This is a genomic window from Nostoc sp. (assembly GCF_036916985.1).
Taxonomy (GTDB): Bacteria; Cyanobacteriota; Cyanobacteriia; order Cyanobacteriales; family Nostocaceae; genus Nostoc.
The window spans coordinates 170,983-228,653 of sequence record NZ_JBALFD010000062.1; the positions used below are offsets into that span (position 1 = coordinate 170,983).

52 protein-coding genes, 1 tRNA gene and 2 pseudogenes (1 of these 55 running past the window's edge) are annotated in these 57,671 nt (G+C 42.2%); 14 read left to right on the forward strand and 41 right to left on the reverse strand.

The window, feature by feature from the left end; all coding sequences use genetic code 11:
* From V7L07_RS33530 to V7L07_RS20900, 6 genes are all read right to left on the reverse strand, one after another.
* Positions 1 to 272 carry the 5' portion of a GNAT family N-acetyltransferase gene (locus V7L07_RS33530; protein ID WP_442936073.1) on the reverse strand. The gene continues 73 nt to the left of window position 1, outside the view, so only the first 272 of its 345 coding nucleotides appear in the window; it begins with the start codon at positions 270 to 272; its stop codon lies beyond the left edge, outside the window.
* Between the two features lie 456 nt (positions 273 to 728).
* Entirely contained in the window at positions 729 to 3,743 is a 3,015-nt protein-coding gene (locus V7L07_RS20880; RefSeq protein WP_335060817.1) for a hybrid sensor histidine kinase/response regulator, read from the reverse strand.
* A gap of 163 nt (positions 3,744 to 3,906) precedes the next feature.
* Positions 3,907 to 6,711 (reverse strand): methyl-accepting chemotaxis protein, encoded by a 2,805-nt coding sequence (locus V7L07_RS20885; protein WP_335060818.1) that lies wholly within the window; start codon positions 6,709 to 6,711, stop codon positions 3,907 to 3,909.
* A 59-nt stretch (positions 6,712 to 6,770) separates the two neighbouring features.
* On the reverse strand, positions 6,771 to 7,268 hold the full coding sequence (locus V7L07_RS20890; protein WP_335060819.1) for a chemotaxis protein CheW: 498 nt from the start codon (positions 7,266 to 7,268) through the stop codon (positions 6,771 to 6,773).
* Positions 7,269 to 7,272: 4 nt separating this feature from the next.
* A complete protein-coding gene (locus V7L07_RS20895; RefSeq protein WP_190890190.1) occupies positions 7,273 to 7,650 on the reverse strand; it encodes a response regulator transcription factor in 378 nt (125 codons plus the stop codon).
* A 79-nt stretch (positions 7,651 to 7,729) separates the two neighbouring features.
* A complete protein-coding gene (locus V7L07_RS20900) occupies positions 7,730 to 8,797 on the reverse strand; it encodes a response regulator (RefSeq protein WP_335060820.1) in 1,068 nt (355 codons plus the stop codon).
* Between the two features lie 958 nt (positions 8,798 to 9,755).
* On the opposite strand from V7L07_RS20900, the gene V7L07_RS20905 reads away from it, so the two are divergent.
* Positions 9,756 to 10,439, forward strand: a complete 684-nt coding sequence (locus V7L07_RS20905) for an HAD family hydrolase (RefSeq protein WP_335060821.1) — start codon at positions 9,756 to 9,758, stop codon at positions 10,437 to 10,439.
* 80 nt (positions 10,440 to 10,519) lie between these two features.
* Here V7L07_RS20905 and V7L07_RS20910 read toward each other — a convergent pair whose 3' ends face one another.
* The 4 genes from V7L07_RS20910 to alr all read right to left on the reverse strand — a co-directional run bounded on the left by V7L07_RS20910 (position 10,520) and on the right by alr (position 12,935).
* Positions 10,520 to 10,792 (reverse strand): hypothetical protein, encoded by a 273-nt coding sequence (locus V7L07_RS20910; protein ID WP_335060822.1) that lies wholly within the window; start codon positions 10,790 to 10,792, stop codon positions 10,520 to 10,522.
* Between the two features lie 120 nt (positions 10,793 to 10,912).
* Entirely contained in the window at positions 10,913 to 11,227 is a 315-nt protein-coding gene (locus tag V7L07_RS20915) for a hypothetical protein (protein WP_335060823.1), read from the reverse strand.
* A gap of 332 nt (positions 11,228 to 11,559) precedes the next feature.
* Positions 11,560 to 11,641, reverse strand: a tRNA-Leu gene (locus tag V7L07_RS20920).
* A 106-nt stretch (positions 11,642 to 11,747) separates the two neighbouring features.
* Positions 11,748 to 12,935, reverse strand: a complete 1,188-nt coding sequence (alr, locus tag V7L07_RS20925; RefSeq protein ID WP_335060824.1) for an alanine racemase — start codon at positions 12,933 to 12,935, stop codon at positions 11,748 to 11,750.
* Positions 12,936 to 13,361: 426 nt separating this feature from the next.
* On the opposite strand from alr, the gene V7L07_RS20930 reads away from it, so the two are divergent.
* On the forward strand, positions 13,362 to 13,859 hold the full coding sequence (locus V7L07_RS20930; RefSeq protein ID WP_069070622.1) for an HNH endonuclease: 498 nt from the start codon (positions 13,362 to 13,364) through the stop codon (positions 13,857 to 13,859).
* 119 nt (positions 13,860 to 13,978) lie between these two features.
* Here the strand turns inward: V7L07_RS20930 and V7L07_RS20935 are convergent, their stop codons facing one another.
* Complete coding sequence (locus tag V7L07_RS20935; RefSeq protein ID WP_335060825.1) at positions 13,979 to 14,119, reverse strand: hypothetical protein; 141 nt, start codon at positions 14,117 to 14,119, stop codon at positions 13,979 to 13,981.
* Positions 14,120 to 14,575: 456 nt separating this feature from the next.
* Here V7L07_RS20935 and V7L07_RS20940 point away from each other — a divergent pair, with 456 nt between their 5' ends.
* A complete protein-coding gene (locus tag V7L07_RS20940; RefSeq protein WP_335060826.1) occupies positions 14,576 to 15,859 on the forward strand; it encodes a DHH family phosphoesterase in 1,284 nt (427 codons plus the stop codon).
* Between the two features lie 176 nt (positions 15,860 to 16,035).
* Here the strand turns inward: V7L07_RS20940 and V7L07_RS20945 are convergent.
* Positions 16,036 to 16,449: pseudogene (locus V7L07_RS20945) on the reverse strand (class I SAM-dependent methyltransferase); the annotation flags it as partial.
* A gap of 99 nt (positions 16,450 to 16,548) precedes the next feature.
* Between V7L07_RS20945 and V7L07_RS20950 the strand changes: the two are divergent.
* On the forward strand, positions 16,549 to 17,406 hold the full coding sequence (locus V7L07_RS20950; protein WP_335060827.1) for a ParA family protein: 858 nt from the start codon (positions 16,549 to 16,551) through the stop codon (positions 17,404 to 17,406).
* Complete coding sequence (locus tag V7L07_RS20955) at positions 17,406 to 17,825, forward strand: hypothetical protein (RefSeq protein WP_335060828.1); 420 nt, start codon at positions 17,406 to 17,408, stop codon at positions 17,823 to 17,825. The genes V7L07_RS20950 and V7L07_RS20955 overlap by 1 nt, the downstream gene beginning before the upstream one ends.
* Positions 17,826 to 17,861: 36 nt before the next feature.
* On the opposite strand, the gene V7L07_RS20960 is transcribed toward V7L07_RS20955, so the two are convergent.
* The 3 genes from V7L07_RS20960 to groES all read right to left on the reverse strand — a co-directional run bounded on the left by V7L07_RS20960 (position 17,862) and on the right by groES (position 20,852).
* A complete protein-coding gene (locus tag V7L07_RS20960) occupies positions 17,862 to 18,611 on the reverse strand; it encodes a DUF4351 domain-containing protein (protein ID WP_335060866.1) in 750 nt (249 codons plus the stop codon).
* A gap of 126 nt (positions 18,612 to 18,737) precedes the next feature.
* Entirely contained in the window at positions 18,738 to 20,375 is a 1,638-nt protein-coding gene (groL, locus tag V7L07_RS20965; RefSeq protein ID WP_335060829.1) for a chaperonin GroEL, read from the reverse strand.
* Positions 20,376 to 20,540: 165 nt separating this feature from the next.
* On the reverse strand, positions 20,541 to 20,852 hold the full coding sequence (gene groES, locus V7L07_RS20970; protein WP_069071443.1) for a co-chaperone GroES: 312 nt from the start codon (positions 20,850 to 20,852) through the stop codon (positions 20,541 to 20,543).
* 1,095 nt (positions 20,853 to 21,947) lie between these two features.
* Here groES and V7L07_RS20975 point away from each other — a divergent pair.
* Complete coding sequence (locus tag V7L07_RS20975) at positions 21,948 to 22,625, forward strand: response regulator transcription factor (protein ID WP_012407592.1); 678 nt, start codon at positions 21,948 to 21,950, stop codon at positions 22,623 to 22,625.
* Positions 22,626 to 22,702: 77 nt separating this feature from the next.
* Here the strand turns inward: V7L07_RS20975 and V7L07_RS20980 are convergent, their stop codons facing one another.
* The 3 genes from V7L07_RS20980 to V7L07_RS20990 form a co-directional block, all read right to left on the reverse strand.
* A complete protein-coding gene (locus V7L07_RS20980; RefSeq protein WP_335060830.1) occupies positions 22,703 to 23,011 on the reverse strand; it encodes an NIL domain-containing protein in 309 nt (102 codons plus the stop codon).
* A 413-nt stretch (positions 23,012 to 23,424) separates the two neighbouring features.
* Positions 23,425 to 24,819, reverse strand: coding sequence for a hybrid sensor histidine kinase/response regulator (locus tag V7L07_RS20985; RefSeq protein WP_335060831.1), 1,395 nt, complete (start codon positions 24,817 to 24,819; stop codon positions 23,425 to 23,427).
* A 172-nt stretch (positions 24,820 to 24,991) separates the two neighbouring features.
* Entirely contained in the window at positions 24,992 to 25,954 is a 963-nt protein-coding gene (locus V7L07_RS20990) for a chemotaxis response regulator protein-glutamate methylesterase (protein ID WP_335060832.1), read from the reverse strand.
* Between V7L07_RS20990 and V7L07_RS20995 the strand changes: the two genes are divergently transcribed.
* Positions 25,953 to 26,081: a hypothetical protein gene (locus tag V7L07_RS20995; RefSeq protein WP_335060833.1), complete on the forward strand. Its 129-nt coding sequence runs from the start codon at positions 25,953 to 25,955 to the stop codon at positions 26,079 to 26,081. The two genes, V7L07_RS20990 and V7L07_RS20995, sit on opposite strands and share 2 nt — an antisense overlap.
* Before the next feature lie 77 nt (positions 26,082 to 26,158).
* On the opposite strand, the gene V7L07_RS21000 is transcribed toward V7L07_RS20995, so the two are convergent.
* The 5 genes from V7L07_RS21000 to V7L07_RS21020 all read right to left on the reverse strand — a co-directional run bounded on the left by V7L07_RS21000 (position 26,159) and on the right by V7L07_RS21020 (position 33,047).
* The gene (locus V7L07_RS21000; RefSeq protein ID WP_335060834.1) at positions 26,159 to 28,417 is read right to left on the reverse strand and encodes a hybrid sensor histidine kinase/response regulator; all 2,259 of its coding nucleotides are present in this window, start codon (positions 28,415 to 28,417) and stop codon (positions 26,159 to 26,161) included.
* Complete coding sequence (locus tag V7L07_RS21005; protein WP_335060835.1) at positions 28,417 to 29,172, reverse strand: chemotaxis protein CheW; 756 nt, start codon at positions 29,170 to 29,172, stop codon at positions 28,417 to 28,419. Before V7L07_RS21005 ends, V7L07_RS21000 begins: the two co-directional genes overlap by 1 nt.
* Before the next feature lie 9 nt (positions 29,173 to 29,181).
* Complete coding sequence (locus V7L07_RS21010; protein WP_335060836.1) at positions 29,182 to 30,954, reverse strand: HAMP domain-containing methyl-accepting chemotaxis protein; 1,773 nt, start codon at positions 30,952 to 30,954, stop codon at positions 29,182 to 29,184.
* 314 nt (positions 30,955 to 31,268) lie between these two features.
* Entirely contained in the window at positions 31,269 to 32,549 is a 1,281-nt protein-coding gene (locus V7L07_RS21015; RefSeq protein WP_335060837.1) for a CheR family methyltransferase, read from the reverse strand.
* Between the two features lie 21 nt (positions 32,550 to 32,570).
* Positions 32,571 to 33,047, reverse strand: a complete 477-nt coding sequence (locus tag V7L07_RS21020) for a chemotaxis protein CheW (protein WP_335060838.1) — start codon at positions 33,045 to 33,047, stop codon at positions 32,571 to 32,573.
* 121 nt (positions 33,048 to 33,168) lie between these two features.
* On the opposite strand from V7L07_RS21020, the gene V7L07_RS21025 reads away from it, so the two are divergent.
* Complete coding sequence (locus V7L07_RS21025) at positions 33,169 to 33,975, forward strand: Rpn family recombination-promoting nuclease/putative transposase (protein WP_335060839.1); 807 nt, start codon at positions 33,169 to 33,171, stop codon at positions 33,973 to 33,975.
* A 101-nt stretch (positions 33,976 to 34,076) separates the two neighbouring features.
* Here V7L07_RS21025 and V7L07_RS33535 read toward each other — a convergent pair.
* The 5 genes and pseudogenes from V7L07_RS33535 to V7L07_RS21045 all read right to left on the reverse strand — a co-directional run.
* Positions 34,077 to 34,196, reverse strand: a pseudogene (locus V7L07_RS33535) (amino acid--tRNA ligase-related protein); the annotation flags it as partial.
* Between the two features lie 37 nt (positions 34,197 to 34,233).
* Positions 34,234 to 34,602 carry a type II toxin-antitoxin system PemK/MazF family toxin gene (locus V7L07_RS21030; RefSeq protein ID WP_335060840.1) on the reverse strand — a complete coding sequence of 123 codons (369 nt, stop codon included), beginning with the start codon at positions 34,600 to 34,602 and terminating at the stop codon, positions 34,234 to 34,236.
* The gene (locus V7L07_RS21035; RefSeq protein ID WP_335060841.1) at positions 34,596 to 34,826 is read right to left on the reverse strand and encodes a DUF2281 domain-containing protein; all 231 of its coding nucleotides are present in this window, start codon (positions 34,824 to 34,826) and stop codon (positions 34,596 to 34,598) included. The genes V7L07_RS21030 and V7L07_RS21035 overlap by 7 nt, the downstream gene beginning before the upstream one ends.
* Before the next feature lie 83 nt (positions 34,827 to 34,909).
* Positions 34,910 to 36,301: an asparagine--tRNA ligase gene (gene asnS / locus V7L07_RS21040; RefSeq protein WP_335060842.1), complete on the reverse strand. Its 1,392-nt coding sequence runs from the start codon at positions 36,299 to 36,301 to the stop codon at positions 34,910 to 34,912.
* Positions 36,302 to 36,403: 102 nt separating this feature from the next.
* On the reverse strand, positions 36,404 to 36,766 hold the full coding sequence (locus V7L07_RS21045) for a hypothetical protein (protein WP_100898358.1): 363 nt from the start codon (positions 36,764 to 36,766) through the stop codon (positions 36,404 to 36,406).
* 44 nt (positions 36,767 to 36,810) lie between these two features.
* On the opposite strand from V7L07_RS21045, the gene V7L07_RS21050 reads away from it, so the two are divergent.
* Complete coding sequence (locus tag V7L07_RS21050) at positions 36,811 to 37,086, forward strand: DUF6439 family protein (RefSeq protein ID WP_335060843.1); 276 nt, start codon at positions 36,811 to 36,813, stop codon at positions 37,084 to 37,086.
* A 73-nt stretch (positions 37,087 to 37,159) separates the two neighbouring features.
* Here the strand turns inward: V7L07_RS21050 and V7L07_RS21055 are convergent, their stop codons facing one another.
* A complete protein-coding gene (locus V7L07_RS21055) occupies positions 37,160 to 37,609 on the reverse strand; it encodes an ATP-binding protein (RefSeq protein WP_179068619.1) in 450 nt (149 codons plus the stop codon).
* 391 nt (positions 37,610 to 38,000) lie between these two features.
* Positions 38,001 to 39,407, reverse strand: coding sequence for a 23S rRNA (uracil(1939)-C(5))-methyltransferase RlmD (rlmD, locus tag V7L07_RS21060; RefSeq protein ID WP_335060844.1), 1,407 nt, complete (start codon positions 39,405 to 39,407; stop codon positions 38,001 to 38,003).
* Between the two features lie 258 nt (positions 39,408 to 39,665).
* Between rlmD and V7L07_RS21065 the strand changes: the two genes are divergently transcribed.
* Positions 39,666 to 40,151, forward strand: a complete 486-nt coding sequence (locus V7L07_RS21065) for an allophycocyanin subunit alpha-B (protein WP_334711209.1) — start codon at positions 39,666 to 39,668, stop codon at positions 40,149 to 40,151.
* A 747-nt stretch (positions 40,152 to 40,898) separates the two neighbouring features.
* Here V7L07_RS21065 and V7L07_RS21070 read toward each other — a convergent pair.
* Together V7L07_RS21070 and V7L07_RS21075 are read right to left on the reverse strand one after the other, a co-directional pair.
* Positions 40,899 to 41,033, reverse strand: a complete 135-nt coding sequence (locus tag V7L07_RS21070; RefSeq protein WP_335060845.1) for a hypothetical protein — start codon at positions 41,031 to 41,033, stop codon at positions 40,899 to 40,901.
* Positions 41,033 to 41,230, reverse strand: coding sequence for a DNA-binding protein (locus tag V7L07_RS21075; RefSeq protein WP_334699216.1), 198 nt, complete (start codon positions 41,228 to 41,230; stop codon positions 41,033 to 41,035). Before V7L07_RS21075 ends, V7L07_RS21070 begins: the two co-directional genes overlap by 1 nt.
* Positions 41,231 to 41,401: 171 nt before the next feature.
* Between V7L07_RS21075 and purL the strand changes: the two genes are divergently transcribed.
* Positions 41,402 to 43,786: a phosphoribosylformylglycinamidine synthase subunit PurL gene (purL, locus tag V7L07_RS21080; protein ID WP_335060846.1), complete on the forward strand. Its 2,385-nt coding sequence runs from the start codon at positions 41,402 to 41,404 to the stop codon at positions 43,784 to 43,786.
* 168 nt (positions 43,787 to 43,954) lie between these two features.
* On the opposite strand, the gene V7L07_RS21085 is transcribed toward purL, so the two are convergent.
* Positions 43,955 to 44,104 carry a hypothetical protein gene (locus V7L07_RS21085; protein ID WP_335060847.1) on the reverse strand — a complete coding sequence of 50 codons (150 nt, stop codon included), beginning with the start codon at positions 44,102 to 44,104 and terminating at the stop codon, positions 43,955 to 43,957.
* Positions 44,105 to 44,257: 153 nt separating this feature from the next.
* On the opposite strand from V7L07_RS21085, the gene purF reads away from it, so the two are divergent.
* A complete protein-coding gene (purF, locus tag V7L07_RS21090) occupies positions 44,258 to 45,757 on the forward strand; it encodes an amidophosphoribosyltransferase (RefSeq protein WP_335060848.1) in 1,500 nt (499 codons plus the stop codon).
* Positions 45,758 to 45,824: 67 nt separating this feature from the next.
* On the opposite strand, the gene lysS is transcribed toward purF, so the two are convergent.
* Positions 45,825 to 47,342: a lysine--tRNA ligase gene (gene lysS, locus V7L07_RS21095; RefSeq protein ID WP_335060849.1), complete on the reverse strand. Its 1,518-nt coding sequence runs from the start codon at positions 47,340 to 47,342 to the stop codon at positions 45,825 to 45,827.
* Positions 47,343 to 47,454: 112 nt separating this feature from the next.
* On the opposite strand from lysS, the gene V7L07_RS21100 reads away from it, so the two are divergent.
* Complete coding sequence (locus V7L07_RS21100; RefSeq protein ID WP_335060850.1) at positions 47,455 to 48,012, forward strand: Uma2 family endonuclease; 558 nt, start codon at positions 47,455 to 47,457, stop codon at positions 48,010 to 48,012.
* Positions 48,013 to 48,165: 153 nt separating this feature from the next.
* Here V7L07_RS21100 and V7L07_RS21105 read toward each other — a convergent pair whose 3' ends face one another.
* The 5 genes from V7L07_RS21105 to V7L07_RS21125 form a co-directional block, all read right to left on the reverse strand.
* Positions 48,166 to 48,612 carry a hypothetical protein gene (locus V7L07_RS21105; RefSeq protein WP_335060851.1) on the reverse strand — a complete coding sequence of 149 codons (447 nt, stop codon included), beginning with the start codon at positions 48,610 to 48,612 and terminating at the stop codon, positions 48,166 to 48,168.
* A 76-nt stretch (positions 48,613 to 48,688) separates the two neighbouring features.
* A complete protein-coding gene (locus V7L07_RS21110; RefSeq protein WP_335060852.1) occupies positions 48,689 to 49,810 on the reverse strand; it encodes a geranylgeranyl reductase family protein in 1,122 nt (373 codons plus the stop codon).
* Between the two features lie 134 nt (positions 49,811 to 49,944).
* A complete protein-coding gene (gene frr / locus V7L07_RS21115; protein ID WP_334711198.1) occupies positions 49,945 to 50,493 on the reverse strand; it encodes a ribosome recycling factor in 549 nt (182 codons plus the stop codon).
* The gene (pyrH, locus tag V7L07_RS21120; RefSeq protein WP_069074277.1) at positions 50,480 to 51,208 is read right to left on the reverse strand and encodes a UMP kinase; all 729 of its coding nucleotides are present in this window, start codon (positions 51,206 to 51,208) and stop codon (positions 50,480 to 50,482) included. The genes frr and pyrH overlap by 14 nt, the downstream gene beginning before the upstream one ends.
* A 71-nt stretch (positions 51,209 to 51,279) precedes the next feature.
* Positions 51,280 to 51,834, reverse strand: a complete 555-nt coding sequence (locus V7L07_RS21125) for a thioredoxin family protein (protein WP_335060853.1) — start codon at positions 51,832 to 51,834, stop codon at positions 51,280 to 51,282.
* Between the two features lie 658 nt (positions 51,835 to 52,492).
* Between V7L07_RS21125 and V7L07_RS21130 the strand changes: the two genes are divergently transcribed.
* Positions 52,493 to 53,392: an alpha/beta fold hydrolase gene (locus tag V7L07_RS21130; RefSeq protein ID WP_335060854.1), complete on the forward strand. Its 900-nt coding sequence runs from the start codon at positions 52,493 to 52,495 to the stop codon at positions 53,390 to 53,392.
* Between the two features lie 306 nt (positions 53,393 to 53,698).
* Here the strand turns inward: V7L07_RS21130 and V7L07_RS21135 are convergent, their stop codons facing one another.
* Positions 53,699 to 55,231, reverse strand: coding sequence for a hypothetical protein (locus tag V7L07_RS21135; RefSeq protein WP_335060855.1), 1,533 nt, complete (start codon positions 55,229 to 55,231; stop codon positions 53,699 to 53,701).
* A 250-nt stretch (positions 55,232 to 55,481) separates the two neighbouring features.
* Positions 55,482 to 57,407: an alkaline phosphatase family protein gene (locus V7L07_RS21140; protein ID WP_335060856.1), complete on the reverse strand. Its 1,926-nt coding sequence runs from the start codon at positions 57,405 to 57,407 to the stop codon at positions 55,482 to 55,484.
* Between the last annotated feature and the right edge of the window lie 264 nt (positions 57,408 to 57,671).

The window sequence follows — 57,671 nt, forward strand, 5'->3', positions numbered from 1 at the left end:
CCATGACGTACATAAAATCTGAGTGATTCAGGCGTAGGGAACACATAAATTGGTCTAACTCCTCTACGTGCAAGGTTTTGCACTAAACAAGAACCCAACCCAAGACGGCGATAATCCGGTTTAACATATAAAGATTTCAACAACGAATAACTACCTTTCTTAGACTGTATAGCATAAGCTACTAAGCGATTATTATGTTCTATTAGCAAAACTATCGAGCTATCTTGTCTATGAAAAATACTTGCAAGTTGTAAAGAGGAAGTTATTAATATTCAACTGGTTACTATTAGTGGAATTAATACTAAACATATCAAAAAATCATGAAGACTGATAGAACAATTCCCGATAATAATACATATAGCAGAAAGGAGTAAAAAAATACCTATTATTAAAAATAGAGCAAAAATAATTAAAAGTTTTAAACCATTAAAACTCACTAGAATAATTTGATATATTGCTGGAATGTCAATATTACGGGCTTGGCGAATAGTATAATCCGGTGGCAAAGATGAAGCTCTATTCATTTATCTAGTCTGCGCTTTTCATTATGCCAACCTCAATCCATCACTAATGTCAAAATCATCGTGTAAGCACCCCAAATCTTGATTTAACATGAGTTCGACGGAACTAAAAAACGACACAAGGCAGTGCAGGCAAATCTTTTGGGCAAATGTCAATCGAGGATATCTAGCAAGCTTTTTGCCTTTTTCTAACCGTCGAATTCATGTTCAATTAGATGCGCCCTTTTCTGCTACAGTACGAATTATTTCCTCCAGCGTTTGGAGTAATTCTTGCTCATTATAAGGTTTAGAAAAATAAGCCCGCGCCCCCAATTGCATAGCTAGTTGTCGATGTTTATTACTACTCCGAGAAGTCAGCATTGCAACGGGAATATTTTTTGTATCAACGTCTGAATTTACCTTACCTAAAAAGCCATAACCATCAAGGCGAGGCATTTCAATATCGCAAATTACCGCCTCAACTCTCAATCCACTATGGAGTTTTTCTAAGGCATCTTGACCATCTTTAGCTTGCTCTACTTGATACCCTCCTTTTTCAAGGGTCAGTGCTAAAAAGCGACGAACATTAATCGAGTCATCTACGATTAAAATTGTGCCTTTCTGCTTAACTGAAGCTGCTGACATTTTCTCTTCATCAAATATGAGGAACGGTGTTTTTAACCTTGCTGATGGTAATTGAGTACCTCTAGGAGTCTTCCGATTTGTAGCAATCCAATACAGCAACTCATTGATATTAACTAGTGGTACGACTCGACCATCACCGAGAATTGTGCAGTTGCTAAAGCCTTCAGGTAAAGGTATATTTCCCTCAACTTGGCGAATAGCAACTTCCTGTTCACCCCAGCAACGGTCTATTTGAATCGCTACTGGCTGATTATTACCTTTGACTACTAAGACGCTGTTAGCATTAATCGCTGCCGGAGTTTCTAATTCTGAAGTATCGTAGCGTAGGCAATTAAACTCTAAATAACGAGTCAGGCGAATCAGTGGTAGCATTGTTCCTTGCCAATTTAGGACTTCACTACCTGCCATTTGGAAAACTCGCTCGTCTTGGAGTAAAGATATTTCTGAAATGACATCTGTAGGAAATGCTAATAGCATTTTGTTGATTTCTACTAGTAGAACTCGCGCAACCGAAAGGGTAAATGGTACTGATAGGGTGAAGGTAGTACCAACTCCTGGTTCCGTATCAACTTTCACATCTCCTCGAATCAGTTTGAGGTTGTTACGAACCACATCCATACCGACACCGCGACCAGATAATGCTGTCACTTGCTCGGAGGTGGTAAAACCTGGTTCAAAAATTAGTGATAACAGTTCTTCATCACTAGCATTAGCGAGTAGAGAAGCATCCAATCCCATAGCTAGGGCGCGGGTGCGAATTTTCTCCAGAGAAATGCCCCAGCCATCATCTCGGATAGTAATCAAAGTGCGATTGCTGCGGTGAGTAGCTGTAATTTCAATTAATCCTTGTTCTGGTTTACCCAGAAGGCGGCGGGTGCTAGAGTCTTCAATACCATGATCGAAAGCATTCCTTAACAGGTGCATTAAAGGTTCATTTAAAGCTTCTAAAATGCTGCGTTCAATTAAAGTATTGCCACCTTCAATTTTTAACTGGACATTTTTTCCATACTCTACATTTAAATCGCGCAAGGCTCTAGGAAAACGTTCAATTAAATCGGACAGCGGCCGCATCCTGATATGATTTAGCTTTGTTTGTAATTGTTTGGATGTTTTGTTTAATTTCCGAGCAATATTGTCTGTATCATCTACACTGAGTTGCACATCAGTTGTAACTTCCTGTACCTGAACAATGGTTTCCATAACTTCCTGCGATCGCAGGTTTAAATCGTTATAGCGATCCATTTCTAAGGTATCAAATTCCCTGTCTGTGTCTTGTGTTTGATGACCATTTTCAGCTTGTGCCCGTACCCCAGCCGCTTGAGTGGAAATTTTGTCGTAAGCTATACGTAAATCTTGGTTTTCGCGGTCGAGAACTTGGACTCGCTGGTTGAGATTACGAACGAGTTTGCGTAATCTTTCTAGGTGTGAGTTTAACCCATTGCGTTGAACAATCAATTCGCCAAATAAATCATTAATTTGCTCTAGTTGTTTGCTAGGAACTCTAACACTATTTTCATGAGTTTCCCGCTCTTTTACAACGCCATTTTGCTCTCCTTTGCCTTCGCCAAATTTAGCATCGGCAGAATTATCTTCTCTAGAAAAGATGGTATTATGTTCGGTGACATTGACACCATTTACCTCGTCAGCAAATTCTGCATCTACGAATGTAAAATTTGCTGCAATTGCTTCATCTTTAATCCAAACTTCGGGAGTTATTTCGGCTTGCCAAACAGCTGTTGAAGCTGCTTCTGTGTCGAGGATATCTGTGGGGAGAAGCTGCGGTATTATTTCTGCTGGTAATAGTAGCGGGGGCTGCGTAGAACTACCCAAGTTAATTTCTGTAGGCAAATTATCTAATTGATTTATCATTACTAAAGCTTGCGATCGCCGCCATGCTTGCAATGCTAACTGGGCAATTTCGGGAATGCGCGAGCTACTAACAGTTTCCAAGTGCTGCGTTACTGACTCACAAAGCTTGCTAAAAGCTGGCAACTGGAGCATTTCACCCAAACCGCCCAATTCAGCTGCCATGATCGTAATTTCTTCATGCAGTCCGGGCTGTTCGCTATCTGTCAATATAGATTCTAGACGCTGCAAACACTCTTCTACTTCGGTGGAAAATAGTAAGGGAATAACGTCTTGGCCATCTTCTGGGGATAGCATAGTTGAGGCATCCTCAGGGGTGGGGTCGCCTAAGCGATCGTGCAACTCATCAAAAATTGGATAACAAAAAGTTGCTAACCACTGATCTTCGACAACATTCCCTTCGGCAAGCAATTCTACAATCTGACGCAGCCAGTCAACTCCAGATAGCAATAAACTTTGTAACTGAGTATCAATTTCTAAAGAATTTTTTTTAGTTTTTAAAACTTTAAAGGAATCTTCCAGACGGTGAGATAAATCACTGAGCGATCTAAATCCCATCATCCCCGCGCCACCTTTAATAGAATGAGTGGCCCGGAGTGCAGCATTAATTTTATCTAAATCGATACGGTTACTAGTATCGATTTCCAACAATACCCCTTCTAAGGTATTTAAGTAATCAGTTGCTTCTTCCAGAAATTGCATCTGGATTTCTAATTCTTTGTCTTGTGGCATAGTTTTTGTTAATAATTGTTGGGCATTGGACATTGGGCATTGGACATTGGAGAGTCATTCCTGTGGGCGGGTTTCCCGACTTGAGGTGACTGGTGTCATTGGGCATTAGTTTTAGACAAATGACTAATGACTAATGACTAATGACTAATGACTAATGACAAACTTAACTAACTTTGAAAGCCTCGACAGTCTCTTGCAACTGCTGCGAAATTTCCACAGTTTGTTGCAGAGATTCGGAAACTTGGCGAGAAGAATCGCTGGTACGTTGTGATATGGCAGCGATATCTTTCATCAATTGGCTAACACTTTGGGATGTTTCAACCTGAGATGCAGTTGCAGTAGAAATTGACTGCACTAAGGAGTCAATTTGAGAGGATACATCCAAAATTTCACTCAGACTTTGTTTAGCCTCCTCCACAATGCGAGTCCCTTCTACCACTTGGGTAGTGCCTATTTCCATTGCTAATACCACTTCACTGGTTTCTCGTTGGATATTTTCAACAATTTGTTCAATTTCTTGGGTTGCGGCGGCACTCCTAACTGCTAGTTCGCCGACTTCTTCGGCCACGACGGCAAATCCTTGACCTTCTTCACCTGCACGCGCGGCTTCAATACCGGCGTTGATGGCAAGTAAGTTGGTTTGAATAGCGATTTGGTTAATTAAGGAAACTACGCGAGAAATTTGTTGCGAAGATTCTCCCAAACGCTTTACTTTCTTAGCAGTTTCACCCACGGTTTCCCGCAAAGACAGAATATTTTGTACTGTCAAATCCATTGCGTGTCCGCTCTTGGTGGCGGTGTGAGCTGCATGGTTGGCAACAAAGGCAGCTTTTTCAGCACTTTCGGCTACGGCTTTCATCGATTGAGTCATTTGGTCAACAGCATCCAGGGTGCGATTGATTTCGGCAGCTTGGGTGAGCGCTTCTTCTGCTAGGTGGCGGATGGCTCCTTCGTTTGAGCCAATGGCACTATTGACATGGATAGCAGCTTGTTTAACTTGGGTAACAATATCCCGCAGGCTTTCCACAATGGAGTTAAAAAAGTCGGCAACAGTGCCGATTTCCCCGGCGGTTACGTCTGCGCGCACTGTCAAGTCGCCTCTGGCTGCACCTTCTACATCATTGAGTAGTTGTAAAAGTTGTTGTTGCAGTGTTTCGTCTGAACCACTTACAGTTACATTTCTGACTTTTTCTATTTCTTCTAATAGCTTGGCTTGTTCTAAGGCATAGCCGACTTGAGTTGCTATTTGTTGAAATAAGTCAATTTCTGGCTGTTGCCAAACATGAGGAGTTTCGCAATGATGAGCAATTAATAAACCTAAAAGTTTCTCTTGAGCCAGAATCGGTACGATTAAATGAGCTTTGACAGCAAATTTTTCCAAAAGTTGGATGTAACCGTCGGCATTTTTCAAGTTTTGGTCTTGATGAATGTTGGCAACAGCTTGCACCTCTCCATCACGATCAGTTTTTAGATAATGTTCTCGGAAATAGGGGTCGTTAATTTGCACTCCCAGCATTTCCGGCCAATTACCAGTGACGGATTCCGCAACGACAGCGCCAGCTAAAGTATCTGGATTCAGACTATAAATAATTACCCGGTCTGTTTTTAGCGATCGCTGAACTTCTTTGACTGCTGTATGATAAATATCTTCAGTTTTCAGAGTTTTCCGAATCTGTAAGGTAATATCTGCTAGTAATTTTACCCCTTCAACGTCGAGTTCCTGTTCCTTAACTATGACCTGCAATTGTTCGGCCATCAGGTTGATATTTGCACTCAATACCCCTAATTCATCTTCTCTTTCGATTTGCAGACGGGTATTGAATTTACCTTGACCTAGTTTTGCTAATGCCGCAGTGGCATTGAGAATTGGCTGTGTAGTCAGTTTCGCTAATCGAGATGCGATCGCAGCTACAATCAATGCTGTCGCTGCTGTACCGATGGCTATGATCCACAACAATTGCCTTTGCGGTTCAAATACAGTTGCGGTATCTGTAGATAAAAGTACTTGCCAGTTTAAATCAGGTAAGCCATCTATAGTACTAGCTGGTACGTAGCTAACTAATTCTTGTTTTTTCTGAGTTTTCGGAACTTCTATAAAACTATTTACCTTTTTCGCTGCCAGCAGTTTCGGTAAACTAGAATACTCTTCCTTGGCATCTCTCCCCAATAATTCCTTTTGGGGACTCAAGAAAACTGTTCCCGAAGCATCGAGCAACTGGTATTGTTGACCATTGGCTACGTAGTTTTTGATGACTTCCTCTAAAGATTTTACGGGCATACGTGCTTGTACCACGCCAATAGTTTGCCCCGTCCTTGTCTCTTTCACAGGTGCAGCTAGATAAATACTCACTACACCAGTATTTTTTGCTGCTTCTGGTTTACTGATAACAGGAGTATCTTTTTGTAAAGCGTCTTGAAAATAGGTACGATCTTTTTGATTTTCCAGGGGTTCGCCTGTAGATTGGACAATCAAGTTACCTTGGCGATCGAAAACAGCAATACTGTCATAAGCTTTGTAGGCTTGGACAATACGATCGAGGACTGCTTGCTTTTGCTGGGTAGTGACATTAGTTTGGGGACTTGTCAAAAATAGCAAACTTGATATTACCTGAATATCACTGTAGCGTCCCAGCATAAAGCGGTTAACTTTATCACTTAAACCAGTGGCTTCGGCTTGTTGAGACTGGGTAATTTGCTTAGTAATAGATTTGTTGGCAAAACCAAAAGCGATCGCGCCGATGCCCAATACTGGTATTGTACCGATTGCGATCGCTAAAATAGTCGCTTTCTTAACCAATCCCAGCTTTGTAAAAAAGGCAATACTCTGATTTGAAGAAGAATTATTAGCACTTTCGGTAGTTAGCTTAGTTGTTAGTTTTACTACAGTCCCAATGGCTTTTTTGGATGAAATCAGTGATGCTCGATTTTGAGCGCCATTACCTTGATTCGTGTTGGTTTTATTAAACATAAAAATAGTTCTCCTAAGTATGTGAATAAGACACTAAAAATCTTTTTTAGTAATACACTCTAATCACTGCGGAGAATAGAAGATTGTACAATCGCCTGTGCATCTAATACCAGTAATATTTCTTCCTGTTGCACAACACACCCACATAAGTAAGGAACTAAACTAGATGCCACTTGTCCTATAGGAGAATGAATATCATCAACGATGAACTTGGTTGTACCTTTGATTTCTTGTACAACTAAGCCCAACACTAATGATTCCACTTGGATAACGATTACATTGTATTGTCGCAGTCGATAATCTAGGGATTCTAAATTGAGTATTCTTGGCAAATCAACTACCCAAATTATCCGACTACGCCAATTCATTAATCCTAAGATACAGGGCTGCATATTAGGCATTGAAGTGATAGATTCAATGGGCACAAGAATAGCTTCTTGTGTATGCCTCATTGATAAAACAGCAGTAGTTTGTTCATTTAGCTGAAACTTCAGATAACCATCTACTAAGTTCTTTTGGGTTGTTTTTTCAGGAAGAGTAATGTTTGTACTAGTCATTGATTCAAATTACCACTGATTTAATAGTACGTAGGAGATGTTCGCGGGTATAAGGCTTAGTTATATAGGCATCTGCACCTTGCCTCATCGCCCACAAACGGTCAATTTCTTGATTTTTAGAACTACAAACCACAATCGGCACTTTTGCAGTAATTGGATTTCTTCTTAGATAACGACATAATTCAAATCCACTCATTTCTGGCATAACTACATCAGTAACAATCGCATCTGGTTTTTCTAACACAGCTTTCTCTAAACCTTCTTTTGCACCACTTGCCTTAATTACGTTGTAACCACTTTCTTTGAGATAATGGCTCATTAATTCCAATTCACTGGGAGAATCTTCTACAATCAGAATCGTGCCAAGCAAAGTCAGACTCACTATTAAATCTCCTAAAAAAATAAATTAAACGTATTAGCTTTTTTATAAGAATTCGGAATTCAGAATTCTGATTCCTAAATCAACCAAGATGCTTGAAAACCATTTTTAGCAATTCTGATTGTGTAAAAGGCTTGGTCAAATATCCTGACGATCTAACGATTTTAGCCTTTGCTCTGTCGATAAATCCTGTTCTACCAGTCACCATAACTATCGGTGTATTTTTAAAAGCTGAATGTTTCCGTAATAAGGAACATAGCTCATAACCATCTAAACTTGGCATTTCAACATCTAGCAAAATTAGATCGGGTTTACTCCGCAGAATTTGCATTAAAGCTTTTACCGGATCGTTGATCATCACAACTGAAAATGTGTTTTCATCCAAAAAGTGTTTGATGGAATTCAAAACTGTTTGGCTATCATCAATGCAGGCAATTGTATATAATCTTTTACCAACAGTTGGCTGACTAATTTTATTATTCTCAGCAATATCAAAATTGATTGGTATCGGTAATTTTTGGCCAATTTTTATTTGCAGTTGTGGCTGAACTTGAGTCTGTTGTGTTGCAGCCAAAACTTGGGAACTCCCACCAGCCGGAATTGATGACTGGATATTTTGCCGATTTCTTAATTGCTTTTGACAGTGTTCAACAAGTAACCGTAAATCCAGACGACAGAACTTTGGTAATTCATCCAAAGAGCTTTCAGGGCTAAATTCATAACTACCTTCTTTTAAACACAGAAATGATTCCAGCACTTCTTTTGCCAATTCGTCTATCAGGCTTCCTGCTTGCACAGAGGTAATATAGTCCTGATTTACTAGCCAACAAATAGCTTGGTAATCCGCATTTGGTATTGATTGATGTTCATTCTTCGTCTCAAACATCAGCCGCATCTGCACGCGAGTGGCGCTGTTGAGAGCAGGAATTTGCTGACTCAATCGCCGCAAGTGACTGTCAAGACGCTCAAACAGTTTATCTGAATAGGAGGCATAAGTAAGTTTACCGTCCTCTAGATAGATTGACCAAGAAACTATCCCGGTAAATATGCTTAAGCAACCTGTAGCACGTCGACTGGTTAATTGTGCCAACAGAGATAGCGGATGTAGTTTCTGGAACAACCTGTAGCTACCTATAGGAGTTGTGCTCATTTTGCTTTTACTTCAGCTAAATTCGATACGTGTAAGCTCAATTCGTGCAGAGTTATTCCACAAATTAAAGTTAAGTAAAAGGCTTCAAAGTTTTGTATTTTAAAGTACACAATTTTGACCTCTAGGATTTGTGGTGAAACTCAACGAAAGCGGCTTTATATTCAAATGCTCAAATCTCAGTAAATTCGTAAATTGTTATTAATTTACTTCCTGTTACTGAGATTTATAAACATTCGGGAAAAATAAGACATAGAAATGTCAAGACTAGATGAAGCCACTTTCCATTGAGTAACCCCATTCTGACCACAGGAATAATACTGATTTTCTTAAAATAATATCTTTGAACTTCTGTATTTACACTTAAGTAAAATCTAGTCTTTAAGGATATGAGTACTAAATGAAGCCACTTTCTATTAAGTAACGCCTTATGACTACAGGGATAATACTGGTTTGCTTGGTAAAAATAAAACAGACTTGATAAGGTCAGGAGTTAAAAGACTTTAGGCAAACTTTTATACTAAAGCAATATTTTACTGCTTTGGCAGAGATGTTTGTCCAAAAAATTTGCGCGATCGCCTGTTTTCTCCTGATTACTCTTACTGTATTGATTTTGCAGTTGCTTGATTTTAAAAGCAGTCAATACCTGAATTTCTGGAACTATAATAAACCCCTCGATTCAGATGCTCTCTACGAGATGTTGCGCTATTCACTAATTGCATAAAATTTCATTCCGTTAGCGGATAAGCTCAAAAACATCTAATTTGCATAATCGAATTAAACATAACTCTTGTGGGGTTGGCATCTTGCCCGCCCAGCTTATGCAATTTAAATATGGAACAGCTTAGCTAAGGTTTAGCCCATTCTGACGACTGACGCTTGAATTCTGTTTTGATAAAAACCCGCCATTGACAGGTAATACAATAAAATGACAAACCAATGACAAAAATTGAGTAACATTATGCGTTATTCTGTATTGGCCACTGACTACGACGGTACACTAGCAACTGACAATCATGTAAATAAAAATACTTTGGCAGCGCTTTCACGTCTGCGAATTTCTGGTTACAAACTCATCTTGGTGACAGGTAGACAGCTAGATGAATTGCTGCAAGTTTTTACACAAGTAGATTTATTTGATTATGTAGTGGCAGAAAATGGCGCTTTGTTGTACTCACCAACTAGCCGTAAGGAGAAACTATTAGGTTCGCAACCATCACCAGAATTTATTAAGGCATTGCGCGATCGCCAAGTCAAACCTCTGTCAGTTGGTCGTGTAATTGTCGCTACTTGGCATCCCCAAGAAACCATAGTTTTAGAAACTATCCGCCACTTGGGATTAGAATTGCAAGTCATATTGAATAAAGGTGCGGTTATGGTGCTACCATCAGGAATTAATAAAGCCACAGGATTAGCCGCCGCTTTGGAAGAGATACAGTTATCACCTCAAAATGCAGTGGGGATTGGCGATGCAGAAAATGACCATGATTTCCTGAGTGTTTGTGGTTATTCTGTAGCCGTTGCCAATGCTTTGCCGACACTCAAAGAACGTGTGGATTTTGTGACTAATGGTAGTCGGGGGGATGGTGTTATAGAACTAATTGAAAAACTCATCAACTCAGATTTAGCTGAATTTAAGCATTAATTTGAGCAGGTTTATGCAAAGAAAAAAGGAGAGTATTGCTACTCTCCTAATGTAATATGAGTGAGTTATAATTTCTTTTTTTAATTTCTTTTTTTAGTGGTAAAGCCTGGCTTGACGTTCACGCAATTCACGGGTACGTTGTTCACGAGCTTGACGTTCACGTAATTCACGGGCGCGTTGTTCACGAGCTTGACGTTCACGTAATTCACGGGCACGTTGTTCACGAGCTTGACGTTCACGTAATTCACGGGCACGTTGTTCACGTACTTGGTGTTCATGTTCAGCTTTGCTATTATTAAAAGCCAGAGTATTACCATTAAGATGATCGCGATCGGATTTAAATTCAGCAGCATTAGCATTTTGAGAAAGAGCAGCAATTGAAGCAGCTGCTAATACAGCGCTTCCCGCTATTATGCAATACAGTTTTTATCCTTGCCCCCTCCTAGCATAGCTTTTAGTTTTGAGGATGTACCTCATAGCTGCCGGAAGTGCTGTAAGCCTCCAAGAAGAATAGATTTAAAGCGGTTCATATACTCTGTAATCTCTCTTGTATTAATTGATTTGTACATTCTCAATGTAATCGGAAGAATCAGGCATCTGCCTGTATATAAAGTCATGTTGAAATAGTTACTTTTGTCACTAATACTAATATTTTGCGATCGCCCGCCTGAAAGCAAACCAAACCATTGCTCATAGTGCGGTGCTGTACCGAATGACAAAGCCCACCCACAGGCTAAATTTCCTCTCAAGAAAAGGCGGTGAGAAGAGCAGATCACAGTAATTACCATAAGAGACGATTATCTTCAGATTTGGTATCACTCAATAACTAAGTACAGCCCACCACAAAAAGAGTATGGAATTGAATCATTCGTAGGTTGGGTGGTAGCAATATCCCCATAGGGGTGTATAGTGAAACCCAACATCAACCCTCGATACTTCCGAACCCCTTTTATGGTGACGTGTACTAAGCGATCGCAAAACTAAAAAACACAGATAATAATCTTCATTACGCCAGCAAAATCTAGCTCTACTGAGCTTCGTGCCAGTAGTTGATGACGAATTTATGCATAAAATTACTGCATGAACCTGTTGGCTCATGCAGTTTTTGGTAATTATAGAGTGCGGATGAAAGGACTTGAACCTTCACTCCTTTCGGAACTAGAACCTAAATCTAGCGCGTCTGCCAATTCCGCCACATCCGCATCAGTTTATTATCGTACCATAAGAAATTATTTTTGGGAATAGGGGAAGCAGGGAGCAAGGGAGAAAAGTTTTCCCCTCTGCCTCTTTTCAATGCCCCATACCCAATTACATAACTGCAACACGAGGCAGACGATGCTTGAAACCGCAGAGAATTTCCCAGGAAATAGTATTTAGTTGTTTTGCCCAATCATCGGCTGAAATTTGTTCTTTTCCCTGTTCTCCTAGCAAGGTGACTACTTCTCCCTCTTGGATATTAGGGATGGCACTCACATCCAGCATTAACTGGTCCATTGTAATCGTCCCGATTTGCGACACTCGCTGACCGCGAATTAACGCCTGCATCTTGTTGGAAAGACCGCGAGGAACACCGTCAGCATAGCCAATGCCCACGACGGCTAGGCGAAGTTCACGCGGGGCAATAAATTTATGACCGTAACTAACAGCTGTTCCTGCGGCAATTGTTTTAACTTGGGTAACTCGTGCCCTAAGTTCCAAAACGGGTTTGAGGTCGATCGCATTTTGTAAATGCGGTGCTGGGTAGAGTCCGTAAACGGCTAAACCTACTCGCACAATGTCGTAGTGTAATGCCGGATTTGTGAGTGCGGCGGCTGAGTTGGCCAAGTGCAAGCAGGGCACTTGAATTCCCATTGCTTTGATTTGAGCGATCGCATCCTCAAATCGTTTATGCTGTTCTTCCATTGCCGTTGTATCAGGATCATCTGCTGTTGCCAAATGAGAATAAATACTAGCAATAGAAAGATGTGGTAAGCGCTGGACTAATTGCACAAATTCGCCAGCTTGTTGCCAATTAGTTCCCAACCTCGACATTCCTGTGTCTAATTTGATATGTACGGGTACTGGAGAACTATAATTCATGGATTCCAGAGTATCAGAAAATACTAAAGCTTGTTTAGGGTTACAGAGTGTGACCTGGAGTTTCCAATGTGCGATCGCATGAATCTGTTCTGGTGTATGAGTTGCCCCTAAAATCAAAATGGGCGCTTGAATCCCGCCTTCTCGCAATTGAATAGCTTCTGGGACTGTAGCCACTCCCAGCCAACTAGCTCCTGATTGGATTACGGTTTGGGCGACTGTCACCGCACCATGTCCATAGGCATCAGCTTTGACTACTGCCATCAACTGGGTACGCGGCGATAAAAACCGTACCAATTGCTGTACATTGTACGATAACGCCCCTAAATCAATTTCTACCCAAGCTCGTTGCGAAAACCACGCGTAGGTGTCGCATTGCTGATCGGGAACTACACCAGGGATTCCTTTGCCACTTAACATTTGTACTGACTCCTATCCCACCACGGCTAGACTTTCAAATTATCTATCTATACACGCTCCTAAAAGCGAGATCAGATTAAATAGGAAGTTTAACCTTCATATTGGAATTGATACAAGATGTTGCGGCACTAAAGTAAAAGTTAGGAGTTGAGAGTTATTAGTGAAGAGTTAGAAGTTAAGAGTTAGAAGTAAATCTTACGGCTCAACTTTTCACTCTGTTTTTCTCTACGAGACGCTGCGCGATTGCGTTACCATACGTAAGCTTATTCGCATCATGTTATAAATTTTACTTTTAAACTCCTAACTCCTAACCCCTAACTCCTAACTTAATTTCCAAATTCTCCCGGAAGTATAATTTATTCTCATCTCCCTAGCAGGGTGTATTTGTGTTAATATATTGTAAAACTCATACCCTGAGCGCAAATAATGGGGAAGGTTTTAGTCTTAAACGCCTCTTACGAACCTCTCAACATAACGAGTTGGCGTCGCGCTGTAGTTCTTTTAATCAAGGGCAAAGCAGAACGCGTGGAACACAACGGTAAATTTCTGTACTCGGATTTCCCGTTGCCGACTGTGATCCGGTTACGTCATTATGTACGTGTTCCTTATAAAGAAATTCCTCTGACCCGCCGAAATATATTGCACCGTGATGGTCATGCCTGTCAATACTGTGGTTACACAGGTGATGAATTGACCCTAGATCATGTAATACCGCGATCGCGCGGCGGCGGCGATACCTGGGAGAACATTGTTACCGCTTGTGTCCGTTGCAATGTCAAAAAAGGTAGTCGGACTCCCCACGAAGCCCACATGCCTTTGCGTCATCCTCCCCGCCAACCTTATAGCAGTCTCTATTTCGAGGTCAGCAAGCATCTTAAGAGTGGACTGCACACAGAATGGCAAAAGTATGTCATAGGTCTTTGAGCAAAATAAAGCAGAGGAACAGAGGGGAAAGAGCCAATAACTAAAGTTATGGAATGTTAAAAAATTGGCGGCTGTGTAGCTTGCAACGAAGCGGAGTGCTTCAACGTTCGCTCAAGCCTCTAAATTTGTTTATGAGTTTTCCCTTTGCTCCTCATCCCTGCCTTGAGAGTGCTGAGTAATGAGTGCTGAGTGATGAGTAAAAATACCAGTCCCCAGTCCCCAGTCATTCTTTCACCCTCCTGCCTTGTGCTTTTTTCCATTAGGCTTTGCTCTGAACAATCAGAATTTTCAAAGGGGATATAAACACACATTGTTCATCAAAAAAAAATAATTGTTAATTGCTTAAATAGTCACAATAATGAGAATATTAAGCATAAGAATATTTAAAATATCAAAGACTAATCCTAAAGTATAAGATAGAAAGTATATCCTAAGTCAGAGAAAAATCCCGCCGATCAAATTTACGAAAGAGAAAAAAGCCCCTAAAACAGATTTATGCTGCCAGATACAGCCCAATATACTCAACTTACTTGCTGTATGCCCTTTAGTGGAATTTAGTTGATGTTAAGCGCTGTTACTGACAAAAAATATACTTAGATGTATAGTGCAATGTTTTGATATTTTTGCGAAGATCATAATAATGTGGCTAAATTCAGTGAATTGCTGCTCGTAGTATTTCTGAATTAAAGGAGCCTCACACTTTAAAAAAGTTCCCTATGTACTTTAATTCTCCCGTTACTCAGTTTGAGAGTTTGTCGTTGACCACAGAGCCAAACCCAGAGGAACCTGAAATCGAGAAAGCGCCAGTGGAAGTTGCATTTAAGAGTCCGCCATTATCGCCATCGGTAGGTGATGGGGCTATATATCTCAACCAGCGTGGTAATTCGCTGGCACAACAAAAATCAGAAGAACTGCAAAAAACCCTTTTGGCACACCGACACGATCGCCAGCTGGTAATTCTGCAAGATTTTCCCGATCCTGATGCCCTCTCATGTGCTTGGGCCTATCAGTTAATTGCCCAGCAATATGATATCAAATGTGAAATAATTTATGCTGGTGCATTGAGCCATCAAGAGAATATTGCCTTGGTAAGACTGACGAACTTACCGATCCAACGCTGGACAACGCAAACCTTGAAAACCAAAGATTTGTCGTGTTATCAAGGTTTTGTCTTAATTGATAACCAGGGAACCACTTCACAGCTATTATCAGCGGTGCAGCAAGCTAAAATTCCCCTAGTGGTACTCATCGACCATCACAGTATCCAAGGCGATCTCCACTCAGAGTTTGAGGATATCCGTCCTTATGTAAGAGCGACGGCAACAATTTTTACTCAATACCTCCAAACGGGATTATTGGCATTAGATAGCAGCATAAATCAACACGTCAAATGTGCTACCGCCTTGATGCACGGCTTGCGATCGGATACAAATCGGTTAATGCAAGCCCAAGAGGAAGACTTTATGGCAGCTGCGTATTTAAGCCGATTTTATGACGCTCAACTGCTGAATGCCATTCTACAGGCGAACCGTTCCAAGCGGGTAATGGATGTGATCGAGCGATCGCTAAAAAATCGTATCGTTCAAAATAACTTTTCCATTGCTGGTGTTGGTTACTTACGCTACGAAGATCGTGACGCCATCCCCCAAGCGGCTGATTTTCTCGTCACCGAAGAAAACGTCCACACTGCCGTAGTTTACGGTATTGTTCACGATGAAAACGAAGAACTAGAAATAGTCATTGGCTCCCTGAGAACCAGTAAACTCACCCTTGACCCCGATGAATTCATCAAAGAAGCCTTTGGACAAGATAGTGCAGGGCGCTTTTTCGGCGGTGGAAGGACAAGCGCAGGCGGCTTTGAAATTCCGATGGGCTTCTTATCTGGCAGCAACGAAAATTCCGCTTATGCAAAAATAAAATGGGAAGTATTCGACGCTCAAATTAAGCAAAAATTGTTGAGGTTAGTTAATCCGAGAGACAACCCGATTCAGTCGGAGTAGAGGGAACTCAAGGATCATTGGTATCAACTTAACGTGAAAGCTGCTTCTAGACTTGCTTTTAGATTGCCTCGTTCCCAGTCTCCGACTGGGAATGCTCGTTGTTGATGCTCCGCCTCTCTTACTGGCGGCTCTGCCGCTTTTGAGTTGCATTTCCAGCCTCCGGCTGGAAACGAGAATGGTTTTAAAATGCGGTGAAATTCCAATAAAGTTGGTTCGGGATTGAACCAGTGGAAAGCTTGAAAACAAGTAACTAAATCAACTGAATTATCAGGTAGTTGGGTAAATTCTGCTGTTCCATCACGAAACTCTATCAAAGGATGTGCTTGGGCAGTTTCTCGCATTGCCGCGTTTGATTCTATGGCGATGACATTAACTCCGCGTTCAGCTAACAATCTTGAAGCAATTCCTGTACCTGCACCAATATCTGCTGCTACGAGTTGTGAATTTTCACCTAATCCTTCCAAGATAATATCAATTGCATCTGCGGGGTAACTTGGTCGATATTTTACATAATCCTCTGCTCTCTCAGAAAATCGATTGAGTGGGTTTAAGGTATGTAAGGGAGTTGTTTCAGGATTAATTTGGCTCATGGGTTTTGATGTAAAAGTAAAAATGAACCTGTTAGTTAGGCATATTTTCAGGGAAGCATAGAGCTGTAGCTCATGAAATGCGTCAATCTACCAGAAATTATGACAGCTAAAGTGATAAGCATTTGCAACCTCAAGGGTGGAGTTGGTAAAACTACCATAGTCATGGCATTAGCAGAATACTTAGCAGGCGATACAATGTACAAAAAGCGTGTACTTGCTATTGACCTTGATCCTCAAAGTAATTTGACTAGTGCTTTAATGTCAGAAGAGGTTTGGGAAAAAGAATTTGAAAGTAAAAAATTGACATTGCCTTATTTATTTAAAGATCCTGAATATTTTTTAGAAAATATTAAAAACGAAAATTTTATAGTCAAACACAATGTTTCAAATGTTAGAAATAGAAATTCTTTCGCCCACTTACATCTGATACCTAGTAGCCCAAGGCTATTTGAAATCCAGGAAGAATTGCCATCAGGTTATTATTCTTTTAACTTTAAACCTGTTGATCTTATTCGTAGAATCCTCAAACCCTTATTGAATAATTATGACTATATCTTAATAGACTGTGCCCCAAATATTAACACAGTAGTTAAAAGTGCATTTCTAGCTAGCCATGCTTGTATAATCCCTTGTGTACCAAACCGAATGTCAATTCATGGATTAGATTTATTACTTGAACACATTGAAAAGTTTAATAGAGATTATATACATAACTTAAAAGCAATTGGAACATTAATTTCTCGTTACAACCGAACTATAGCCCAAACTGAAAATTTAAACTCTATTATTGTTAACCCTTTCTATCCACAAGTTTTTGAAACCAAAATTTTAGAAAGAGCAAGAATTGCAGAAGGGTTAGAATTAAGTAATTATTTGACATATAAACAAAAATATGATGATTCTCATGATTCTATGGTGAAATTAACTAAAGAATTTATTCAGAGAGTAGGTAAATAATGGAAAGCTCACAAATTGCAAACTTATTAAGAACGATCGCAGAAGTTGTAGAATCAGATCCAAAATTTGCCAAGGCTGTAGAAAAATGTCTAACTAACAGTTTAAACGCTCAAAAAAGTAAAAAATTGTCCGAAGTAACACCAAAGCAATCAGACGCTAGTAAAACTCTTGAAAATGGCTATCTTATCCTAACTGAATGTCGGCAAATTTTACGCGAACAGGGTGAAGAACAAGTGAGGTTTTACTTAACTGAGCTAGGAGAACAAGTTAGAGAATTATTGAAACATGGTCAACTTGACCCGAAACGCTCTATGCGCCGCAGGAAGGATTTGAATAGTATTATTGAGCATATTATTCAAAAATTGCAAGCTCAAGATAAAAGCGGAAAACTACTTGCAGCCTCAATCTCTAAAATATGATGCAGCTTTAAAAGTAAATTGTTTTTATTAATTCCTCTATTGCTGCTCTAACCAAGCTACCAAATCAGCAACTTCCGAAAAATCCAACAACGCCTCTCCCAAATCCTCTAACTGTTCAGCAGATAAATTCCGAACCTGCTCAACTAACGATCCATCAATATCACCAAAACGCCGTTTCAACTGACGACTAATCAATTTAAACGCTTCCTTTTGAACGATATCTTGATAAATTACGGACTCTTTCATAATATCCTCCCGTAAAAATTGCCGAACTAAATCCTTATCAAATCGCAAACCCGCCAGAATTTCTACACAACCCGCGATATTTTGTCGCTCCTCCCTATCTGGAATTGTAGCGACTTGTTCAGCCACTTGTGCCAGTAAAGTTTGCGGCGAGTCAGTTCGCGTCAGACTTGCTAAAGGTAACAGCGCCGGATTAACTAAAAATAGTGTTGAATCTTGCTCCCAAAGACGAACAACCTGATATTGGTGAATCGTTGTGTTGTCCCGATATTCTTCGGTAAAAGCCATTTCGTTAGTAGTTTCTTGTAAAAAGATTAGCACTTGCATTACAGGACAACGGTATTGGCGCTTCAGCCTCACAGAATAATCGAGCATTCGGAAATTAAGCGCCGGATTGGATTTCGCCAAAGTTTGAAATTCAATGTGCAAAATTTGGTTAGCTGCTTGCAAAAATGTCACAGAATCCGCGCGAATTGGTTCAAGCGTCAGTTCCGTTTTTAAGACTTCAATTTGTTGCACCTCTATCCCAAGTAACCAACGCACAAACTCGGCTGGATACTGTTCAGCTAAATATTTACAAGCGTTGTCGTAACTCTTCTCCTGACACAAAAAAACAGCCGCCTCCACAAGGGAAGCAGCTGTTTTCACAAATTATGTAACTACAAAGTATTAGTAATCGAAGTCGCCACCGCCACCAGCACCAGCGCCAGCAGGAGCGCCATCCTTAGGCTCAGGCTTGTCAACTATAATACATTCGGTTGTCAACACCATGCCAGCGATGGAAGCAGCGTTTTGCAGAGCAGAACGAGTCACTTTCGCAGGGTCAACAATACCAGCAGCTAACAAATCGACGAATTCGTTTGTTGCAGCATTGTAGCCAACGTTGAATTCTTTCTCTTTCACGCGTTCAGCGATCACAGCACCATTCTGACCAGCGTTTTCAGCAATCCGCTTCAGAGGTGCAGGTAAGGCGCGAACGACAATCAACGCACCAATCAACTCTTCATCTTTAAGATTGCTCTTTGCCCAAACTTCCAATTCAGGAGCAAGATGAGCCAGAGTTGTACCACCGCCAGGAACGATACCTTCTTCCACAGCAGCTTTAGTAGCGTTGATAGCGTCTTCTAGGCGCAATTTCTTGTCTTTCATTTCGGTTTCGGTTGCTGCACCCACTTTTACTACAGCAACACCACCAGAGAGTTTAGCAAGACGCTCTTGTAATTTCTCTTTGTCGTAAGAAGATTCGGTTTCATCGATTTGACGACGAATCTGTTCTACACGAGCCTTAACAGCAGCTTCGTTACCTTCGGCAACAATTGTAGTGCTGTCTTTGGTGATGGTGATTCGGCGAGCTTTACCCAGGCTATCCAGCTTGGTATTATCTAGCTTCAAACCAGCATCTTCGGTAATTAGTTGACCACCAGTTAAAACAGCGATGTCTTCTAATAGTGCTTTGCGGCGATCGCCAAAACCAGGAGCCTTAACAGCAGCCACGTTGAGTACACCGCGCAAACGGTTTACTACCAAGGTTGCCAAAGCTTCTTTTTCAATATCTTCGGCGATAATCACCAAAGGACGACCAGCACGAGCTACTTGCTCTAACACTGGTACCAAGTCTTGTACCAAAGCGATTTTCTTATCGGTCAGCAAGAGGAAAGGTTCATCAAAAACCGCTTCCATCCGTTCAGCATCGGTAGCGAAATAAGGAGAGATGTAGCCTTTGTCAAAGCGCATCCCTTCAGTGATTTCCAACTCGGTGAACATAGATTTCCCTTCTTCTAGGGAAATTACGCCTTCCTTACCCACCTTGTCCATTGCTTGGGCAATCATCTGACCAACTTCTTCGTCATTACCAGCCGAGATCGCACCAACTTGGGCAATGGCTTTGGAATCTTCCACTGGACGGGCGTGTTCTTTGATTTTGTCTACCAAAAAGGCAGTAGCTTTGTCAATACCGCGCTTCAGCGAAATCGCGTTAGCACCTGCTGCAACGTTCCGCAAGCCTTCTTTGACGATCGCATGAGCTAAAACGGTAGCAGTGGTAGTACCATCGCCCGCAGCATCATTAGTCTTAGAAGCAGCTTGACGAATCAGAGCTACGCCAGTGTTTTCAATATGATCTTCTAATTCGATTTCTTTGGCGATCGTTACACCGTCATTGACAATTTGTGGTGCGCCAAATTTCTTTTCTAGAACTACGTTACGACCTTTAGGGCCAAGGGTAACAGCTACAGCCTCAGCCAGAATGTCAATGCCTCGCTCTAGAGCGCGACGAGCGTTTTCGTTGTAGATAATGCGCTTTGCCATAGGTGTCTAAATCCAGGGATTAGGTCAATTTTTTCTTGAATTGGGTATTAGGGATTGGGGAAGGTGGGGTCCCCTCTGGGGATAAGGGGTAATGGGGATTGGGGATTGGGGATTGTTCCCATCTGCCATAACCCATACCTGATAACCCATAGCCCTCATAACCCACTAGATAACAACTGCTAAAATATCTTTTTCAGAAAGCAGTACATATTCTTCTGTGCCGAGCTTAATGTCAGTGCCAGCGTACTTGGAGTACAACACTTTATCGCCGACTTTAATTTCCAATTCTTGACGGCTACCGTCGTCATTACGCTTGCCAGGGCCAAGGGCGACTACTTCCCCAACCTGGGGCTTTTCCTTAGCTGTGTCGGGCAAATACAGACCACCTGCGGTCTTTTCCTCAGAAGCGTTCACTTTTACGAAAACGCGATCGCTTAGAGGTTTAACTGTAGAAACGCTTAGAGATAAAGCTGCCATAATTATTTTCTCCAGAGTTTAGCACTCTCAACTCCTGAGTGCTAATTTACCTAAAAGTGGCATCTAATGACAAGAATCCCTTGAGTACGGGTTCCCGAACTAGAGGGGCATAGATGTACTTAAGTATAAATGCTTAATTATCTCTACCTTTCAGGTTTTGTTCTGTAAGTTACGAAGAGAGTAGAGAGTGGGGAAGAGGAAGCAGGGGAGCAGAGGAAGAAAATATTACCTTATTATTTCCCTCATCCCCCCAGTCCCCAATCCCCAATTTTCAAAGCTTGGAAAAGGGATCTGCTTGATGAGTAACAACACAGTGATCCAGTCCAACCATCAAATCGCCAAAATCACTAAGTCTCTAGAACATAAGACCCTGAGTAATTGTGTAGAAAGTTTAGAAATTGCAAAAAATCAGCAACACATTTTTATTTGTTCTGACGAGACAATTGTTAATTTCTACTTAAAACGAGCTAGTCTGGAATCCTGGGAATGCTTAAAAAGCGACTTAAAGAGTTCAAACTCAATGAGCCGCATACTAGAGTTACGCCATTTGCGTCTTTAGAACAAAAGCCAACTGCTTGCGTGTTTCTTGTTCTAGACTCATAATGGTGGTTTACACTGATGGTGTCGCCAAGCAAACCCGGAAGTTACCTTGCGGATGATCCAAGAACACTGAATAGGCAATAAGGTGGTAAAAGAATATGCGTTTTTAACCCATCCTTTGCCAAAAACTTCCCTAGTTTCTTGTGAATTCCTCATAGAGGCTTAACAACCGAAGGATATGTTATGGCAGTAAGCTTAAAGAAAGTGCGGGTTGGTTTTGAGGTAGGGTCATCTTTAAGCCAATACTTAACTTGTGAGTCAGAAGGATTATTATTTTATCAGTGTTTTTTACCCCGCCCCTTTCAATGCGATATATAATAGCGCATTATAGATACTACTGCTATACGTATCCTTGCTGGACTTTTGCTATCGAGCTACCAGTCTATTGAAAATGCTCGGCATTTTTGAGACTTCGAGACAGCAAAGGCAAGTTAAGTAGGAAAAAGGACAACATCTCGAATAACCCACCATAGAGGATAAATATTCAAGACTTTGATGGACCGAAGCGCGACAAGTGCCACTGCTATGAAAGAGCCCAGCATGAAAGATCACAAACGACTTCTATTGATTGATGATGACCCTAACCTCATCTTGCTGGTGAAGGATTACTTAGAATTCCGGGGATACGAAGTCATCACCGCCGAAAATGGACGTGAAGCTCTGGAAATTTTAGAGCAAGATGTTCCAGACATGATCATCTGCGACGTGATGATGCCGGAAATGGACGGATATACATTTGTGGAACAAGTCCGGCAAAACGAACGCACCAGCTGGATTCCGGTTCTTTTCCTTTCAGCTAAGGGACAAAGTGCAGACCGAGTTAAGGGTCTGAATAAAGGTGCTGATGTTTATATGGTCAAACCCTTTGAACCAGAAGAACTTGTAGCGCAAGTTGAATCCTCGCTGAAACAAACTATCCGTTGGAAAGAACACCAAGCAAAAGGAGGCGAAAACGGTTCCCGTATCCAGGTTCCCTTCGATGTCCAGTTAACCCCAACTGAACTGAAAGTAGTCCAGTTTGTTGCTAGGGGTTTAGCTAACCGTGAAATTGCTGAAGAACTAAATGTTAGTCAGCGCACAGTTGAAAGCCATGTGTCCAATATGTTGGGCAAAACCAATCTCCACAACCGCACTGAATTAGCGCGGTGGGCGATTGAAAATCAAATGGCCTAAACTCAGTACCGAGTGTTGAGTGCTGAGTGCTGAGTGTTTTTGACTCAGCACTCATAACTCAGGACTCAGCACTCAATTTACCAACCATCTTCTTCAGGGCTGGATTGGTGCAAAACTTCTAAATCCAGTTCATCCAGGTAAGTTAGGGCGCTTTCAATTTGGGAAACAGTACCTCGCAGTTCCAGATCGAAGCAGCTATATTGTGGCACGTTTGCGCTTACCTGAGCATCAGTAATAATGACTGTGATGCCATAGTGAGAAACCAGTCGTGAAATGACTGGTTCCTCATTCAAGTCTTTAGGAATCCGAACCTGGATGCGAGTCTGGGTGCGTCTATTATCTAAAATATCAGTATTAGATTTTACTTGTTTATTTGGAATTGCCATTGTAGCTTCCTGTTCGACTTCTTGGATGAGGGTTTAGTTTTGGATGATTTCTTTTAACACTAGCGTCACTTATCCTATGCACGCAAGCGGTAGCAAATGATTCATAATTCATAATGAAGGTTAGATGATATGAATTATGGGTTCCTATAAACAAGTGCGATCGCACGCATCTAAATGCAATACGGTTCGGTTAAGCTTTTTTGATGAAAATTATAGAGTGCAAAGATGCGATAAATTATCACAAAGACGGCGATGAATCGCCGTCTCTTGTCTTAACCAAATAGTATTGGTATCAAATGGATTATGTATTTATTAAAACAGAATTCAGCATTCTTCTTTAGAAACTTACAAGTTAAATTTTGTTAGAAGATAAATCAACGTCCTAAAAAATAATTATCTGGTGAAGTCTTAATTTAAGTGTCACTTTTATGATTAACAGCTAATGCTATTGGAATTTCGATCGCAAATTCTGTTCCATAGCCAAATTCGGACTTTAGCTGAATATTTCCCTGATGTTTCTGAATAATTTGATGGCTAATTGCTAAACCTAATCCCGTTCCTTTGTTGATAGGTTTAGTTGTAAAGAAAGGATCAAATATCTTGCTTTGAATCTCCGCATCTATTCCATTAGCGTTATCTCTGAATGTAATTATCACTGTTTCTAATTCAGTTACTTCAGTTTGAATCACAATTTGCTTTTGGATCTGATTATCTAACTCTAGTAAAGCATCAATGCCATTACTAAGGATATTCATGAATACTTGGTTTAGTTGTGCTGGATAACATTGAACAGGTGGGAGATTTCCATATTTTTTAATAATTTCAATTTTTGGGTGTAGCCGATGATTTAAAAGTAATAAAGTACTTTCAATACCTTCATGAATATTAACAGCTTTTTTCTCTGACTGATCGAGTCGAGAAAAATTTCTTAGAGACAGCACAATGTCACGAATCCGATCAGTACCTATCCTCATAGATGAAAGAATTTTTGGTAAATCATCTACGATAAAATCAAGGTTAAAATCACCAAACTCATCTTGCAATATAAAATGTGATTCAGGATGTTTTTTTTGATATAGTCCAATTAAATTTAAAAGACAGTTAACATGGTTATTTAAGTGGTTAAAATTGCCATGAATAAAATTGACAGGATTATTGATTTCATGGGCTAAACCTGCAACCATCCGACCCAAGCTAGACATTTTCTCAGTCTGGATCAATTGAATTTGGGTAGTTTGCAATTGCTGTAAGGTATTTTTTAACTGTTGTGCTTGAAGTTGGGCAGTAGCAGTTGCAGTAGTGAGTGCTTTAAGATTATTGTATGCTTTGGAATGATAACGAATGCGGGCAATTAACTCAACGGCATCAGGTAACTTAATTAGGTAGTCATTTGCACCCTCGGTAAAGGCATCGGCTTTCAACTTTGCTTCTTCTTTACTGGATAGCATGACGATCGGAATATCACGAGTTACTGGATGAGAGCGAAACCAACGCAGTAGCATTAATCCATCAATATCTGGCATAATCATATCCAAAAAGATCACCGTTGGTTCTATGGCGATCGCATCTTGAATAGCTTTAGCTGGATTACTTGTGTAGTGAAGGGAAATATCTGTTTCTGTTGCAACGATCCGACGAAAGGCTTCGCTGATAATTACCTGATCGTCAATTAGCAAAAGTCTCACTGTGGATATTTTGGCATCCAGAATAAATGGCGCAGCTTGCGGGGTTTCTGGTTCACTCCACTTCGGTGATGATTTTTCTGTCTTTTGAGATATTTGTAAGAGTGCTGTTTCTTGCGGGTTCATTTAGCACCTCTAAATAGGTCTTTGTTTTCACGACTACAAACTAATAAGTTAAATGTACTAATTTGCAATTGTCGCAATTATATCTCGGTAATTCAGGATTTTGAAATACTTCGTAAAGGTGTTTTAAGCATTTGCTTTCAGGCATATATTTTGATAAAAGTATAATAAATTACTATTTAATTAAGTATTTTGCCGTAAATTTGATGCAGGCTGATGCGATCGCTTCAACAGGCAAAACCTCCACCGCAGCTTTTAATTCCACTGCTACTTTCGGCATTCCATAGACGACGCAAGTTTTAGGGTCTTGGGCAATAGTGTGCCAACCTGATTCGCGCAATCGTTTTAAGCCTTGAGCGCCATTTCGACCCATACCCGTCAGCAATGCCCCAACCCCCTTTCCAGTCCAATTTTTAGCCACACTCTTGAAGAAAACGTCAATCGATGGATGGTAGGAATAATTTAGTGGTTCTTTGTCATAACCAAGGGTGAGATCGGGATGCATTACCAAATGAAGATTTGTGCCGGCAATCATAACTTTACCAGGCTGTGGTGTATTGCCTGCGATCGCTAATTGCACAGGTAGAGGAATTTGCTCATTCAACCAGGTGGCAAAACCTTGGACAAATTGAGCATCTACATGCTGAACAACAATTACAGCCGCCGGAAAATCTTGGGGAAATTGCGAGAGAATAGTTTTCATTGCTTGGGGTCCACCAGTGGAAGCCCCGATCACAATTAGCGGTGGGAGTGATTCTGGGTGATGGATAGGAAGCGATCGCCGATGTGAAGATTTGCCAATTAATTGAGCGATCGCGGCAATTTTATTTAGTAGCCCATCATCACCGAAAACTGGCGTGTTAATGGCATCCAAGGCTCCATAGCCCATTGCTTCAAAAACCTTGGCTGTATAGCGATTAACGCTAGCTGTCACCATCACAATGGCGCAGGGAGATTGGCTCATGATACGCCGTGTCGCTTCTACTCCATCCATGCTTGGCATCAACACATCCATCAAAATCAAGTCGGGAGTATCAGCCGCACACTTGCTTACAGCCTCCGTACCATCGTAAGCAACCCACGCCAACTGATAGTTTGGCACTTTTACCAGAACCCGCCGTAGTGCCTCTACAGCCATGAACATATCGTTAGCGATCGCAATTCTCACAGGCTATACCATGTTTGGATTTTGGATTGTCAAAGGTTTATTGCTAATTTTCTTTGTGGTTGCTTCCTTTATTTCTAAATTTAAAGTTTACAAATAGTTCGATTAAGACAAGAGACGCGATAAATCGCCGTCTCTACAAAAAATTTATTCCAAAATCTAAAATCTAAAATTGGTTTATGCCTCTCCAATTAAATCAATCACCGCCTTTAACAGAGTGTCATCATGAAAACTACTCTTAGTCAAGTAGTAGTCTGCACCTGCTTCTAAGCCTTGCAATCGATCTTCTTCCCGGTCTTTGTAAGAAACAATAATCACGGGTGTTTGCTTCAACGTTGCATGAGTTTTGATCTGGCTGGTGAGTTCAAAGCCGTTCATTCGGGGCATATCAATATCTGTCACCACTAAATCATAATCGCCGCTACGGATTGCATTCCAACCATCAATGCCATTAACTGCAACTTCAGCTTTGTAACCGTTGTTTTCTAAGAGTTTGCGCTCCATTTCGCGCACAGTGATCGAATCATCTACTACTAACACTCGCTTGTAGGTTTTGGTAACTGCCTGATGAGCAGACTGATTTACCTGAGAAAGTTGTCCACTAGAAAAGACCTTGGCAATGGAACGTACCAAATCTTCGACATCGACAATCAACACTGGGGAACCATCATCCATCAGGGCGGCGGCGCTAATGTTAGGGACTTTACCAAGGCGGGGATCTAAGGGTCGGACAACCAAGCTGCACTCACCGAGAAACCGATCTACAACTAATCCGTAACGATTAAGGCGATCGCTAATTACAATCACTGATAACGATTCTATATTCACCGCAGGCGACGCTAAATCTAAAACTTGACTCGCCAAAATCAACTCCACTGGTTGATTATTCATCAGGAAAAATGGGCGATTTTCCGATACAGCAATCTTAGACTTCGATAATATCAACACCTGTTCAATGCGTGTCAACCCAAAAGCATAGGGTTCGCCAGCAATTTCCACCAACAGTGTACGAATCACAGATAGCGTCAATGGTAACTGCAAGTGAAAGGTCATGCCTCTTCCCAACACAGAAACCGCCCGCAGCGTCCCGCCAACTTCCCGCACTGCGCTATGGGCTATATCCAAACCCACACCTCTACCCGAAATTTCAGTTACAGTCTGGGTTGTGGAAAAACCAGGCAAAAATAGGAACTCCATCAACTCAACTTCGGTAAGTTGGGCTGCCATTTCCGGGTTTGTCAGTTGTTTGCTGATGACTGCTTGGCGCAAAAACTCGATATCGATTCCCCGTCCATCATCTGCAACGGTAATAAACAACATTCCGGCGCGATGGGTAACTTCAATACGAATAATTCCTTCTTCTAGCTTTCCTGCTGCTAAACGATCCTGGGGCGTTTCAATGCCATGATCGATCGCATTCCGCAAAATATGAGTTAATGGAGCTTCTAGGCGTTCTAGAATATCTCGATCTACCAAAGTAGACTTCCCAACGATTTCCAGTTTCACCCGTTTACTCAACTGTCTTGATAAGTCGCGCACCATTCGCGGAAATCCCTGTCCCCCATCAGCAAAGGAACACATTCGGGTAGCAATAACTTCCTGATATAAACGATGGGCAAGGTTAGCAGAACGCTGAGAAAATTTTTCTAGTTGGTTTTGGCGATCGCTCATCATCTGGTAACATTCATTAGCTTTTTGATGAGTTGCACTCAAGGTTTCCTTAATTTGCCGATCCAGATGATAGTTGCTCAATAACTCCTGTAACTTCTCCAGCAGGTTGGATAATTCCCCCTGATTCTTTCTCAGCTTCAGCAAAGAGTTAGCAAATGGTTCTAATAAATTCGCCTCAACTAAAGACTCTCCAGCTAAACCCATTAAGCGATTGAGATTTTCAGTACTCATTCGCACCGCCCGATTTTGGGTGATGCCTAGTTCTTCTAGTGGGAATGGGGAAATAAGGGTTGTCTGTTGGTTTTCTTCTAACTGCGCTGTTGTTATTAGGGGATGAATTTCTGTAGAGGTTGCCTCTGGAGTTAGGATATTAGCGATCGCACTTACTAACGATTGAATGCCGATATCTTCTAACATCTGCAAATTTGGGTTAGCTGTAAACATTTCAGCGATATTCAGGAGCATATCTACCCCTTGCAACAATACATCAATGCGATCGGCAGTTAAGGTAACTTTTCCCTCTTGAGCCGCCACAAAGCAGTCTTCCATGACGTGGGCAAGGTTGACAACCGGATCGATTTGGACAATTCGGGCAGCGCCTTTGATGCAATGGGCTGCCCGCATTAAGGCTGCTAGTTCTGGTTGGGGATCGGGTTTCGTCTCCAGTGCCAACAGGCAATCATTCAATACCACAACTTGGGCTTTTACTTCCATGTTGAATAAATCCAGCAAGGAAAGATTGCTGACATCAAATTCTTCTAACATTACTGCACCTTCCTAGCCAAGGTGGTGAATAACAATTCATCATCCAAATAACTGACACTGTGCGTTAGCGTAGCTCTCCGTTCGCGTAGCGTTCCGCAGGAAAGGAATCGCTCTTGTGACACCCCAGATTGCCAGTGAAATAATCCTTTAGTATAAGTTTGAGTCAAACTCTTGGGCGGATCTTGTAACTCATCCCGATGAAATCGGTGTACTCCATAAAGTTCATCTACACCAAACACCCAAGTGTTACCTGCCTTTTCTAGCACCACCATGCGTGGATACACCACAGGAGTTAGGGTTTGTACTGGTGTATCGGCAACTTCCAGATTCAGCAGATGACTCAAAGAGATACACAATCGTAATTCGCCTCGGATACTTACCAAGCCCCTTAAGATTTGGTTCCTGCGATGCGGTAGGGTATGAACCACGCTCGGAGGGGAAATTTCCTTGAAGATTTGAGCAGAAAGTGCCAGCCATTCCCGTTGCAGACGAAAAATCACAACCGTTAGAGTTTGAGTTGTGGGCAACCCAGAGAATGATTTTTCATCGACTCTAGATTCTGCCAACAATTGAGTCCATTCGTGCCGATAATTTTCGGCTATGGAACGCTCCAATAAGTGGCGACCGGCGGTAGAGTAGATAGGACAATTGCGGCAGTGGGTGTGTGTGGCTAATTGGGGACAGGAGCGATCGCCCTCAATGCCGATAAAATTCCAACAACGTTCAATATTTAAGGGAGTAACGATCGGGTTCATAAAGGTTGCTCAAGAGAGTTGGTGAAATCCGGGTATAGCGTCTTCTGTTTTCACCTGAAAGCGGGCAATCTCTTGACGCAATCCTTGGGAAACTTGGTTGAGTTGGGCTATGGCATGATTGATCTCTCGAAGGGAATCTGTAGTTTGCACAGAGGTATTGCTCAACTGCGCCATTGTCTCACTAATTTGTTGCGCTCCTATAGATTGGGTTTCCATACCCCGGTTAACAAACTCAAATCGCGGATTCAGGTCTTGCACTTGCTGGATAATTTGCCCAACCTGTATGCTGATGCTGGCAACATCTTCTATACTCCGTCCTACTTCTGCGGCAAACTTGTCCATCTCCATCACACCTGTAGAGACTGACGATTGCATCTGCTTCACCATCTGCTCAATATCGAGGGTAGCAACGGCAGTTTGATCTGCTAATCGGCGAATTTCTCTAGCAACTACAGCAAAGCCTAAGCCATATTCTCCAGCCTTTTCGGCTTCGATCGCCGCATTTAATGACAGCAGATTCGTTTGATCTGCAACCTTGGTAATTGTGACAACGATAGTATTAATGTTGTTTGCCTTTTCGCTAATTACTCCCAATCGAGCTGCGATCGCATTAGTGGCTTCTGCTAACTGGCGCATGGTGGTTTCCATCCGCAGTATATCTTTTTGACTATCATTGGCTGCTGTCGTTGTAATTTGTGAAATGGTCGCAACTTGTTCCATTGCACTTACTAATTCTCTAGAGGTTGCGGAAATTTCTTTAGTAGCCGCAGCTACCTCATTCGTAGAAGCTACTTGCTCAATGAGCGTCCCTTCTAATTGTTTACCTGAAGCTGCTATTTGAGTCGCTGAAGAAGTAACCTGTATACCTGAATGCTGTACCTGACGAATCAGAGTGTTTAGATTCTGGATCATGGTTTGGAAAGCAGTTAATAGTCTATTAATTTCATCTTTGCTATTGGAGTCAGCATTGACCTGAGTTGTTAAGTTACCCTGAGAAATTTGCTCTGCAACCCTAACGACACCAAAAATCTGAAATGCAATTTGTCGCGCGATTACAAACCCAAGAATAATTGCAGTTATCGGGCCAATGACAATTCCTACAGAAATCCAGAAAATGCTGTGAGCCACATTCTGTTCGACTTGTTTTTGTGTATCTGATATGTAACCTTCATTAAGTTTTAAAAGTTTTTCTTCTTGATCATCAGTTATTTTAAATAACGGCTCTTCTCTATTTTCTCCCTCAGAATCCATGCGATTACGTAGTTGAATCGCTGTTTGAACAGTGGCAAAATCTGAAGTTTTCTCTTTTCCTTGACGCATTAGCTCAATTTGTTTTTTCCAAGGATTGTGAATACCAATTTGATTGTACTGCTGCTCAATATCTAACAATTTTTCATGGTCTTGTTTCCAGGTATACAATTGTTCTTTAAGTAAGCCATATTCTTTTTTCTCTTGTTCGCTTAATGGCGTTGCTTCGTACTGTTTAATGCCTTCGTTAATCTGTTTCCAAGCGTCCTCAATTTGAGTTATTGCACCCTGTCTTTCACTAACAGTGATTTCAGGATTAAATAGTAACCGTTCTGCCGATTGGATTTGTGTCTGACCTTCCTTAATCTTCCATATCCCCGACACACTGGGGATGTTATCCGTCGCTAGTATGTTAATATACTGATTTAACTCGTTGGTGGTGAACCATCCCAGCAAGGCCATCGTGAGTACAATCAGTCCTATGAATAAAAATGAACCGATCAACCGTGTTTGCAAGGTCATGTTCTTGAACATTGGCTATCCTACTGTTCCTCTGCTGCTGTAAAACGCGTTCATCTCTTAAAATTCCCAAATCACAAACAAGATGAACAGTCTGTATTTTCATTTTGAAACAAATTATTAAGTAGGTAGCCTTAGCTCAGAGACTAACTTTTCCTTCTGATGTCAAAATGTTGAGTGCTGAGTAAAAAGTTTGAGTATCTGAGGTGGATGAATCCAGTCATGAGATAGATGAAGGGAGTTCTGAGGTGGATAAATCCAAATAAATTATCGCGTCTCTTACCTTAACTGAACAGTATTGCGATTAGCTTACCTCCTGCTCGATCTCCTCAGAAATGCTTGTCCTTCGTTAATCGGTGAATTCGTTGCCAGAGAAGATTAGCACTATCCGTATTTCCTTGATGTTCTTTGAGTAATGCCAGATGAGTCAACGCCTCTTGGTGAGTCGGTTGTAAATAAATTGCTTTTTGAAAAGATTGTGCCGCCCGCTCATTTTGTGCCATCGCTTGCTGCACCTGACCTAGTAAAAGATATGCTTCTGTACTCACCTGATTTTGGTTGAGATAGTCGTTGCATAGTTTAACCGCCTCATCCAATCGACCTTGATCGGCTAAAGCTCTAGCTGTTTCTAACAAATTTACTTTTAGTTCTATTGGCAATATCGGATTCTGAGGAGCAACATTTAACCTTTCTTGGGCAACAAACTTAGAATTATTTTTTTTCGGCAGATGTCGCTTATTGAGAACATCTATATTTTTGCCTGTGATGCTTTGTCTCTGAATATTTGGATGATGATTTTTGCGAATATTTTCGCCCCCTGTGGACTTTCGATGAGCAACTGCTGAATCTTGACGAACTGAGATCAATTGAGTTTTAAACAATAACCAAGTTTCAGCGTGTCCCACAAATAGCAAGCCTTCTGGACTTAGCAACCTTTCTAAGACTTGAATGGTGCGCTCTTTTGTTGTCACATCGAAATAAATCAACAGATTACGGCAAAAGACTACATCATAAAGCGGCGTGTCACCAAGAAAAGCCGGATCTGCCAAGTTGCCATTAATAAAATTCACCATACTTTTCACCTGTTCGCACAGGTGATATCCTGCCTCAGTTGCCTGAAAATAGCGCTCTTGAAACGATTGGCTATTGCCGCGAAACGAGTATTGACTGTAGATTGCTCGTTGGGCTTTTAGTAGACACTTGTTGCTAACATCAACAGCATCGATGTGAATGTTTGTCGAATTTAATCCTGCTTCCAAAAGAGCGATCGCAATGGAATATGGTTCTTCACCCGTTGCACACGGTACACTCAAAACCCGCAGTACGCCCTGGGGATTTTTTGGTAACCATTCAGATAATACATAATGCTTCAGAAATGCAAAAGATTCTGGTTCTCGGAAAAACCAAGTTTCTGGAACAATTACAGTGTCAATCAGTGCTTCCCATTCCTGGGTAGATACCTGTAATTTCCCCAGATAGTGAGCAATATCCGTTATACCGCAATCTGCCATGCGTTGATAAATTGCACTTGCGATCGCATCAGCACCAATAGAGTTTGCATCCAAACCAATCTTGCTTTTTAGTAAAGCCTCAATCACAGATTGTGCCATTTATAGAATCTTCAGACCAATCTAAAATCTAGTATTGTGATGACTTTCTGGCAAGAGATTGACTTGCTGCGCTTCTGACAACAAGTACTCAATGCGAAGACACTGAATCATCCCCTGATCATCTACAATCATTTTGCCCAAATATGGCGCTGTATCTATCTGGATATTGGAATCAACAAATTTAGACTCAGATTTGTGTAATGTTTCTACAACTTGTTCTGTCATCAAACCCAAAATATAGGGAGCCTTAAGTTCTGCATTATTACTCCCCCAATAGTTGACTAGTATAATCCTAGTACTCAGGTACTCTCTGGAAGGTTTACCACGCATCAACTGACATAAATCGATTACTGGTACAATGCGTCCCCGATAATTAAAAACACCAGCGATATGCTCAGGTTGGTGGGGCAAACTTTTTAGCATAACAAGTGGTATTACTTCTACAACCTGTCGGCTTTCTATGGCATATCGCTCATTCCCAATATTGAGAAGTAACATTAACACTAATTTACATCTCCATTGCTAGCTTTGATGTTCCTTGTAGGCTATGCAAGGAATATCAAAGCTAGCAAATTTAATTTTTATCAGCAATACATGATACCCATTCTTTAAAGCTGCCATGTATGACAATATTTGTAAATTCATTGCCGAAAACTTCAAAGATGACTTGGCAACTTGGTTACTAGGTTCACCGATTAAATTAACAGAACTTAGTCCTACTGAATTATCAAACGAACCAATTCGCGCCGATTCATTAATTTTATTGCAATCTGATAATTTAGTTCTACATACCGAATTTCAAACCGACCCTGATGAAGATATTGCCTTTCGGATGTTAGATTATCGGGTTAGGGTTTATCGGCGCTTTCCTAATAAAGAAATGCGTCAAATAGTAATCTATTTGAGAAAAACCAGTTCAGAATTAGTCAGTGAAAACAGTTTTAGATTAAACAACACTTACCATCAATTTGAGGTAATATGTCTATGGGAACAACCAGCAGAAAGGTTTTTGAGTATTCCAGGTCTATTACCCTTTGCCGTGCTAAGTCAGACAAACGATCCTACAATGGTATTAACCCAAGTAGCCAAAGCGGTTGAAGCGATTAGCGTAGGTGTAGCCCGCCGCAGGCATCGCCAGCTACAAAGAAATATAGCTGCTGCCAGTGGCATCTTAGCAGGTCTGGTATTAAATAAAAATTTAATTAGCAAGATATTAAGGAGTGAGATTATGCGCGAATCAGTCATTTATCAACAAATCCTAGAAGAAGGCGAAGCCAAAGGTAAAGCAGAAGGTAAAGCAGAAACAACGAGAAAGTTGGCTTTAAATTTGTTGCGAATTGGAATGAGTTTAGAACAAATTGCTCAAGTTACTGAATTACCTATTGAGCAAATTCAAGTTTTGCAAGAGGAAATTCAAAATTCTTAATTTTAACTCAATACGCTTGGGTTAAGAAGAATAGTAGGTTTGGTTGAGCTTAAGCATTACCCAACAAAGCCTTGATAATGTTGGGTTTCGTTCCTCTCAAACTAAAACTCAGCACTTTGCGGTGTACGAGGAAAGGGAATCACATCACGAATATTTCCCATACCCGTCATAAATTGCACGAGTCGTTCAAAACCCAACCTAAAACCCGCATGGGGAATAGTTCAATAAGTATATAAATGATGTGAGACCTAATATTTATCAATCATTATTATTGTTCATAATCCTTAAGCCAAGGATAGTACACAAAGCTATTGCCAATTCATCTAAATAATTATCATCCAAATGACCAATCACTCTGATAATTCTTGATTTATCAACAACCCGAACTTGCTCACAAAGTACAACAGAATCTTGGCTTAAACCACCAATACCAGCAGGTACAAACACATGGGAGGGTAGAATAGCGCGTCTAATCTTTGAGGTGAATGGTGCAATAATGGTATGAGGACTAACAGCATTTGCCCGATTAATTTGTACCACTACAACAGGTCTAATGCCTGCTTGTTCTGTACCAATAACAGGATTGAGATCACACAAAAGCACATCTCCCCGTGCGATATCTACCACTGAATTTCCCCACGCGCCAAGCGTTCTTCATAATCTTCTAAATTAGATAAATAGTCAGAAAAATCTGATTCAACTATTTCCACTGACTCGCTAAACTGAAGCCATAATTCCCAGTTCTTACCGCTATGCTTCATTAATAGGAAGTCGATAAAATCACTTACTTCTTGAACTAAAGATTCTGGCATTTGCCGGATTTTACCAATGGTTTGATCTTGTATACTCATGATAAATATTTTCAGTTGGATTTCTCTTTATCCACAAAAGTCAAAAACCTGGCGATTGGAAATAGCCAGGTTTAAAATGCAAACTAAAACTCAGCACTTTGCGGTGTACGCGGAAACGGAATCACATCACGAATATTTCCCATACCGGTTATAAATTGCACGAGTCTTTCAAAACCCAACCCAAAACCAGCGTGTGGAACAGTACCATAACGACGCAAATCAAGATACCACCACAAGTCTTCTGGGTTTAATCCTTGCGCTAATACACGGCGTTCTAGAACTTCTAAACGTTCTTCGCGCTGGGAACCGCCGACAATTTCGCCAATTTTGGGTGCGAGAATATCCATTGCGCGGACAGTTTTTTCATCGTCATTCAAGCGCATATAAAAGGCTTTGATTTGCGCTGGATAATCTGTAACAATTACTGGCTTTTTAAACTGTTGTTCAGCTAGGTAGCGTTCGTGTTCTGATTGTAAATCTAAACCCCAACTCACAGGATATTCAAATTTAACATCAGCTTTTTCTAAAAGTGCGATCGCTTCTGTATAAGTTAAGCGTTCAAATTGATTATTAACAATATTTTCGGCTGTTGACAACACAGATTTATCAATGCGTTCATTGAAAAATTCCATATCTTCTGGGCAAGTTTCCAACACATATTTAAAAATGTGCTTCAGAAACGCCTCAGCTAAATCCATATCGCCTTCTAAGTCACAAAAAGCCATTTCTGGCTCAACCATCCAAAATTCTGCTAAGTGGCGGGAGGTGTTGGAATTTTCTGCGCGGAAGGTAGGGCCAAAGGTGTAGACGTTAGAAAACGCCATCGCCATCACTTCCGCTTCCAACTGGCCGCTAACTGTTAAATATGTGGGTTTAGCAAAAAAGTCTTGACTGTAATCTACTGCTTGGTTTTCTGTGCGGGGAATATTTTTTAAATCCAAACTAGTAACGCTAAACAGTTCACCTGCGCCTTCGCAGTCGCTAGCGGTGATGATGGGTGTGTGTACCCACAAAAAGCCTCTCTGTTGAAAAAATTGGTGAATTGCAGCCGAACAAGCATTTCTGACGCGGAAAACTGCACCAAAGGAATTGGTACGCGATCGCAAATGTCCAATGGTTCGCAGAAACTCAAAGGAATGGCGTTTCTTTTGCAGGGGATAGGTATCGGGATCAGCTTCGCCGTAAACTTTCACTATCTCGGCTTTCAACTCAATTCGCTGTCCTTTACCCAGAGAAGCCACTAGCACCCCTGTCGCTTCCACAGCCGCACCCGTATTCAATTTTTTCAAGATAGCTTCATAATCTGGCAAATCCTGATTAATGACGACTTGCAAATTAGCTAGTGATGAGCCGTCATTGACTTCAATAAAAGCAAACCCTTTGGACTCGCGCTTCGTCCGCACCCAGCCTTGCACTTGGAGGGATTCATCAGGTTGGCCACTTCGCAATATTTCTGCAATTCGTCGATTTGCCATATCTTACAACTTATATTTCGTCAACTTAGTAAGTAAAAATATTAAAGAATCTTAACTATTTAACCCAATCCAAAATCTAAAATCCCAAATCCAAAATTGGATTTATCCAGCATAAGACTTTAATATCCAGCCTATGATAACGCCCATTCCACCAAAGCGGACGACTTGCCAGAAAGGTTTTTTGAGGCTACGCCAAGAAAATAACTGGCTTTCTAAGTTGAGTTCTAGCCTTTCCAACTGCTGTTGAATGTGCCGTAACTCTGCTTTAATTTCTGGTGTCTGAGATTTATTGTGCTTTAGTTGATCGCGGCGCTGTTGCCATTGTGCCTGTTGTTGGCGATCGCGTTGCACTTGATCGTAACGTTCTTTTAAGGATAGGAGCGATCGCTCTACTTCCTCTAGTTCTTGTTCAAAATCTGGTTCGGGATTTTCTGCTGACGGCTGTGATTGTTTTGGCGGCTTCATTTACAAGTAGTAAAGTAGAAGTAAATGCAAATGTGCCAATAGTTATGTCTCAATCTACCCAGCTGCCGAAAACCAGTCAACTGAATGAACTTAGTACTCTGGAACTAGCTCAAGCCCTCATGGAAAGACTGAGCATTTCCCCTAACGATTGGCATCGCCTCAAGTCTAACCGCAATTCCCGCGCTAATGAACAAGTGGCAGCAGCAATTGTATATCTTTTAAAGAATCAACCAGAAGAAGCTCAAGCTAGATTACAACAAGCAGTTGGTTGGTTAGATCGCTCTATTTCTGCGCCTCCCTGTCCAACTCACGGTAAATAGGTAGTAGGGAGTAGGGAGTAGGGAATAAAATCAATCAATCAACTAATAACTTTCCCCACTCCCCACTCCCCTATTATCGCCGCAGAGATAGTCCCCGGCGATTTTCCATTTGTTTACAAAGCCTCAATTCTGTGCCTTTGCGGTTCCACTGCACCTGATCAAAAATTTGATGCAAAAGACATAAACCACGACCATTTTCTGACTCATCTGGTGGAAGATAGTCTGTTGGTTCTTCATTAGTAGTAGATGAAGGAGTAAAGCCACTACCCTGGTCTGATATTATCCACCAATATTGATTATCTATTACGGAAAAACGAACTACAACTGTTTTGCTTGGATCGAGATTATTGCCATGTTTAGCCGCATTGACTAGGGCTTCTTGAAGTCCTAGACGCAGTTCTGCTTGTAATTTTGCTGGAATTTCTGCCAACAATAAGTCTAATATAGGACAAAGGTAGAGGGTTGAGGCAAAACTAATAGTGCCCCAATAACGTCCAACTGGACGAAGTGAAATAGTAATCACAAGAGAAACCCCATAGCTTTCAGTTAGCTAGACATCAGTTTGCTATTACAGTCACCCTGATAAAACTTGAGGTGGTCATGCTGCCTTCAAACTTGCGTCTTTAAAACTAAATTTTGAAAATGCTAGGGAGCATTGGCTTTATAACTATGAGTTGGGATTGTCTAGATATATATCGGCCAGAATTTGTTTGATAATGAAGTCAGCAAATTAAAAAGATGCTGCTAATTTGAGAGAGTATTGGCATACTCTAGTTATTTGCCGATTTATAATTCATACAATCCACTTCATATTTTTAAGAACCTATGCAACTTGAATTTATTTAAACAAAATGAATTTTTATTTTTGCCTCAATTCAATTTTAGCATCTTTAGTATGCACTAGACTAAAAATTTCAAATTTCAGTTTTTGTAAAGGAATTACCATCCTTGTTCAAATGTGACAGCACAAGGAAGGCAGCAGCTTCAACATGAGCAGTTTGAGGGAAAAAATCAGCAGGTTGTACCCGTGTGATGGTATATAGCCCATCTTGACAAAGCAATTTCAGGTCGCGGGCGAGGGTAGCTACTTTACAGCTGACGTAAACGATCCGAGATGGTTTCAATTGCCGTAAAGTGTCTATGACTGCGCGATCGCACCCCTTACGTGGCGGATCGAGTATTACTACTTCTGGTATTGTGCCCATCTTTGGCAGCAATTTCTCTACAGCGCCGACAAGGAAAGTCACATTATCAATTCCGTTGCGGTGGGCGTTCAAAATAGCTTGTTCTACTGCTGCTGCTTGCACTTCTAATCCTGTAGCAACACGTACTTTTTTGGCGAGGGGTAAAGTTAAAGTCCCAATACCACAGTAGGCATCAATTAGCAACTCATGCCCTTGAAGATTGAGTTCTGATTGAATTACCTGCAATAGTGCCTCTGCTGTTTCTGTATACACTTGGAAAAATGTATCTGGGCGTACTTGAAATTCCAGTCCAGCAAAATTTTCATGCAGGTGGGGGACTCCAGCAATACAACGGGTTTCTGATCCAAAGATAGCATTTGTGCGATCGCCATTGCGATTTAGCGATACTCCCACTAACTGCGGATAGCGCTTTAACCATTCCTGGGCTTGGGTTTCAATTCCTGATAAATTCCAGTCCTTTACTACCAAAGTCAGCAACATTTCTCCAGTGTGTCGGCCAATGCGTAAACCGAGATGGCGAATTTTTCCTTGGTGACGTTGTTCGTCATAAATTTGCCAGCCTTGCTGTTGAATATCCTGTTTAACTTCGGCAAGTAAAGGATTTAATCGTGCATCTTGGACTGGACATTGATTTAAGTTAATTAATTGGTGACTACCTTTTTGATAGTAACCAGCCTGTACCTGTCCTGTTGCCGATAGCGAGAGAGGATATGTAGATTTGTTACGGTAGCCGAAAGCAGAAGGGGCGGCGAGTACTGGATCTACTGGTGGTTGGATAAAACCGCCAATGCGTTCCATTGCTTGGATAACTTGATTTTGCTTGGCTACTAGTTGGTAATCATAACTAATATGCTGCCACTGGCAACCACCGCACTTGTCCGCCACAATACAACTAGGTCGGATACGGTGGGGCGATGGTTCTAATAGCTGTTGGAGCTTCCCGTGGGCGTATTTAGGTTTAACATGTACTAAACGGACAATAGCGCGATCGCCTGGGACGGTATCTGGGACAAACACTACACGCTCATCAGCACGTCCCACACCATCGCCTGTATCACTCAGATTAGCGATCGTCACTTCAATTAATTCACCCTGTTGCCAAATTATTTTAGTCATTAGTCATTAGTCATTGGTCATTAGTCATTAGTCATTAGTCATTAGTCATTAGTTATGGGGCATGGAGCATTATTGTCTTCTTCATTTCCCCCAGTCCCCAGTCCCCATTACCCCTTATCCCCAGAGGGGACCCCACCATCCCCAGTCCCCACTCTCCCCAAACAGATAAATTCAATACATAAGTAACTCCGATCCCTTCACTTGTGTACCTCCAACTCGGTAAACTAACAGATAATATTTCAGGTGATTTCAATAATCATGACTGTAATTAGCCAAGTTATTCTCAAAGCCGACGACGAACTGCGTTATCCCAGCAGTGGCGAACTTAAAAATATCAAAGACTTTTTGCAAACCGGCGTACAACGGACACGGATTGCAGCTACTTTGGGTGAAAACGAAAAGAAGATAGTTCAGGAAGCAACCAAACAACTTTGGCAGAAACGTCCTGACTTTATCTCCCCCGGAGGTAATGCTTACGGAGAACGCCAACGTTCTTTATGTATCCGTGACTTTGGCTGGTACTTACGCCTAATTACCTATGGCGTGCTTGCTGGTGACAAAGAACCAATTGAAAAAATCGGTTTGATTGGTGTGCGGGAAATGTACAATTCATTGGGCGTTCCCGTGCCTGGAATGGTAGAAGCGATCACTTCCCTCAAAACAGCCTCCCTTAGCTTATTGAGTGCAGAAGACTCTGCCCAAGCAGCACCATACTTTGATTACATCATTCAGGCTTTGTCATAATACAAAGTGTGTGCGAGTTTTAGGAGTATACTTTCGGTCTACTTAGGCATAAGATACCCAATTTGATCATACCTTCCCCACATTTGGTAGTGGCTATGGCAAAACCTTTGTCAAGTTACAAACCAGTTGTGGGGAAATTTCATAGATATGGGCATGGGGCAAAACAGTTCCGAGTTCCGAGTTCCGAGTGCTGAGTAAAGAAATGAGATTCCCCACTCAGCACGGGCGGCTAAACGCCCCGCTACCGCTAACAGCAATTTTGAGGGGCATTGGGCATTTTACTAATGACCAATGACCAATGACTAATGACTAATGACCAATGACAAATACAAAAAACCGACAGTCCTTGAGTAAGGCTGTCGGTAATTAAGTGTGTTCCCTATTAATGACTCGGCTAGAGTTCAGTTGTCATTAATTATGCCTAGTTAGCGATCGCAGGGAGACGATCCTAATCATCGATATGTGTGATTCTCGTCACTTGATTGTTACATCTAAACTGCATATACCCGAATAATCTCTGAGTGACACTAGATTTATGCAAGTTTTGGGGCTAGAAATTTCACTGAGATGAAAAAATGAAGTTATCTTTAAAAACTAAAGCATTTGGTGTACAATAGCCATTCATCTTGTGTATCTCACTGTCGGGATAATTCTATTGAGCGTATTCTGAGGTTGTCCTACTCTCCATCCAATAAAAAAATTTACTTGTAAGAAAAGCTATCTCAGGAGGCAGCAGGCAGAAGGAACTCACGTTTTTAAACTTTGTGGTTGAGCGATCGCTAATTCCAATCCACCCATATTGGAAATGCCAGCCGATCCACCTGACTGCTCAACTATGCAATGATAAAGTTCCAAGACCTCTTCTAGGGTGAGATAGCGCATCACGCCAACCGCTTGTAAAGTTCAGTGTTTTTCTTGAGTACGTAATTCATCGCACCTTTGAAAGATGCATTTGGTTTATCTAGTATTTCTTCAATACCCATTAGCACTAATTCTTCTATTGATATACCAAGGTTATTGGCAGTTTCTTGCAGCTTCAACAAACGCTCATCAGGAACTTGAATGGTAATGCTGTTCATGGTAAAATAAACGCCTTGAAGATAGCATTACTTTAGCATTGGAACTTATATTCAGAAAAGAGCGATCGCATCCAAAACTCTTAAGAAGAATTATCTGCATTTCTAGAACTGCACCCACAGGGCAAGTAAATCGATAGAATAATGCTCTGTCCCCCAGAGTGCATTACTTCCATGACTGCAACCTCAAAACCAGCCTTTTCCCCCCAAGAAATCGCTGCTGAAGGTCTTAAACCAGAAGAATACGCAGAAATTGTCCGTCGGCTAGGCCGTCATCCTAACAAAGCTGAACTAGGAATGTTTGGCGTGATGTGGTCAGAGCATTGCTGTTACAAAAATTCTCGGCCTCTACTCAAACAATTTCCCACCGATGGCCCCCGTATCCTCGTGGGTCCTGGTGAAAATGCTGGTGTTGTAGACTTAGGTGATGGACTCCAACTAGCTTTTAAGATTGAATCTCACAACCACCCCTCAGCAGTAGAACCATTTCAAGGTGCAGCAACGGGTGTAGGAGGCATTCTCAGAGATATCTTTACAATGGGTGCGCGTCCCATTGCTCTATTAAACTCGCTGCGCTTTGGTTCTCTAGAAGATGCTAAAACCCAACGGCTATTCACTGGTGTGGTAGCAGGAATCTCTCATTATGGTAATTGTGTGGGAGTACCCACCGTTGGCGGCGAAGTTTACTTTGACTCTGCTTACTCTGGCAATCCTCTAGTGAACGTTATGGCACTGGGGTTGATGGAAACAGCAGAAATCGTCAAATCTGGAGCATCTGGCTTAGGCAACCCCGTGCTGTATGTTGGTTCCACCACTGGGCGCGATGGTATGGGAGGCGCAAGTTTTGCTAGTGCAGAATTGAGCGATCAATCCATAGACGATCGCCCTGCTGTGCAAGTGGGCGATCCATTTTTGGAAAAGTCGTTAATTGAAGCCTGTCTGGAGGCGTTTAAGACAGGTGCAGTTGTCGCCGCCCAAGATATGGGAGCCGCGGGAATCACCTGTTCTACCTCAGAGATGGCGGCAAAAGGCGGTGTGGGAATTGAACTAGATTTAGATAAGATTCCCGTCAGAGAAAGTGGGATGGTTCCTTATGAATATCTGCTTTCGGAATCTCAAGAACGAATGCTGTTTGTTGCTCATAAAGGGCGTGAGCAGGAATTAATCGACATTTTCCACCGTTGGGGACTTCAAGCCGTTGTGGCTGGTACAGTCATTGCTGAACCGATTGTGCGGATTCTCTTTCAGGGTGAAATAGCAGCAGAAATTCCTGCTGAGGCTTTGGCGGAGAATACCCCACTATATCACCGAGAGTTATTGACAGAACCACCAGAATATGCGCGCAAAGCTTGGGAATGGACTGCTGATTCCCTACCTCCTTCTACAACTGCTGGAATAGAACTCCAAGGACACCTGCAAAGCTGGAATGATATTCTCTTAACTTTGCTCGATACACCCACGATCGCTTCTAAAAATTGGGTATATCGTCAGTATGACCATCAAGTACAAAATAATACTGTAATCCTGCCAGGTGGTGCGGATGCGGCTGTTATCCGTTTGCGCCCCCTAGAACAAATCCAAAATCCAAAATCCAAAATCCAAAATCCAAAATCAGGAGTGGCGGCCACAGTAGATTGCAATCCTCGTTATGTTTATCTTGACCCTTACGAAGGAGCTAAGGCAGTGGTGGCAGAAGCAGCCCGCAATCTTAGCTGTGTGGGGGCTGAACCTCTAGCGGTGACGGATAATCTGAATTTTGGCTCTCCAGAAAAACCCATTGGTTACTGGCAATTGGCAGAAGCTTGTCGCGGTTTGGCAGAAGGTTGCCGAGAATTGGCGACACCAGTCACAGGCGGAAACGTCTCTTTGTACAACGAAACCTTTGATTCTCAGGGCATTCCACAACCCATTTATCCCACTCCTGTTGTCGGAATGGTGGGTTTGATTCCCGATATCACCAAAATTTGTGGTCAAGGTTGGCAAGCAGCCGGCGATGTGATTTATCTGCTCGGATTGCCTCTGACATCCAAACTCAGTTTGGGAGCATCTGAGTATTTAGCCACTATCCACAATACTGTTGCTGGAAAACCACCAAGGGTAGATTTTGACTTGGAACGCCGCGTCCAGAAAGTTTGTCGTGAAGGAATTCGTAATGGTTGGGTACGTTCAGCCCACGATTCTGCTGAGGGAGGAGTGGCGATCACTATAGCCGAAAGTTGTCTTGCTGGCAACCTTGGGGCCCAAATCAATTTAGAAATAGCACCAACACAGTCAAACCGCCTCGATGAAGTGCTGTTTGCCGAAGGTGGTGCCAGGATTTTAGTTTCTGTTGCATCAGCACAACAAGAAATTTGGGAATCATATTTACAGGAACATCTAGGGCAGAATTGGCAAATATTAGGTACTGTTGGCAATTTTGAAACGGGTTTGGGGGTTTTCACCACTGATAACCAAACCTTAATCAAAGTTAGTATCGAAGATATGAGCGATCGCTATTCCCATGCGATCGCCAAACGTCTCGCCGTCCACACCACTACCCCCGAAGAAGTTAGGAGTTGAAAGTGAGGAGTTGGGAATAAAAAGCATAACTCCTAACTCTTTTATTAACTTTCTTGAACATAATTACGGTACTGTTTTAATGGATGGTTAAAGATTTATTAAGAACTCTACCACCATCGATATAATCCCAGTGACCGACTACCGATTTTAGATTTTGAATTTTAGATTTTAGTGAGGTAGTGCGGTCTTCTCCCAAAGGGAGAGGCTAGCGCCAAGGGAGTTTACCCCATGAGCAACTACCGAACCCAGAGGGATTAGGGGCATTGCTTCTAGTTCCTGTCTTGCTCTTACTAGGCGAAACAAATCTAAAATAGCCATTCTCAAATCCCAAGCCGCATCCTTACTATGGTGCGATCAATCCAAAAGACGCTCTCTACGAGACGCTGCGCGACACACGGACTCGCTAATGCTCCGCTATCGCCAATCTCAAATCCAAAATTGATTGACCCCCCCACCAGGAGCAAAGCTAGCATGATTTCTATTCATTCTGTCACTTCGGATGAATACCCCGACCCAACCAACAACCCAATCAATAGTCATGAAAATCAGCCTGACAAGCCCGAAGAAGCTTGTGGTGTTTTTGGCATCTATGCCCCAGGAGAAAACGTTGCTAAACTGACCTACTTTGGATTGTATGCCCTCCAGCATCGGGGTCAAGAATCAGCTGGTATTGCTACCTTTGAGGGTACACAAGTACATCTCCACAAGGATATGGGCTTGGTGTCTCAAGTTTTCAATGAATCCATCTTGGATCAATTGCTCGGTAGCCTTGCTGTTGGTCACACTCGTTATTCGACTACGGGTTCTAGTCGTAGAGTTAATGCCCAGCCGGCAGTGCTAGAAACCCGTTTAGGTTCATTAGCTCTTGCACACAATGGTAATTTAGTCAATACTGTGCAACTACGTCAAGAGTTGCTTGACAATAAATGTAACTTAATTACCACAACAGATTCAGAAATGATCGCTTTTGCGATCGCCGAAGCCATTAATGCAGGCGCAGATTGGCTAGAAGGTGCAATTAAGGCATTTCACCGTTGCCAAGGAGCCTTCAGTTTAGTTATCGGCACTCCCATCGGCGTTATGGGTGTCCGCGATCCTAATGGCATTCGCCCTCTGGTAATCGGGACTTTGGCTGGTAATCCAGTCCGTTACGTTTTGGCTTCCGAGACTTGTGGTTTAGACATCATTGGAGCCGAATACCTGCGAGATGTAGAACCAGGTGAATTAGTTTGGATTACTGAAGAAGGCTTGGCTTCTTATCATTGGGGTCAAAAATCTGAGCGGAAATTGTGTATTTTTGAGATGATTTACTTTGCCCGCCCTGATAGCATCATGCACAACGAGAGTTTGTACAGCTATCGGATACGGTTAGGGCGACAACTGGCACAAGAATCTAATGTAGATGCCGATATTGTTTTTGGTGTTCCTGATTCTGGTATACCTGCTGCCATTGGATTTTCTCAAGCTTCTGGTGTCGCCTACATGGAAGGACTGATTAAAAATCGCTACGTTGGGCGAACCTTTATTCAGCCAACCCAAACCATGCGGGAATCGGGTATCCGCATGAAACTCAACCCCCTTAAAGATGTGCTAGCAGGTAAACGAGTAATCATCGTAGACGATTCAATTGTACGGGGTACTACCAGCCGTAAACTAGTCAAAACCTTGCGTGACGCGGGTGCAATAGAGGTACACATGCGAATTTCTTCTCCGCCTGTAACTCATCCCTGCTTCTATGGCATTGATACCGATTCTCAGGATCAGCTAATTGCTGCTACCAAATCAGTAGCGGAAATTGCCAAGCAACTGGAAGTAGACAGCCTCGCCTATCTGAGTTGGGAAGGAATGCTAGATGCGACACGAGAAGACACCAATAGTTTCTGTTCTGCTTGTTTCACTGGAGATTACCCCGTGGCGATTCCCGATCAAGTGAAGCGTTCTAAACTGATCTTGGAAAAGGTAGTGGTGTAGGGATTGGGGGATTAGAGACATGAGAAGCAATACCCAGTCCCCAGTCCCCAGTTCCCAATCCCCAGACTTAATCTGGGGATGATTCTAATTTTTCTGGCTTGAGTAAGGGGAAGGCGATCGCATCCCGAATACTGGCACAATCAGTTAATAACATCACCAAGCGATCGATCCCAATCCCTAAACCACCAGTAGGCGGCATCCCATATTCCAAAGCGGTGAGAAAATCCTCATCTACACCTTGGGCTTCTAAGTCACCGGCGGCTTTCCGTGCCGCTTGTGCTTCAAAACGTTCTCTTTGATCGATCGGATCGGTAAGTTCTGAGAAGCTATTCCCAGTTTCTCGCCCGACTATAAATAACTCAAATCGTTCTACCAAACCAGGTTGAGAACGGTGAGGTTTTGCTAAGGGCGAAATTTCTACAGGGTAATCAATTACAAAAGTAGGTTGAATTAAATTGGCTTCTACCTTCTCTTCAAAGGCTAAATTTAGTAACTTACCAATTGATTGGGCTTCATCTATACCAGGAATAGCAGCATTTTTACTTGCTGTTTTTGCTTCTTCCAAACTTTGAAACGAATTAAAATCCAAGCCCGTAACTTCTTTAACTAAATCGTGCATTGTCACCCGCCGCCAAGGTGGTGTTAAATCTATCGCTTCCCCTTGGTAGGTGATTTCCAATGTGCCGAGTACCTCTTGGGCGACAGTGGTAATAATCCCTTCTGTCAGCACCATCATATCGTTGTAGTCGGCGTAGGCTTGATAAACTTCAATCGTAGTAAATTCGGGATTGTGTCGAGTTGAAATTCCCTCATTGCGGAAAACTCGCCCCAATTCAAACACCTTTTCAAAACCACCCACAATCAACCGTTTGAGATGGAGTTCTGTGGCAATTCGCAGATACAACTCCATTTCTAAAGTGTTGTGGTAAGTGATAAATGGACGCGCATCTGCACCCCCAGTCTCACTTTGCAAAACCGGTGTTTCAATTTCTAGAAAATCCCGTTCTTCTAAATAGCGGCGAATACCAGCAGTAATTTGAGCGCGACGGCGGAAAGTTTGTCGCACTTCTGGGTTTACAATCAAGTCAACGTAGCGCTGACGGTAGCGCTTGGCAACATCCGTTAATCCATGCCACTTGTCGGGTAGGGGCAACAGGGATTTAGTAAGGATAGTATATTGTTTAACGTAGACAGATAACTCGCCCTTTTCAGTCCGTTTAATAGTACCTTTGGCTCCCAGGATGTCGCCTGCATCTGTAAGTTGTTTTAAGTGATTGAAGGCATCGGCATCAATATCTGCCATACCTTCTTGAATGCGATTTTTATCTAGATAAAGCTGAATTGTACCGGTTTCGTCTTGTAAAGTGAAGAAAGCCAATTTACCAAAAACGCGACGCGCCATAATGCGTCCAGCTATGGCAACATCTAAATCAACTTCTTCACCACTGACTAAATCGGCAAACTTTTCTTGCAACTGCGCTGCATGATGGGTAGATTCCCAACGATAGGCATAAGGGTTAGTCCCTAACTGCTTGAGTTGTTCTACTTTCTCCAGCCTGGCGGCTCGGATATCTTCTTCCGACATGGTAACGAACTAAATAGGGCAAGATTAATTATAGATGCTGCCAAAGTTGAGAGTAAGAGAAATCGCTTAAAAGTAATGTGCGTAGGCGGTAGCCCGCCACAGGAAATGTACAATGACACAAACTAGAGTGCGCTTGTGGACTGTAAACGAATATCACCGGATGTTTGAAACGGGTATTATTACAGAGAATGAACGCGTGGAACTGATTGATGGGCAAGTTATCCCGATGAGTGCCAAAAATCCTCCCCATGCAGCAACAACACTGTGCGCGTCTGACTATCTCAAGCGTCTGCTAGCAGAAGTTGCCTTAGTTCGGGTACAAGATCCCATTCAGTTGAGCCAATATTCGGAACCTGAGCCAGATATCGCTGTTGTCCAGATTGATAGGCGAAAGTACATCGATCATCATCCTGCGCCGAATGAAATCTTTTTACTTATTGAGGTAGCAGATACAACACTAGAAACAGATCGTAAACAAAAAGCGCCTCTTTATGGTAAAGCGGGAATTGCTGACTACTGGATTTTGGATGTGAATCAGCGTCAGGTTTATGTTTTCCGCGAACCGGGTTTAGAAGGCTATAATCTTGAATTTATTTTGCAGGAGGATGCAATATTATCTTTGATTGCATTTCCAGAAATTGAAGTCCAGATTAGTCAAATGTTTCCCTAGTCTTGATGAACTCCGTACTAGACTTTTGTCAACAGCAGAATTAACAATAACGCTTTTATTAATGACAGGTTACAACAGAATATTGTATAAAACGAAACTTGTTTTATTTTGAACATACGATTACCTTAATATTAAAAAGTCAATCGCTTATTATCAAAACTTTCCAGTATTATTTAACCCTTTATTGTTGTCTAGTGAATGTCTAGATGAAATAGCCTTCATTTTCAAGTTAGTAAATTGCACGATCGCCTTGACTAAATCTTGCTGCTCTGGTTGCAAATTTATTTTTTCTAGCGCTTGCTTGATATTGTTACCAGCCCGGAGATTGTGAGTAAGTTGGGCACGCTGGGATGAGGTTAAGACTGCCTCTATTTCCCTGTTTCTTCTCTGACGCACAGCCTGAAGTTCTTGGCGTTGTAGAGGAGTCAGGTTAATTTCCGACGAGGTAGAATAGCTTGCAGTTTTAGTAGTTTGGGCGAAAATAATACCAGAAGTCGTATTGATTTGAACGGGTGCAGCGAAGGCAATTCCCGGCATGAAGAGGATAAGAGCAAGAATATTAGCGAACACAGATAGCCGTTTTGTCAAGTAAATTGCCATATTGAGAAATGCCTAGTACACAGTGGCGGAAGTTTGCCTGCTTTTAACAAGTTGCTTGAGCAATTTGTCTAGTTAATTAACCTCCAAAACCAGAAATTAAACGCTTGAGGGCACGACCGGCAATATCGCCATAGCCCAGTTCTCCACACATAATCTTACCCATGACTTGGGGAGCAGAGGGGTGCTTAACACCAACTTGGTAGGCAATGTTAGAAAACCGATAAAACGCTCCAGCTAACTTTTTCGCCCAAGCCATCTCAGTACCCCATTGTTCGTTCATAGCTTCGCTATATTTTTCTAAAGCGTTGGTATTACCAGAAAGTGCTTCATTAATGGCTCCTGCTGCAATTAAACCGCTAAAAATTGACGGACGAATGCCTTCTGCTGTCATAGGATCAACTACACAAGCAGCTTCCCCAGCCAAAACTGCATTTTGGGTGTGCAGTTTTTGATTACCATCCCAAATAGATATGGGATAACCATACTGCTTGCTAGTTTTGATATCTAGATTAAACGATCGCGCGTACTCATCTAAAATCTTCTTAAAGTCTTGGCGTTCGCCACCGACAAATGTACCGACACCAATGGAATAACCGTCCGCCTTTGGGAAGTTCCAAATATAGCCATTTTTCACCAAGCCTAACTCGATGTGCATTGTGGATTTATCCTTGACAGTTGCCGTAACTTCTGCTTCTAAAGCTCCTGCTAAACTGCGTTTACGTTCTTTGAAGCCTAGCCATTTTGCCATTGGTCCTTTGACACCATCAGCTGCGATTAAGTAGCGGCCTGTAACTGGGCCATTAGCTGTGTTAACTAGCCAATAGTCGCTTTGAAACTCAATACCTATTACTTCCGTATTATCTCGTAGTTCAGCCCCTTGCTTCTGTCCTTGCTGCACTAGGAAATGGTCAAAAATATCTCGTCGCACCATCCAGACTGGTTCTTTTGTGGGGATTTTTGCTTCTACGGGATCGCCCAATTTCCAGGTAAAGCGAAAAGAGTCGGCTTTTACAGAAATTACTGGGCTAAAATCAAAGTCAAACCATTGGGCGATCGCTGGAGATACACCACCACCACAAGGTTTATATCTTGGTAGGGATTCTTTTTCTAAAACTAATACTGAGCGGCCTTGTTTGGCTAAATGATATGCAGCTGTTCCACCAGCTGGCCCCGCGCCGACGATGATGCAGTCGTACATATTGAATTTTTGCTCCAGAATTAGTTTATTCTCTATTGAAATAATTGATCAATTTTTGTTAAATATCTCAGAAATGATAAAGGTTGAAGAATTTATCCATCATCCTTCAACCTTTATGCTTCAGACTTTAGACTTTAAACAGTCGTAATGTCCTTTTCTTTTTCTGCCAGTAATTCGTCGATTCGGGCAGTGTACTTGTTTGTCAGTTTTTGCAATTTATCTTGCTGATCTCGTGCTTCATCTTCAGGAATTTCAGCATTTTTTTCCTGTTTGCGAATGGCATCTATGGCATCGCGGCGGATGTTGCGAATACTAACACGACCCTCTTCAGCATACTTAGATGCTATTTTGACGAGTTCTTTACGGCGATCGCTTGTCAAGGGCGGAATATTCAGCCGAATCACGGAACCGTCATTACTGGGGGTTAAACCGACATCTGACAAAGAAATCGCTTTTTCGACTATGTTTAAACTGCTGCGATCGTAGGGTTGAATTAAGATCGTCGTGGCATCTGGCGTGCTAATGTTTGCCAGTGATTTCAAGGAAGTGGGCGAACCGTAATAATCTACCAATACCTTATCTAATAGGCTCGCATTGGCGCGGCCAGTGCGAATTGAGTTAAAAGATCGTTGAGTGGCCTCAACGGTTTTTTGCATCGTACTTTCAGCTTCAGCTAATTTCACAAGAACCTCCCACAAGGGTGCCGATGGATTCTCCCAAGACTGCTCGGTGGATGTTACCTCTCACCGTTAGGTCAAAGACCAAAATTGGGATATTATTTTCTTTACACAAGGCGATCGCAGTACTATCCATCACCCGCAAATCTTTGGCTAAAACGTGTGCGTAGGTTAAGCTATTGTAACGCTTGGCGTCAGGATAAATATGAGGATCAGCATCATACACTCCATCTACTTTGGTGGCTTTAAAAATCACCTCGGCATCAATTTCTGCTGCTCTTAATGCCGCAGTTGTATCTGTAGTAAAGAAGGGATTTCCAGAACCAGCGCCAAAAATTACCACCCGCCCTTTTTCAAGATGACGGATGGCACGACGACGAATATACGGTTCTGCTAATTCTTGCATAGCGATCGCAGTTTGCACCCGCGTCTGTACTCCTATGCGTTCTAGCGAATCTTGCAGCGTCATGGCATTCATTACCGTGGCAATCATCCCAATATAGTCAGCTGTTGCCCTGTCCATTCCCGCCGACGCTGCTTTGACGCCACGAAAAATATTGCCGCCGCCAACAACTATGGCGATTTGAGTACCAGTGGCTATCACCTCTGCTAATTCTTGTGCTATTCCTTTGACCACCTCTGGGTCAATGCCATAGCCCATGTTGCCCATTAAGGCTTCACCGCTCAGTTTGAGTAAAACCCGTCGGTAATTCGTTCCCATGAAGTTCCGCTTTATCAAAAAAGTTGCAATTGCCTCCAATTTAAGATAACAGTTACAGGGACTATCTATGTCTAGTTACGCCAAATCAATGTAGTACCTATTGCTTCTGTTTGTGGTATGACTATTTCTTCACCTTTAAACAGAGAAGCGATCGCTGTTCTCAAATAATCTTCTCCTGCTGATGATGGATCTTGATGATGATTATCAATTTTACCTTTGTAGCGGACTATACCATTAGTATCTATTAGAAAGGCCGTTGGTGTTTTTCTTGCACCGAAACTACCGGTCACATCTTGGGTTGAGTCCCACAGGTAGGGAAAGTTCAACTGGTGACGCCGGGCAAAAGCTTTCATATTTTCAAAGCTTGACCTAGTATCGTAGTCAACATTACTACCATTCAATCCAATTAGTGTGAAGCCTTTGGGGGCAAATTCGGCTTGAATGTTTTTTAGCCTGCCTAAATACCGATCGACATAAGGGCAGTGGTTACACATGGAAATAACGCCGACTGCTCGGAACTTCTCAAGATAACGCCTGAGATGGTGTACTTGACCATCAATTCCGGGCAATTCAAAATCTGGTGCGTAGCTCCCAACGGGAGTATCGATTGTTTCTAGTAGATTCATGATTTCTGGCTCGCAGAACTAGGAACAAGAAAAATATTGTTAAATTCAGCGTCAGTTTCCAGTTGCAAACCACCCCTTAGCCGATGCCTCATATTCGCCAATCTTATAGATCAAATTTGCGATCGTAAATTGTAAAACTACTGAATATAGCACTAATGCTAATTCACTTACATCGAAAAATAGCCAAAATATTACTCACATGAAAAAACTTATGATTCATGATACTTACATAATCTTCAGTTGTGAGTAAATCACCTCTATCAACCAAATTAAAAATCTCTATACTGGATAAAACTATCAGCTTAATGCTAATGTTATCAGCCGAGAAGTTTTCATGGTATATGTATAGGCTATCACCATAGCAAAAGATTTATTTTGAAAATCTGATAAATTTTATTCAAGTTCAAAACAATTCTACTTAGGCCTTAATGCTGTTGAAGAAGAATTCAGAATTCAGAATTCAGAATCAAGACACTCTCTACGAGACGCTGCGTGTAGCAAGATCCCGTAGGGGTACGCGGACTCGCTCTAAGCGTTGGCGAACGCAAACAGGTGTCGTACAGAATTCATTCTGTTAGTGGTAGCGGGGCGTTTAGCCCATTCTGACCCCTGAATTCTGTTCAATAAGCTTTTTACCCTTGTTATCATCAAATTTTCCATGACAACCTCAAGTTCAAAAACAGCACTTCCCTCTACAAAAACCTGGATTTGGCAAGATTTCCCGATCTGCTATCAAACCCAAGGAAGCACAGGGCCCGCTGTTGTCCTGATACATGGATTTGGCGCTTCTTGGGGGCACTGGCGGAAAAATATTCCCGGATTAGCGGAAAATTGCCGTGTTTATGCGATCGATTTGATTGGTTTTGGCGCTTCCGCCAAACCTCAACCTGGTGAAAAAATTACCTATACACTAGAAACCTGGGGACAGCAAGTAGCAGATTTTTGCCATGAAGTTATCGGTGATCCAGCTTTTTTAGTGGGAAATTCCATTGGCTGTATTGTCGCCATGCAGGCAGCAGTAAGCAACCCAGAAATTGCCTTGGGAGTTGCTTTGCTCAACTGTTCTTTACGACTGTTACACGATCGCAAACGGGTAACTTTACCTTTATCTCGTCGTTATGGAGCGCCTCTACTGCAACGCCTGTTATCTATCAAAGCAGTTGGTGATTTCTTTTTCAATCAACTCGCCAAACCGAAAACGGTGCGGAAAATTCTGCTGCAAGCATACTCGAATCCTGAGATGGTGACAGATGAGTTGGTAGATATTCTCACTTCACCAGCAAGTGATCCTGGGGCTGGGGCTGTGTTTCTGGCTTTTACTTCTTATTCTACAGGGCCTCTACCAGAAGACCTTTTACCACTGTTACCCTGTCCAGCGATTATCTTGTGGGGAACGGCTGATCCGTGGGAACCAATTAAATTAGGGAGAGAATTAGCTAACTTTCCGCAGGTAGAAAAGTTTATTCCTTTAGAGGGAGTGGGGCATTGTCCGCAGGATGAAGCGCCGGAATTAGTCAATCCGATTTTACTCGATTGGATTTTGGAGCGATCGCGGTAATAGACTCGGCTCAATTTTTATCTAATAGACATCTCCAGAAAAGAAAAAAGACCCCTCTCCAAACCTCTCCCCGAAACGGAGAGAGGCTTTAAAACCCCACTTCCCTTGTAGGGAAGCAGGGAAGGGGTTAGGTCTGCGTGCAAATTTGTGGTCACTAAATCTTTTCCGGAGATGTCTAATGGTGGTATTGAATTTTCATAATTCTCCCCGATTAATTAGAACTGCTAAAGCTAGTAGCAGTTCTAAATAAGTCCTTTTACCTCTGCTAGCATCCACCCATCAATTTTGGGTTGGTGAACTATTAGGTTAATGTTCTGGTTTAAAGTCCTCCCCAGACCTCTCTTTCTCCTTGTTAGTTGGGGCAAAAGATATACCTCGTAGCGCTTGACCAGAGATGGGGGTACGGATGAGGCGGAACTGCTCAGACGCAGATTGTCCGGCTGTTGTGTAGGAAAGTCTATCAGTGATGGCAACCACTTCGTTTGGATCTGCTCCTTGATCGCCGCTACCGCTAATGGTAGAAGTTACTGCATACAATGTGACAGTGCCATCAGGATTGACTCGACCCGTAAGATTGCGAAGACCATCTGTTGCCGGATTGTCAGCAGTAGGTAAACCAGCTACGGGATATTGCTGACCAAGATTCAAGCCTTTTTGCAAAACGTAGTCCAATTGCCAAGTGCCGTTTACCAAACTCCACTTCTGAAGACCTGCGGTAGTGCTGGTTGCGGCATCAGCAGCAACACCGTCACCTTCATCAGCAACATAGAGGGTGGTTGCGTTGGCAAACCAAATACCAAAGGGATAGTAGATGGGTTGGACAGTTCCATTCACGTTCTTGCCAGTCTTAGCGAGGTTTGTGGGGAAGCCAGGCAAAATGGTGATTGGTGCAGTAGCTGCATTGGCGAGGGTTGGTAAGCTACCTGCGTTACCGACCTGGTATACAGTATTAATTCCGTTGCTACCACTACCTTTGGTTACATACAAAGTGTTATTGAAAATAGTCTCGCCTCGGAAATTGTTGTCTTTAGCAGTCTTGTCGGGTGTGGTGTAGCCATATTGAGTAATGTTGAACGATCCTACCTGATTAGTGCCAGGAGTTGATGAAGTCGCGTTCTGACCAGGAATGACAATCTGTACACCAGCCGCCGCTGTGACTGCTGGCGAGCCATTGCCATTACCAGCATTACCCACAGTGTAGTACAAGCCGTTTGAACCTAGTATACCTGCACGACCATTGTTCCCAGGATATGCGTTGGTTGTAGTTACCTTGGGAGTGAGAAAACCGTGAGAGATAAAGTGTGCATCATCAAAGTTGATTTGCGCTACTGCCCTATAGGTGGGAGTCGTTGTCACAGGGTTGCCCGGTTCGGTAATTCCTGGCGTATTAGAGTTTGACACGTCAAGCTGATTGATTGGGCTAAGGTAACCCATGAAAGTCAGCCCTTTGCCGTCGGGTGTCAGATTTAAGGCTAATTCCGATTTAGACGGAAAACTGGTAGTAATGACACTAGGATCAACGTACATTGTACGGATATCTGTGCCACAAGTAGTAATTTCCTGGAGGAAAATTGGCGAAGTTATGCCAAAGCTGCTATCAACTTTATCGTTGTTGAAAACGTCTGGATAAGTGCCGTTTGCGATCGCTGTACCCCCACCCGGAAGTGTCTGACCAACAGTTACGGTACTAGCTGTACCCGCATAAGTACTGCCAGAAATAATCAGGTGATCTGCATTAGAACATTTATCATCCTTGTTCCAATCATCAGCTATTTTGACTATGGGCGAGGAGTAGTCAGATGTAATTGCTGGAGGCTGTAAGTATTGAATTGCTATCATGATATTTGTATATGCTGTGTAAACAGATTTTCTGAGACTCGAATCATCTTTTTTTTGCAGCGATGTATCCGCAACAAATCTTCTCTTCATCCCTTCGGTAGATCGTGGCAACCAGAATAATTGCTTATCCCGAAGTTTTGAGGAGATACAAGTTTTGCGATCTTTGCGGTACACCGATTTGCTCTAAGCGCAGGAATTACTAGAAATTGATGTGGTATTTAACACATCAATTTCTTCATTTGGTGTTTTTTTATTCCTCGTACTCCCTGCGCTCTTGATCTATTCGGTATTTTTCTATTTGCAAGTCCCTACAGTCCAGTGGTAATGTCTGAGTTCTATCAATCTGAACACCTTGCAGTCGTTGAGGATTTAAACCTAGAACCTGTAATGTCGTTGGAGCAATTTGGGTGGTAGAAACGGTTCGACTTATAGTTTTACCTTGCAGATTATGGGAAAATCCAGTGCTACCGACAATTAGTGCTACGTGAGTGTCAGCATCAGTAAATCCACCATGCTCTGCACGCTTCTTGGTAGCATTACCAAAGAAATAGCCAGTTTTGAGTGGAACAATAATATCAGGGGTGCGTTCGTCTCTGACGTTGCCGAAGGTATCGCTTGTCCTTGGATCTCCCAATCCAGCATTGATGATGCTCTGACCATACAATACCTTCCCCTGAGCAGCAGCATCCTCAGTTGAAAACGCTACCCCAGTATTTGGATCAATCGTATTATCAAATGAGTAATTTTTGGACTTCAGCAGGGCTACTGCTTTTCGGACATCAGATGGATTTTTCAAGAAGATCAGCGATGAAGTATCCTGACCTCGCTCAGAAGCAATCTGGATGCCGTTTCTTACTAAGAGAGCGGCAACAGCAGTTAGGTTTCCATCGCCACCAGCAACACCAGTAACACTATCAAATGTACTGCTCAAACCAACAGTTGGATCTTTGACGGGATTTTGCCCGTGCTTGGCGGTCAAAATCACCAAAGTTGAACTATCTAATCCTTTCTTTTTCAGTTCATCCAAAATCAGACCGATGCTAGCATCAGTGTGAGCTACTGCACTTACGAGGTCAGGACGGGCATTGCCATTAGAGTCAATTCCGCCACCATTAAATTGAGAGGCAGTCTCTTTCTCGCCGACGCTCACAGCTTGGAAATTCAAGCCAAAAATTGCTGGAGTGCCTACTTTTATAGTGCCGGAATCGTTTAATCCATCAATCTCGTTTAATATCTGCTTAACCTTGAGATCATCGTAGGCTGAGGTTGTTGCTACACTTGTGAATTGGTTGGCGCTGAAACCAGCAGGTGGAGCCTTAAACAGAGCCGGATTACCCTTTGTCCCGTCGTTAAAGAAAGTGGACGTGAGTTGAGAGTTGGTGTTGGAGTAAGGAGTACCTGTTGATTGATCGACTAAAGCCCCAAGGGTGTTGGGGAGAAGTCCTGGCTTAGTTGGATTAATCGCCACTGCTGCGTTAATTTCTAGTGAAGAGTAATCGCTAATGCTACCAACCCGACCCGTTGCCAAATTAAACTTCGTTGGGTCTTGTGTATTTCCAGCGAGGATGGTGTAAGCTGCGGGATGCTTGTCAGACCAAGCAGTACGGAGTCCTGCCGCGCTAGCTACGTCAAAAATGGTGTTTACCTTTAGGTACTGGTTGGGGTAAACAGGGTTGCCATTGCGATCGACTGGTAATTGGGTTTTATCAAATCCCTGACCGCCATCTAAAGTGCCACCCTTACCATTATTCCAAGATGCATCGCTAGTTTCATCAAATTCTACTACAGTACCTCGTTTGGCGGTTCCTGCGGCGATTTGGGCAGCAGTGGTGCCTGGAGCATACAACGCACGACTGTAGGAAAGATCATAAAATACACCAGTCGTGCCGGGGTTAGCACCAGTGATATAGTTTAGCTCCCCAGGGAAGGAATCTGATGGTGCAGAAGTAAAAGCATTGGTGTATGTCACACCTTCTCTCTGCAACCGCTTGATATTTTTCAAAGAAGATTGCAGATTAGCAACTGATAGATCCCAGTTGTGCAATCCATCAATCGAAATAATCAGAACATGACTAAAGCGGGCAGTTGTATTTCCGAAACCGATTGCTTGGACACCAGGAATCAGGGTGTTGCTAACAACCGCCGTCGTCAACACCCCAAAAAGCGTTTTCTTCATTGTGTGTAACTAAATTGGAAAAATGGCTTGTAATTTCAAAAATCTGCAAAAATTCTGAATTCAAGGGCTACTTCTTTTGGCAATGGCTCTCGCCTAGCATTTATCAAAGACTCCAAGAATCAACCCATTGAGAGCATTGAAGAGACAGAGCGAAATATATTCACAGATATTGATTACAAATATGCGCGGGTATTAAATGCTTGCAGTGGGTTTTACGTGATTTTGCTGGTTATTGGGAAGCACAAATTTGATTAAATCAATAAC

Bases quoted from the DNA above. Each gene is read 5' to 3' on its own strand.
- V7L07_RS20880 (WP_335060817.1), bottom strand. From the start codon at position 3,743: ATGCCACAAGACAAAGAATTAGAAATCCAGATGCAATTTCTGGAAGAA.
- V7L07_RS20885 (WP_335060818.1), bottom strand. From the start codon at position 6,711: ATGTTTAATAAAACCAACACGAATCAAGGTAATGGCGCTCAAAATCGA.
- V7L07_RS20890 (WP_335060819.1), bottom strand. From the start codon at position 7,268: ATGACTAGTACAAACATTACTCTTCCTGAAAAAACAACCCAAAAGAAC.
- V7L07_RS20900 (WP_335060820.1), bottom strand. From the start codon at position 8,797: ATGAGCACAACTCCTATAGGTAGCTACAGGTTGTTCCAGAAACTACAT.
- V7L07_RS20905 (WP_335060821.1), top strand. From the start codon at position 9,756: ATGCGTTATTCTGTATTGGCCACTGACTACGACGGTACACTAGCAACT.
- V7L07_RS20910 (WP_335060822.1), bottom strand. From the start codon at position 10,792: ATGCTGCTGAATTTAAATCCGATCGCGATCATCTTAATGGTAATACTC.
- V7L07_RS20915 (WP_335060823.1), bottom strand. From the start codon at position 11,227: ATGGTAATTACTGTGATCTGCTCTTCTCACCGCCTTTTCTTGAGAGGA.
- alr (WP_335060824.1), bottom strand. From the start codon at position 12,935: ATGTTAAGTGGCAAAGGAATCCCTGGTGTAGTTCCCGATCAGCAATGC.
- V7L07_RS20930 (WP_069070622.1), top strand. From the start codon at position 13,362: ATGGGGAAGGTTTTAGTCTTAAACGCCTCTTACGAACCTCTCAACATA.
- V7L07_RS20935 (WP_335060825.1), bottom strand. From the start codon at position 14,119: ATGGAAAAAAGCACAAGGCAGGAGGGTGAAAGAATGACTGGGGACTGG.
- V7L07_RS20940 (WP_335060826.1), top strand. From the start codon at position 14,576: ATGTACTTTAATTCTCCCGTTACTCAGTTTGAGAGTTTGTCGTTGACC.
- V7L07_RS20950 (WP_335060827.1), top strand. From the start codon at position 16,549: ATGACAGCTAAAGTGATAAGCATTTGCAACCTCAAGGGTGGAGTTGGT.
- V7L07_RS20955 (WP_335060828.1), top strand. From the start codon at position 17,406: ATGGAAAGCTCACAAATTGCAAACTTATTAAGAACGATCGCAGAAGTT.
- groL (WP_335060829.1), bottom strand. From the start codon at position 20,375: ATGGCAAAGCGCATTATCTACAACGAAAACGCTCGTCGCGCTCTAGAG.
- groES (WP_069071443.1), bottom strand. From the start codon at position 20,852: ATGGCAGCTTTATCTCTAAGCGTTTCTACAGTTAAACCTCTAAGCGAT.
- V7L07_RS20975 (WP_012407592.1), top strand. From the start codon at position 21,948: ATGGACCGAAGCGCGACAAGTGCCACTGCTATGAAAGAGCCCAGCATG.
- V7L07_RS20980 (WP_335060830.1), bottom strand. From the start codon at position 23,011: ATGGCAATTCCAAATAAACAAGTAAAATCTAATACTGATATTTTAGAT.
- V7L07_RS20985 (WP_335060831.1), bottom strand. From the start codon at position 24,819: ATGAACCCGCAAGAAACAGCACTCTTACAAATATCTCAAAAGACAGAA.
- V7L07_RS20995 (WP_335060833.1), top strand. From the start codon at position 25,953: ATGAACATATCGTTAGCGATCGCAATTCTCACAGGCTATACCATGTTT.
- V7L07_RS20990 (WP_335060832.1), bottom strand. From the start codon at position 25,954: ATGGCTGTAGAGGCACTACGGCGGGTTCTGGTAAAAGTGCCAAACTAT.
- V7L07_RS21000 (WP_335060834.1), bottom strand. From the start codon at position 28,417: ATGTTAGAAGAATTTGATGTCAGCAATCTTTCCTTGCTGGATTTATTC.
- V7L07_RS21005 (WP_335060835.1), bottom strand. From the start codon at position 29,172: ATGAACCCGATCGTTACTCCCTTAAATATTGAACGTTGTTGGAATTTT.
- V7L07_RS21010 (WP_335060836.1), bottom strand. From the start codon at position 30,954: ATGTTCAAGAACATGACCTTGCAAACACGGTTGATCGGTTCATTTTTA.
- V7L07_RS21015 (WP_335060837.1), bottom strand. From the start codon at position 32,549: ATGGCACAATCTGTGATTGAGGCTTTACTAAAAAGCAAGATTGGTTTG.
- V7L07_RS21020 (WP_335060838.1), bottom strand. From the start codon at position 33,047: ATGTTACTTCTCAATATTGGGAATGAGCGATATGCCATAGAAAGCCGA.
- V7L07_RS21025 (WP_335060839.1), top strand. From the start codon at position 33,169: ATGTATGACAATATTTGTAAATTCATTGCCGAAAACTTCAAAGATGAC.
- V7L07_RS21035 (WP_335060841.1), bottom strand. From the start codon at position 34,826: ATGAGTATACAAGATCAAACCATTGGTAAAATCCGGCAAATGCCAGAA.
- asnS (WP_335060842.1), bottom strand. From the start codon at position 36,301: ATGGCAAATCGACGAATTGCAGAAATATTGCGAAGTGGCCAACCTGAT.
- V7L07_RS21045 (WP_100898358.1), bottom strand. From the start codon at position 36,766: ATGAAGCCGCCAAAACAATCACAGCCGTCAGCAGAAAATCCCGAACCA.
- V7L07_RS21050 (WP_335060843.1), top strand. From the start codon at position 36,811: ATGTCTCAATCTACCCAGCTGCCGAAAACCAGTCAACTGAATGAACTT.
- rlmD (WP_335060844.1), bottom strand. From the start codon at position 39,407: ATGACTAAAATAATTTGGCAACAGGGTGAATTAATTGAAGTGACGATC.
- V7L07_RS21065 (WP_334711209.1), top strand. From the start codon at position 39,666: ATGACTGTAATTAGCCAAGTTATTCTCAAAGCCGACGACGAACTGCGT.
- V7L07_RS21070 (WP_335060845.1), bottom strand. From the start codon at position 41,033: ATGCGCTATCTCACCCTAGAAGAGGTCTTGGAACTTTATCATTGCATA.
- V7L07_RS21075 (WP_334699216.1), bottom strand. From the start codon at position 41,230: ATGAACAGCATTACCATTCAAGTTCCTGATGAGCGTTTGTTGAAGCTG.
- purL (WP_335060846.1), top strand. From the start codon at position 41,402: ATGACTGCAACCTCAAAACCAGCCTTTTCCCCCCAAGAAATCGCTGCT.
- V7L07_RS21085 (WP_335060847.1), bottom strand. From the start codon at position 44,104: ATGGCTATTTTAGATTTGTTTCGCCTAGTAAGAGCAAGACAGGAACTA.
- purF (WP_335060848.1), top strand. From the start codon at position 44,258: ATGATTTCTATTCATTCTGTCACTTCGGATGAATACCCCGACCCAACC.
- lysS (WP_335060849.1), bottom strand. From the start codon at position 47,342: ATGTCGGAAGAAGATATCCGAGCCGCCAGGCTGGAGAAAGTAGAACAA.
- V7L07_RS21100 (WP_335060850.1), top strand. From the start codon at position 47,455: ATGACACAAACTAGAGTGCGCTTGTGGACTGTAAACGAATATCACCGG.
- V7L07_RS21105 (WP_335060851.1), bottom strand. From the start codon at position 48,612: ATGGCAATTTACTTGACAAAACGGCTATCTGTGTTCGCTAATATTCTT.
- V7L07_RS21110 (WP_335060852.1), bottom strand. From the start codon at position 49,810: ATGTACGACTGCATCATCGTCGGCGCGGGGCCAGCTGGTGGAACAGCT.
- pyrH (WP_069074277.1), bottom strand. From the start codon at position 51,208: ATGGGAACGAATTACCGACGGGTTTTACTCAAACTGAGCGGTGAAGCC.
- V7L07_RS21125 (WP_335060853.1), bottom strand. From the start codon at position 51,834: ATGAATCTACTAGAAACAATCGATACTCCCGTTGGGAGCTACGCACCA.
- V7L07_RS21130 (WP_335060854.1), top strand. From the start codon at position 52,493: ATGACAACCTCAAGTTCAAAAACAGCACTTCCCTCTACAAAAACCTGG.
- V7L07_RS21135 (WP_335060855.1), bottom strand. From the start codon at position 55,231: ATGATAGCAATTCAATACTTACAGCCTCCAGCAATTACATCTGACTAC.
- V7L07_RS21140 (WP_335060856.1), bottom strand. From the start codon at position 57,407: ATGAAGAAAACGCTTTTTGGGGTGTTGACGACGGCGGTTGTTAGCAAC.